Genomic DNA, 56,081 nt, shown 5'->3' with positions numbered 1-56,081 from the left:
CTCCGGCCGCACGAAGGGCCTGGGCGCTGAACCCGCCTGCCGCCGCCATTGACTCGCAGACCAGCAGGGCATCCTGGCCCAGTCCCACGACGATCACCAGGTCTCCCGCGCCGGCGAGCGGCGCGGGCACCTCCGGGCGGGGAACCGGAGCTCCGGCGCCGCTGCCCGGAGAGAGCTGCGCGAACACTGCGGGCGCCACGGCGGGCGCACTGTCCCCCGGCCGGGTGGGCGCGCCGGTGTTCTGGGACAGGTCCGCCATCAGTTCCGCGAACGCGTTTGTGCCTGTCGAGACGTCCGGCAGCACCGGTTCCGCCGCGCCGAACCCGCCTTCGGCCTCCTCCGCCCTGGCCAGCAGTGCACCGATTCCGGCGCGGCTGGGCAGATCCGCTTCAACCGGCGCGGCCCTCCGCCCCCGCGGCGGCAGCTCCACTGTGACCTCATAGTGCTGCCGGGCCAGGAACCCGCCGATGCCGCCCACCGTGACCTTCTCGGCCGCGATGATCCGGGCCCGCGGGCCGTGCTCGGCCATGACCTTCGCTTTCAGCGCGTCAAGGGACGGGCCCTCAAGCTGAAATCGTCTCGGTTCCACGGAGCACTCCTACTGTTTCAATGTTCACGTTCGCGGCAGTGGCCTCCTGGTAGGAGAGCACCGGCAGTCCGTTGGTCTGCGCCGAGACCAGCCGGCGGATAGCCGGCCGGAGGGCGGGTGCGCACACCAGAACCGCCGTGTGGCCGGCGTTCTCCACTGTGGCCACAGTGGACTTTAGTGATCCTATGATGCTTTCGATGCGGGCGGGGTCCAACAGGATCTGCGTTCCCTGGTCCGAGGGACGCAGGCTCTCCAGCATGGCCTGTTCCAGGGACGGGTCGATCATGATGACCCGCAGCACACCGGAGTTCACGTACTGGGCCGCGAGGGCCGGCCCCAGGGCCTGCCTTGCCGCTTCGATGAGTCCCTCGGGGTCCGCGGACGTCTTGGCCTTGAGCAGGAGTGACTCGTAGATGCGGGGGAGGTCGTTGATGGGGATCTGCTCAGCCAGCAGGCCCTGCAGGACTCGCTGCACCTCGGCCAGGGACAGCACGTTCGGCACCAGTTCCTCCACGGCGGAGGGGTTGACCTGCTTGACGCCTTCGGTGAGCACCCGGACATCTTCCCTGGTGAGCAGGCGAGCGGCGTTCGCGGTGATGATCGCGGACAGGTGGGTGACCAGCACCGATACCCGGTCGATGACCGTGGCACCGGCCATCTCCGCGGCGTGGCGCATCTCGGTGGGCACCCATTTGCCGGACAGCCCGAAGACAGGTTCAACTGTCGCCGTGCCGGGCAGCCCGTCGAGGAAGTCGCCCAGGGCCAGGACCTTGCCCGCGGGCGCTTCGCCGCGGCCCGCTTCCACTCCGGCGATGCGGATGACGTAGGTCGACGCGGGCAGGTCCACGCTGTCCCGGGTGCGCACCGGCGGAACTACGACACCGAGCTCCAGGGCGATCTTCCGGCGCAGCGACCGGACGCGGGCCAGCAGGTCGTCCGAGCCGCCGGTCACGATGTCCACCAGGTCCGGGGAGAGCATGACTTCCAGCGCATGGACGCGCATCTGTTCGATCAGGTCCTCGGTGGTGTCCGAAGCCGGCGCCGCGGTCAGCTGCGACACCGGGTCGGCCGCAGCGGCTTCCTCCGCGGCCTGGCGGGCCTTGACCCGCTGGCTGGCGAAGATCAGCAGCGCACCGATCACGATGAACGGGATCTTCGGCATGCCCGGGATCAGCGCCATCACGATCGCGGCCGCACCGGCGATCATCAGCGCGTTCCGTGACTGGCTCAGTTCGGCCGAGGCGGTGGAGGCCATGTCCGATTCGGCGTTGGACCGGGTGACGATCATGCCGGTGGATACCGCCATGAGCAGGGCCGGGATCTGGGTGACCAGGCCGTCGCCGATCGTCAGCAGCGTGTAGGTGTCGATGGCTTCGCCGGCGGACATGCCGCGCTGCAGCATGCCGATCGCGATGCCGCCCACCACGTTGATGATAATGATGATCAGGCCGGCGATCGCGTCGCCCTTCACGAACTTGGAGGCGCCGTCCATCGCGCCGTAGAAGTCGGCTTCGGCGGATACTTCGGCCCGGCGTTCACGCGCCTGGATATCCGTGATCAGGCCGGCGTTGAGGTCGGCGTCGATCGCCATCTGCTTGCCGGGCATGGCATCCAGGGTGAAGCGTGCGCCGACTTCGGCAACACGCTCGGCGCCCTTGGTGACCACCACGAACTGGATCACCACCAGGATCAGGAAGATCACCGCGCCGATAATCAGGGATCCGCCCACAGCCACGTGCCCGAACGCTTCGATCACCTGGCCGGCGTACCCGTCGCCCAGCACCAGCCGGGTGGAGGCAACGTTCAGGCCCAGCCGGAACAGCGTGGCGACCAGCAGCATGGACGGGAATACGGAGAAATCCAGCGGCTTCTTCACGAACATGGTGGTCAGCAGGATCACCAGTGCCAGCAGGATGTTGATGATGATCAGCACGTCCAGCAGGCCGGCGGGCACGGGGACCACCAGCAGCAGGATAATTCCGATCACGCCCACTGGGATTGTGAGCTTCAGGAGGTTGCGGTTCACGGCGCTGCCTTACGGTGTTGTGGGGCGGGAGCAGGGACGGTAGCTGAGGGGTCGGGGGCCATGGTGTGCACCCCGGCGGCGGCGCCGCGGTTCTTCAGGGCCATGACGAAGGCCAGGACGCGGGCCACGGCGTTGTAGAGTTCCACCGGGATTTCCTGGCCCAGCTCGCAGGCCGAGTGCAGGGCACGGGCAAGCGGGATATCGCGCACCATGGGCACGCCCTTGGCTTCGGCTTCCTCGCGGATGCGGGCGGCGATGTTCCCGGAGCCTTTCGCCACGAGGCGCGGCGCCGATTTGCCCGGCTCATATTTCAGGGCGACGGCCACATGGGTGGGGTTCAGGAGCACGACGTCGGAGTCCCCCACCGCGGCCATCATGCGGTTCCGGCTCATGGCCAGCTGCCGGGAACGCCGCTGGGACTTGATCAGCGGATCGCCGTCGGTGTTCTTGTTCTCGTCCTTGACCTCTTTTTTGGTCATGCGTGTCCTTTTGCGGTTCCGCCGCATCACCATGAGGATGTCCGCTCCCGCGAGGGCGAGGCCCGCCGCCACGGCGAACTGCAGCAGGGTTGCCACTCCCCCTCCGGCCTCGGCCACGAGCGCGGTGATGGACATGCCGCCGGCGGTCATCAGGACCGGCATCAGGTTCTGGATCACGACGTAGAGGACAAGGCCCACCACTGCGGTCTTCAGCAGGGCCTTAACGCCGTTCCAGATGGCCTGGCCGCCGAACACGCGCTTCATGCCCTTGACCACGTCGAACTGTTCGTACTTGCCCTTGAACTTCTTGAAGTGGATACCGCCCTGCAGCGCCGCAGTGGCCAGGACCGCGACCACCACCACGGCCAGCATCGGCCCCAGGACGTAGGTCAGGCTGCCCAGTCCGTCCTGGAACATCCGCAGTGCGGCCTGAGGACTGGGATCCGCTGCCAGCGCGTCGACGCGCATGAGGGTTTCCGCGCCCTTGTCCGATCCGCGGCTGATGGTTGTAGGCATCATGGCCGCCGCGGCGCCCACGCCCACCCAGGCGGTGAGGTCGTCCGACCGGGAAAGCTGGCCTTTTTCCCGGACTTCCTTCATCCGTTTCGGTGTGGCGGCTTCCGACCGCTCTCCTGAATCCTGGTCCGCCATTTATCCCACCCCCGCCAGGATGCGCACAATCTGGTCCACCAGCACTGAGACCACACGGGGCAGTGCCACGAACACTACGGACACAAGTGTCAGCGTCAGCAGGATCTTCAGCGGGAAGCCGAGGGCGAAGGCGTTCAGCGCCGGGGCCACACGGGTGAGCAGGCCCAGGCCGGCGTCGGCGAGGAACAGGACCACAAGCAGCGGCCCGGCGATCTGCACGGCGGCGATGAACATCTGCGTGACTCCGGTGATCATGGCCTGCGCAGGATCAGCCAGGTCGATTCCGCCGGCCAGCGGAAGTGCGGTAAAGCTGCGTGCCAGTCCGGAAATGATCATCTGGTAACCGTCTGATGCGAAAAGCAGCGCAAGGGCGGTGATCTGGAAGAGCCTGGTGAACTGGGCGCCGTTGACCATGGACTGCGGATCGAAGCCCTGCGCCAGTGAAAACCCGCCGAACAGGTCGATCAGCTGGCCCGCGGACTGTACTGCGGAAAAGACCAGCAGCACCAGGAACCCCAGCACCGCGCCCACCACGAATTCAAGGACCAGTCCGGTGATGAACTCAGCGGTGCCCAGGCTGGAGTATCCCTCGGAGACCTGCGGGGCGACGGCCAGGGCCAGTCCGATGGCCAGCATGGCCTTTACCCGGCCGGGAAATGCGTTGTATGAAAACGGCGGGGCGATGACCAGGAACGCCACCATCCGTATGCCCGCCAGCATCACCGCTTCCAGCCAGGCCTGGTCGATGGTGATGGACATGTCATCCCCCGCCGAGCAGGGACGGGATCTTCTCGAACAGCTGCTGGGTGAAAGTGATCATTTCGGTGATCATCCAGTGGCCGCAGACGAGCAGGGCGATGCACACCGCAATCGCCTTGGGGACGAAGGAGAGCGTGACTTCCTGGATCTGTGTGATGGACTGCAGCAGGGAGATGGCAAAACCAACCACCAGGGCAGTCAGCAGGACGGGCGCGGCCAGCTTCGCGGCGACCCACAGCCCCTGGAGTCCGATGTCCAGGACAGCGCTTGTATCCATCAGCCGCCGCCCTGGTAGCTGTTCACCAGCGAAGTGATGATCAGGCCCCAGCCGTCAACCAGCACGAACAGCAGGATCTTGAACGGCAGGGAGATCATGACGGGCGGGAGCATCATCATGCCCATGGACATCAGCGCTGCGGAGACCACCAGGTCGATGACCAGGAACGGGATGAAGATAACGAACCCGATAATGAACGCTGCCCGCAGCTCCGAGATCATAAACGCCGGAATCAGTGTCAGCAGCGGAACGGTCTCCGGGCTTTCCGGGTTGGGCTGGCCCGCGGCACGGGTCATCAGCGCAATGTCCTCTTCGCGGGTATGGGCCAGCATGAACTGCTGCAGCGGCCCGGCGCCGGTATTCAGCGCTTCCGTGAAGGTGAATTCGCCCTCCAGGTAGGGCTGGACGGCGAGGTTGTTAATCTCGGTCAGCACCGGTCCCATGATGAACAGGGAAAGGAACAGCGCCAGGCCCGCCAGCACCTGGTTCGGCGGGATGGACGGCAGCGAGAGCGCGTTGCGGGTCATGGCCAGCACCACGAAGATCTTCGTGAAGGAGGTCATCATCAGCAACAGCGCAGGTGCCACCGAGAGCAGCGTGATGCCGATCAGCGTGACGACGGCGGTGGACGGGGTTCCGTCAACCCCGTTGATGTCCACCGAGAAACCGCCGGTTTCCTCCGGGTCGCCGGGCTGGGTGGGCGCGGACGGGTCTGTGGGTGCCACCGGGTCGAAGGTGGTGGCGTGGCCCGCGGCGGTGCCGGCGAGCATCAGGGCGAACGTCGCGGCCAGGACCAGCAGGGCGCCAAGCAGGAACCGCCGGAACCCTGCAGCTGTCCCGGCGGAAACGGGCACAGGGGATGCAAGGAATGGAGTGGCCGCCATTACTCGGTCCGTCCGCGGCGGATGAAGGCTGCGCTCTGCCGCCAGGTATCCGGAGAGAGGATGGAGCCGTTGAGCATTGAGGTGGCGCTGCCCGGTCCGGCGCGGCGGGTGTCGCGCCGGCGCGGAAGGCCGCCGTCGTCCGTTCCTGCGCCGGTGGTGGCGGCGGCATGCTGGAGGGAGGCAGCAAAGCCGGCATCAGGGGCGGGCTCGGCCTCCGACGTGTGCAGCACGTTCACGTTTTCCTCGGTCACGCCGAGCAGGAAGCGCTGGCCGCCGGTCTCCAGGACAACGACCGATGCCTTGGGACTGATTGCCTGCCGGCTGATGACCCGGATGGGCGCTTCGGTACCGGAGGAAACGCGTCCGCGGATCAGGCGGCGCTGGAGCCACCACAGGAGCCCCAGGACCACACCGAGCGATACCAGGACCCGCAGCGCCATGACTGCGGAGTCGTCCATTTAACCCAGGCCCTCGGCTACGTCCAGGATCTTGGTGATGCGGACGGCGTAGTCCTGGTCGACGACGACGATCTCGCCGTGGGCGATCATCCGGCCGTTGAGCAGGATGTCGGCGGGAGCACCTGCGGAGCGGTCCAGCTCCACGACGCGGCCCGGTTCCAGGTTCAGCACGTCGCGGACGGCCATGCGGGTACGGCCGATCTCGACAGTCAGCGCCATTTCAACGTTGTTGATGCGGCCCAGCTTGCCCACCACGGACTGCGCGGCGGTGCTGCCCTGCTCACCGGAGCGCACACGTACGGCAAACCAGCCCGCGGTGCCCTCGGGGCCCCGCAGTTCGAAGACTGAAGTGTCCATGTGCCCGAAGAGCGCGGAGGCATCTTCGGTGCGCGCATCACCGAGCACGCCGGCACCGAGGGTGGCGCTGGCTGCTTCCAGGGCCGGGCGGAGCACGTCAGCGGTGGACACTGCGGGAGAGTCGGTGCCGGCCATATCGGAGACGCTGGCGCCGGCGGAGAACAGGACCACGGCCAGGTCGGCGGACACGGAACCGACGAAGGACGCCGTCACGGCCTGGGACATCTGTTCCAGCGGCAGGCCCAGCGAAGAGTGCGGGGCCGGCTGCAGCGGTGTGGGGGTGGGCAGCAGTCCTGCCAGGGCTGCTGCGGCTTCGGCGTGCTGGGCCAGGGTGGTGCTCATCAGATGTTCTCCTCGGTGCTTACGATCACTCCGGCCAGACGGGAGCCGCTGGCCCCCACCGCGGCTTGGGCCAGCGGCTGGCCGTCGACTGTGACATTCAGGGGTCGGTGCTGCGGGTGGTCAAGGTTCAGGACGTCGCCCACGGCGAGGTCCAGCACCATGCCGGGCTTCACCCGGATGGGGTTCAGCTGCAGGGACACGTCCACCGGCAGGTTGGCCAGCTGTTCAGTGACCAGTTCAGCGGGTGTGGCGTCGGAAAGGTTGGGGCGCACCGGGCCCAGCTGCGGAAGGATCGCTTCGGCGGGCAGGGCCACGGTGGCCGGTGCGGCGGCGTCGCCCACCACCATCTCGAAACGGGCCACGATCATGGGCACCGTGGATCCGGCAGCCTGGGCGAACTGGGAGTTGTACTGGATGGACGACGGCGAGAGCGGCGCGGCGAGCAGGCTGCCCAGCGCGTAGTGCAGGTCTTCCAGTGCCTCGTCCATGATCCGGCTCAGCAGTGCCTGCTCAATGTGGGTCAGCTTGCGCTCCGGAGCGGGCTCGTTGCCCGTACCGCCGAGCATGTGCCGGACCCAGGACAGGGCGGCCGCCATCGGGAACTGGATGACTGCTTTGGCGGAAATGTTCGGCATGGAGAAAAGCACCATGCCGGTGTGTTCGGGAAGGGTGGCGACGTACTCGTCGTACGTCATGGTCTGCACCTGCTCGGAGGTGACCTGCGAGAGGACCCGGACCTTTGCCGTCAGCTGCGTACCCCACTGGCGGCCAAATGTATCGAACGCCATTTCCAGGACGCGGGCATGCTCGCGGGCAAGCGTAGTAGGGCGCCTGAAATCATAGGCTTCAACCTGCCGCTGGGCTTTTGGGGGCATGCCAAGGGATACATCTTGCTGGACCGTCACGCAGGGAACTATCGGCCGCAGCGCCTGCTTGGTTAGTGGTTCGAAGCGGGCAGAACTTCCTTTTCGGGACCCTCTTCCGCACCGGCTTTTTCCGGTTCCGCCGGGAACGTGATTTCTCCGTTGACGACGGCGGGCATAAGCTGCCGCACGGCCTCCGACTGGCTTGAAAGCACCACGATGTCCACACGCCGGTTCTGGGCCAGCTCAGCTGCTGTGGTGCCCTCAGTCAAGGGGCGTGATTCGCCGTATCCAACTGCCTTGATCCTGCTGTAGTCGATACCGCCGGGCTCCATCAGGTAGCGCAGCACGTTCACCGACCTGGAGGAGGACAGCTCCCAGTCCAGCGCGGAATCGGTGTACTGGCGAACCTGGGCAGTGTGGCCTTCGACGGAGAGGTCGTAGGCAGTGGGCTGCAGGATGGGTCCAATGACGTTCAGCACGTCCAGCGCTTCCGGGGTCAGGTCCGCAAGGTCCGGTTCGAAGAACATTTCCGAGCTGACCAGGCGGATTGTCAGACCGCGTTCATCGATTTCGAAACGTACGTCGTCCTGCAGGCCCTTGTCTTCCAGGCCGTCCTGCAGCCGGTCGCGCAGTGCCGTAAGGTCCTGGACCTCCATGGCTGCCAGCATGGCGAGGTCTGCGTCAGGGTCGAGGATTTCTTCGCTCTCGACCATGGCAGGGGGCACCACCACGCCCTTTGCCGTGTCGACGGTGTTGGTTTCCACCTGGCCGAATCCCGTGGCCAGGGATGCCTTGAGCTGTTCGAACTTGGCCTGGTCCACGGTGGACATCGCGAAGAGCACAATGAACATGCACATCAGGACGGTGACCATGTCCATGTAGGACGCCATCCAGCGTTCGTCCGGGTGGCTCTCTTCTTCGTCCCGGCGCTTGCGGCGGCGTGGGGCACTCATGCCGCGTCGCTGGTCTCGCGTGCCGGGGAGCTGAGTTCATGTGCCGGAACCATGGCACGCAGCCGCTCGCCGAGCAGGCGCGGCTGGCTGCCTGCCTGCAGGGCCAGGACACCCTCCATAAGCAGCGTCATCTGTTCGACTTCCAGGTCGCTGAGCCGCTTGAGGCGGGCGCTGATGGGCAGCCAGATGAAGTTCGCGGAAAGCAGTCCCCAGAGGGTGGCCACAAAGGCGGTGGCAATCATGGGGCCGAGGGTGGCCGGCGTGGAGAGGTTTTCAAGCACGTGGGTCAGTGAGACGACCGTGCCGATGATGCCGACGGTGGGTGCATAGCCGCCCAGGCTGTTGAAGAACTTGATGGCGATTTTGTCGCTGGAGGCCTTGGTGTTGATCTCGTCTTCGAGCAGGACGCGCAGCTCTTCGCCGTCGGTGCCGTCGGCAATGTTCTGCAGCGCCACGCGCAGGAACGGATCATCGACTTCGGCGGCGTCCTGCTCCAGGGAGAGCAGGCCCTCCGAGCGGGCCTTTTCGGCCAGCGCCACCACGTTGTCGATGGTTTCCTGGGGGTTTGGCTTCTTGCCCATGAAGGCACGGGGAAGGGACTTGAAGGAGAAGATGAAGTCCTTCAGCGTGCCGCCGGCCAGTCCGACGGCGATCGTCGCTCCGAAGACCAGGATCATAGGGGCGGGCAGCAGCAGGGCACTGAGATGTGCGCCTTCGAGGGTGATCATTGCATACAGCGACCCGAAGGCCAGCACGAGGCCGATGATTGTTGCCGGATCCATTATTTGTTCCTCGGACGAAGGGGCACGGTCTTGGTACTGCTCGCTGCCGGCGTCCCCCCGGCGCCCGCATCGGGAACCAGTCCAAGTCCGGTTCCCGGCCGCAGCGGTATCTGCGGGATGTCCCGTGCCATGGAGATCACCCGGGCCCGGAACTGGGCCACCAGGGCAATCACTTCGTCCATGGACTCCGTGACGATGTACTTGGCTCCGTCCACCATCACCAGGGTGGTGTCCGGATTGGCGTGGATGCGTTCAATCAGGTCAGGGTTGATCGCAAACTGAGCGTCGTTCAGTCGCGTGAGAACAATCATGTGCCCGTCCCGGTTGCAGCGTCCGGCTTGGCTAAGCCGTCACCCTTACTTTCGGCAGACGGGCAGTATCGGTAAGGAAGCCGGGCTCCGGGTGCCTTTCCCGCGGCGCCGGGTCCCCTGACGGCGCCAACGCAGAAGGCCCCCCCACACTGTGCGGGGGCCTTCTGCAGCATCGGTCCGGAACCCGTCCGGAACGGGCTAGCGCTTGAGGTTGGTCAGTTCCTGCAGCACTTCGTCGGAGGTGGTGATGATGCGGGCGTTGGCCTGGAAGCCGCGCTGGGCGACGATCAGGTTGGTGAATTCCTGCGAGAGGTCCACGTTGGACATTTCCAGCGATCCGGCAATGGCGTTGCCCATGCCGGGATCGCCCGGGCCGCCCAGGACGGGGTTGCCGGAGTTCACGGTAGCGGTGTAGCCGGAGTTGCCGGCCTTCTCCAGGCCCGCCGGGTTGGTGAAGGTAGCGACGGCGATGCGGGCCAGGGACTGCTTGGCACCGTTAGTGAAGGAACCGATGATGGTGCCGTCCTTGGAGATGGAGAAAGACTCCAGGGTTCCGGCGGCGCGGCCGTTCTGTCCGGTCACCGAGGCGGTGCTGACTCCGGCGTAGCTGGTCAGGCCGGTCAGGTTCACCTGAACACCGTTCACGGTCAGGGTGTCGGCATTGGCTGCGTCCTGGATGCCGTTCGCGAAAGCGAGGTCGACCGATGCGCCTCCTGCGGAAGCGGTCCAGCCGCCAGCGGTGCGGGTGAAGGTCAGCGGAACGACCGTCGCGACGCCGTTGGCGTCGTAGACGTCCATGTCGCGGACAAAGGAGCCGCCAACGGCCGTCTCGGACGGCAGGTTGCCGCCAACCGTGGCCTGGGAGGTGGCAACAGCCGGGGCGATCGCACCGTCGGGCAGCTGCACGTTGCCCACGGCACCGCCGGTGTTGATGACGCCGTTGACGCCGGTCCAGCCCTGGACAATCTTGCCGTCCGTTGTGACCAGGCGGCCCTCGGCGTCGAGGTCGAAGGCACCGGCGCGGGTGTAGGTGGTCTGGGTGCCCTGCTTCGTCACGAAGTAGCCGTCACCGGAAATCATCATGTCCGTGGCGCGGCCGGTGGACTGCGCCGAACCCTGGGAGAAGTTGGTGGTGATGCCGGAGACCAGCACGCCAAGGCCAACCTGGGCCGGGTTTCCGCCGCCGTTGTTGGCACCGGGAGCCGTGGCACCCTGGGTCAGCTGGGACAGCGTGTCCTGGAACTGTACGGCGGTCGCCTTGTAACCGGTGGTGTTGACGTTGGCGATGTTGTTGCCGGTGACATCCAGCATGGTCTGGTGGGAACGGAGTCCGGAGATTCCGGAGTACAGGGAGCGGAGCATTTGATACGCCTTTCAGCTGATGGGTCTGGAAGCTTGTAAAACCTGATGGACCGGGAGTGCAGGGCGGCAGCAGCCGGGTTACGCCGTCGTGCCCGGGTTGCCGGATCCGGCGCCCGCGCCGGGGGCGGGTGCCGGAACGCCTGGAGCCACTACTCCGGAGATCGCGTCCAGGAGGACGTCCACACCGTCAACGCTCACTGTCGGCACTCCGTAGAGATACGAAACCGATTTGGCGGTACCCGTTACGGATTCGCCGGTTTCATTGGTGTACGTGACCGTCTGACCGATCAGTCCTGCTGCGGCCATGCGCATCTGCAGGGAGAAGTTCTCCTCGCTCATGGTGGCCATGTTGGTCAGCTGTTCCATGGTGGCCAGCTGGGTGGTCTGGCCGATCATCTCGTTGGTGTCCATGGGCGAGCTGGGGTCCTGGTTGCGCAGCTGGGTGACCAGCAGGGTCAGGAACAGTTCGCTGTCCATGACCTGTTTGGGTGCGCGCACGGGCTGCGTGGCGGTGGCCCCGCTGGCTGGTGCTACTGCTTCTACCGGCATGGGTGGTTCTCCTTCTCAGGCCAGGATGTCGAGGGTGGTGTGCGGACCGTGTTGCACGGACCGGAAGATCTGCTGGACCGGAACCGGGCCGGCGTCGGAATCGGTGCCGGCGCGGGACGCACTGCCGCCCTGCGGTTCCCCGCGTTCTCCGGTTCCGGAACCTGGCTGGTCCTGCGACGAGAGGGACAGCGAAGTGTTCATTCCTGCTCCGGACAGGTCGCGGCGGAGGTCGGTGAGGATGGTGCGAAGCGCTTCCCGGCCCGCGTCATTGGGTGCGAAGAGCTCTACCCGGATGCCCTCCGCGCTGACGTGCGCCCGGACGGTGACCGGTCCGAGGTTTTCCGGCGTGACGCTCAGTGTCATCACGTGCTCGCCGGCAGAGGCGGTACTGAGGCTGAACAGCGGCTGGCTGACCTGCGTGAGGAAGGGGGCAGGCTGAGCCGGAGCGGGTGCCTGGACCGGTGCGGGCGCGGCCACCTGGGCAGGGGGCATGGACACAGCCGGCGCGGGCATCGCCGGGGCGGCGGGCTGCGCGGGCGGAGGACCGGCCTTGCCCGGCTCGGCGACGGCGTCGGCTCCTGCCTCCGTTACGGCAGGCGTGGGCTGGTTCCCCGTCCCGGGGCCGGGCACCGGGGTGGAGGCTGCCGCCGGAACCTGGTCTGCGCGAGCAGCACCTGCGGCGGGTTCAGCGGGCACGGCAGGAGCGTTCACGGCGCTCGTGGCCACTGGTGCCTGTCCGGCACGTTCCACCGGAACATCAGCCGGAAGGGAAGTCCCTTCAGCGCTGCCCGCAGCCGCGGCCTGAACCGCGGCTGCCGCGGCAGCCGCCGTTGCGGGTGCAGCGGCGATGACCGGAGCTGCTGCCGTATCACCGAGGGATGCTGTTGCCGCCCCGGCAGTGCCGGGCAGCCGGTTTTCGGTAACCGGCAGGTCAGCATCAGCTGATCCCTCATGCGCAACCGCCGTTTCGGCAGGAGGAGCGTCCGTTCCTGCCGGCTGCACCGGAGGCTGCAGTTCCAGCCCGGCAGGGAGGACGAGTCCTTCCGGCACGGGAGCAGCGGCGAAGGGCAGACCAGCAGTGACTGCGGCCTCGGTGGACGTGGCGGCGGCGCCGTCGCCGGCACCGGAACCGTCACCCGGGGCCGGGTCTGCGGCTCCGGCGGACTGCTCGCGGGTTCCGGGCAGTGCCTCGGCAGCTGCCTCGAGTGCTGTTCCGAATCCGGCGCCTCCGTCCGTGCCGGCGGAGGACGTGCCTGCGGTGGACGTGCTGGCGGAGGATGCAGGTGCCGGCCGGGCCGTCAGGAATGCTGCGGGTATGCTCATGCGCCGGCTCCCATCAGGGAAGCCTGCATGGCACGCGCTGAGGCGACCATGTCAGAGATCGCGGCAGCGGCAGCCGGCGAGGCGGTCCCCGGGGTCGAGGCCGTGCTCTCGGCCGGAAGGATGCGGCGGATCGTGGTGATGTTGGCGTCAGTCTCCCAGGCATCGCGGATCTGGATGGTCTGGCCCGGCTGCGGGGCGTCCACTGCCTTGCCGTTGCCCAGGTAGATGGAGACGTGTCCGCCGTCGTGCGTGAACAGCAGGTCACCGGCCTGCGCCTGTGCAAGGGAGTCCACTTTGGTTCCGGCATTCATCTGGTCCCAGGTCACCCGGGGAAGGGTGTACCCGAGGTCCTTGAAGACGTTCTGCACGAAGGAGGAGCAGTCAAGCCCGACGGCGGGGTCGTTGCCGCCCCAGATGTAGGGAAGGCCAAGGTATTTCTCAACGGATCCCATCAGGGCTTCGTTGGTTGCGCCGCCCGGCAGGCCGGAGGTGGAGCCGGTCAGCGCGGACAGCGTGGCTGCGAAGTCACCTCCGCCGGTGGCGGCGGCCGGGGCGCCTGAAGCGCTTCCTGCAGCCTTGGCGGCGGTGGTCCCGGTAAGGGCGTCGATCGTGGAACGGATTTCCTGGATCCGGCCAATCGCGTCGGTCATGCTCATTTGGAAGCTTCTTTCTGCCGGCGGTGCCAGGCTGTGCCGGCAAGTTCATCCAGGATGTTCTGTTCGGTGCGCAGGTCCTCCACCGCGACGGCGTCGGAATGCTTGGTCTCCAGCTTCTCCAGCCCCACGGATCGTGCGCGGGCGGCCTGGAACTCCGCCTGGGCCGTGTTCACTGCGGCCCCTTTCAGCTCCTCTGCTGCCAGCAGATCCGCCAGCATGCTGCGGGAGGAGGCCCGTGCCGCCGCGATGGCGTTCAGGGTCGCGGCGTCAGCTGCCTCCAGCGGTGTCTCGGCCAGCGAGCCGTAGGCCTCCTTGCGTGCCTCGGCGGTGCGGTGAAGTTCGGCGTTCGCTGCTGCCAGCGTGCCTGCCGCGCTGTCCTGCTGCAGGCGGCGCAGCCTCAGCAGTCCCGCGAGCGGGAATTCCCGTCCCATATCTAAACCCCCAGATTCATGGTGAGCCGCTGCAGCTGGTCCCAGGCACTGTCTGCCGGCGTCTGCTCATCCATCCGCTGCTGCAGGAACGCGTTGATGGTGTCCTCGTGGTCCACGGCCGCGTCCACCAGCGGGTTGGTCCCGCGCTGGTAGGCGCCGACGTCGATCAGGTCCTGCGCGGAACGGCGGGCCGCCAGGACCCGGCGCAGGCTGGAAGCGGCCTGGCTGCGGTCCTTCGGGTTAACCCGGGAGGCCACGCGGGAAATCGAGCCAAGCGCATCGACGGAGGGGAAGTGTCCCGCCACCGCGAGTTTGCGGTCCAGCACCACGTGGCCGTCCAGGATGGAGCGGGCCGAGTCCGCGATGGGCTCGTTGTGGTCATCGCCGTCCACCAGGACGGTGTACATGCCGGTGACCGAACCGGCCTTGTCTGTTCCGGCGCGTTCCAGCAGCTGGGCCAGCAGGGAGAACGTCGACGGCGGGTAGCCGCGCGTCGCCGGGGGCTCCCCGACGGACAGTCCGATCTCGCGCTGGGCCATCGCCACTCGGGTCAGGGAATCCATCATGAGCATCACGTCTGCGCCGCGGTCACGGAAGGACTCGGCGATGCGGGTGGCCACGAACGCTGCGCGCAGGCGCATCAGGGCGGGTTCGTCGGAGGTGGAGACGACCACGATGGAGCGGGCCAGCCCTTCCTCGCCAAGGTCGTCCTCGAGGAACTCGCGGACTTCGCGGCCGCGCTCCCCCACCAGGGCAATCACGGAGACTTCGGCGTCAGTGCCGCGGGCAATCATTGAAAGCAGGGAAGACTTGCCCACTCCGGAACCGGCGAACAGGCCCATGCGCTGGCCCTTGCCAACAGTGGTCAGCGTGTCCAGGACGCGGACACCAAGCTGCAGCGGTTCGGTGATCCGGGAGCGCTGCATGGCCGGGGGCGTGTCATGGTCCAGCGGAACGAACTGCTCCACCTGGAGCGGGCCCTTGCCGTCGATCGGGCGGCCCAGACCGTCCAGGACCCGGCCGAACAGGCCGTTTCCGGTGGGCACGCGAAGCGGCATGCCCTTGGACCGGGCCGGGCTGCCGGCGGTGAGGCCTGCGAGGCGGCCAAAAGGCATGCAGCGCACACCGTCACGGGTCGCGGCGACAACTTCGGCGTCCACTTCAGCACCCGGGGCACCCAGGGCAACCAGGTCTCCGACGGCACAGTCCAGGCCGGTCACTTCAACGCTCAGCCCGACGACGGTGGAGACTTTTCCGACCCGCTGGGGCCGGGCGGCGGCCAGTGCGTGGCCGAAGGCCTCCCCCCTGGGCCGCCACAGGGCGGGCCTGGACACCTGGGTACGGCGGCGTTCCCTGCGGGACGGCAGCGGGGCGGGGTCGGCACCTTCCGGGGATGCGGTGCGCGGATTCGCGGTGAGCGTCATGCCGTATCTCCCAGCAGCGCTGCCCTGGCCCGGGAAAGGGCCGTGCCCAGTGTGGCGTCAAGGAAGCCGTCGGGGAATTCGGTAACCGCATCGCCGCGCTTCAGCGACGGATCGGCAGTGAACACGACGCCGGCCTGGTTCAGCACGTCGTCCCCCAGGACGGCGAGGTCTGCGGGGTGCATCCGTACCTGCTGGACCAGCCGCACGTCGACGCCGGAGAGGGCGCGGTCAAGGGCTGCGCGGGAGGACGTCTCGCCGTTGGCCAGCTCGCGCCCAAGGAGCGCCTCTGCCAGTTCCAGCGCGGCGGCAGCCAGCGAGTCCTGGACTTCGGCGATGACCGGCACGGTCTGCTGCGCCACGCTCTGCTCGGCTGCGTTCAGCAGGGCCAGCGCGTGGTCGGCGCGGGCACGCAGCGCGGCGGTTTCGGCGTCGAACCGGGTTTTGAGTTCCTGCCGCAGGCGCGCCGTCTCGGCGGCAGCGGCATGCAGCCCGGCCGCATAGCCGGCCGCGTGGCCCTGTGCCCGTCCCCGTTCCGCGGCACGCTCTGCGTCGTAGCCGCCCAGCGCGGGGTAGGCCATGCGTGAGAACGTACGCTCAGGGGACTCAGTAGACATACTCTTCCTCGTCCGCGTGGTGGATGGTGATCGCGCCCTGGGCTTCCAGGTCGCGGATCGCCCGCACGATGGTGGCGCGGGCCTCTTCCACCTGGGACAGGCGGGCGGGACCCGAGGCTGCGATCTCGTCGTCCAGGATTTCGCGGTTGCGTTCGGAGACGTTGGTCCGCACGGTTTCCAGGACAGTTTCGCTGGCGCCCTTCATCGCCAGGGCCAGGACGGCGACGTCGATTCCGCGCAGCACCAGCTGCACGTCGCGGCGTTCGAGCTTGGTGAGGTCGGCGAAGGTAAGCATGCGCGACCGGACTTCTTCTGCCAGGTCCGGGTCCCGGGCATCCAGGGCCTCGAGGATGGCACGCTCGGTGGCGGCGTCGGCGCGGTTGATGATGTCCACCAGCGGCTGGATGCCGCCAATCTGGTCTGCCGCTTCACGGGCAGCGCCGACGGCGGTGGCGCGGGCCTTCAGCGTCTCCGCCACAATGCGGATCGCCTCGGGGGTGGCCCGGGACATGTTGGCGATGCACTGGGCGATGTCCGTGCGCAGCTGGTCCGGGAACCCGCCGATCACGGCCGAGGCCCGCTGCGGGCGCATATGGGCCAGCACCAGGGCGATGGTCTGCGGCAGTTCGTTCTCCAGCAGGCTCACCACCTGCTGGGGTTCAGCCCGTTCCAGGAATTCGAAGGACTTGCCGGCCATCGACGATGCCAGCCGGTCCATCACTCCGGATGCGCGTTCAGTACCGAAGGATGCTTCGAGCAGGCCCATGGCGACGTCGCGTCCGCCGTGGGCGCGGCGCCGTCCGTCGACGGTCATGTCGTAGAACTCGTTGATGACAGCTTCGACCGAGGCAACGTCGACGCGGCGGAGGTTCACGATTTCCGCGGCCAGTTCCTGCGCCTCCGCTTCGGTGAACTGCTGCAGGACGGTTGCTGCGCGCGAGGTCTCAAGCTGCATCAGGATGACGGCGGCTTTCTGCATGCCGGTCAGTTTCGGCAGCACCGGCGCGGGCACAGGGGCGCGGACCGCGGGAACTGCCGCGGTGGGCGCGTCCTGTGCATCGGCGTCGGGCGCCGTCATTGTGGCCACTGCTGTTCCGGAACTCTGTTCACTCATACCCGCTGCCCCTCATCCATGAAGTTGCGCAGATAGTCCGCGGTGCGGACCGGATCCTGCAGTGCCAGGTGGTCAAGTTCCTCCAGCTTGCGCTCGGAGTCCGCAGCGTTTGCCACGATCCGCAGCGAAGCGGTGTCCACGGGCGGCTCCAGGGCGGCACGGCCCTGGTCCTGGCCGATCATGGCCAGCCCGGCAGGCGGTGCCAGCGGGTCCAGCTCCGGCAGGATGCCAATGTCAACGGCTTCACGGTTCTGGCGGCGGGAACGGATGGCGTAGGCCACCAGCGCCAGGATCACGGCCAGCACGATGCCGGCCGCCAGGATGCCCATGCGGACCAGTTCGGCGCGGCGTTCGGCTTCCTCTGCCGCCTCAGCCGCTGCCAGCGCTTCCTGGGCTGCTTCGGCACCGGCGGCGTTGAAGGCCACCATCTCAACAGTGAGCTGGTCACCGCGCGCCGCATCGATACCGGCAGCGTTGGAGACCAGCGCCCGGATGTCCGCGACGTTCATGCCCGCGGCCGTGGCGGAGTTCAGGGCCACCGAGACAGTCTGCCGGTTCAGTGCACCGGCCGGGATTTCCCGGGTTTCGGTCACCTTGTTCACCGCGTTGTTCTTGGTGGTGGATTCGGAGGTGTAGGCGCCGTCGTCTTCGCCGCCGTTGGGCACGGCAATGTTGTCCGGCCCGAGGATGCCGGCTGCAGTGTTGCCGTTGGCGCCGCCGGTGTATTCCTCGGTGGTGGTGGCTTCGTTCAGCGCCGGGGTCCCGTCCGGGTTGGTGAAGGTCTCTTCCACCCGGTTGGCGGATTCGTAGCTCATGTCCGCGGCGACGGCGACGGTGGCGTTGCCCGGGCCCACTACCTTGTCCAGCATGGTCTGCACGGACGCGGCGACCCGCTCTTCGTAGTCCGTGGCCTGCTTGTCTGCGGAACCGGTGGCGCCGACGCCCACGGCGGAGAGCACCGTACCGGCGGAGTCGATGACGGCCACGTTGGTGGCCTTCATGCCGTCGATGGCGGCGGAGGTCAGGTGCACGATCGCCTGGACCTGGTCGCCGGACAGGCTGACTCCGCTTTCGGTGTCGATGAAGACGGATGCGGTGGGATCCACCTTCTCCGAAACGAAAACAGTCTCTTCCGGCAGCGCCAGCTGAACGGAGGCGGTCTTGACGCCCTTCAGCGCGCCGATCGTCTTGGCCAGTTCGCCTTCCAGTGCCCGCTTGTAGGTCACCGACTGCTGGAATTCGGAGGAAGTCACGCCCATGTTGTCGAGCAGCGAGTAGCCGCCAGTGGAAGATGCGGGCAGCCCGGCACCGGCGGCCTTCAGCCGCTGGTCGTACACGTTCTGCTCCGGCACCATGATGGTGCCGCCGCCGTTGGCGATTTCATAGGGGACGCCGTCGGCCTGCAGCTGCTCCACGATGGTGTTGGCGTCGGAGGGCTGGAGGCCGGAAAAAAGCGGCGAGTAGGAGGGCTTGGCGGCCCAGCTGGCCAGGGCGAAAATGCCCAGCGCCAGGACAGCGATACCAATCAGCGCAAGGGTCTTCTGCGCCAGGGTGAACTGGCTGATGGTTTTTCCCAAACGGCCAAATGCCGCGTTCACCTGTGTCATTAGGCCTGCATCCGCATGATCTCGTTGAAGGCGTCAACGCTCTTGTTGCGCACGGCGGCGACCAGTTCCAGCGTCACGGACGCACGGGTGGACGCAATGGTGGCCGCGTGGACGTCATCCAGGTCTCCGGTGACGGCCTTGACGGCCAGTTCCTTGGACGCTGAAGAGAGCTGCTGCGCGTTGTCGACTGCGCCGGCGAGCTGGGTCGCGAAGCCTGAGCCGTCCGTGGCCGGGACGGCCGGAGCGGCGTTCTCCACGTAGGTGGTTGGCAGGGTACCGGCAACAGCGCCGATGGCGGGTACGGGCATCAGGAGCGTCCAATCTGGAGGGCGGCTTCGTAGGTGGCCTTGGCTCGGTCAACGACGGCGGCATTCGCCTCGTAGCCGCGCTGCGCCATGATCAGGGCACTCATCTGCTCGGCCATGTCAATGTCCGGGTAACGGACGTATCCGTCTTCATCCGCCAGGGGATGGTTGGGTTCATGGACCATCCGTCCCTCGGCGTCGCCGTATTCAACACCCGAGACGTACACGCCGGTGTTGGCGGCGCCTTCCTGGGCAACCACGTAGCGGGCCTGGAAAGCGGCGCCGTCTGTGGAGGAGGCGTTGTTCATGTTGGCGAGGTTGTCCGAGACAGCGTCCAGCCACTTGCGGTGGACGGTCAGGGAGGTACCGGCAATGCCGATTGCATCAAATGTCATTACTGGGTCCTCATGGCAGTGCGGAGGGAGTTCGCTTCTCCGCCAACGGCCTGGGAAGCGAACTGGAAGCGCAGGACGGTGTCGATGTTGGACAGGGTTTCGGTGTCCAGGTTGACGTTGGAGCCGTCCAGGCGGGTGGGCTCAAGGGACCGGGCAGTGCTCGCGGCGGTGAAGGCCTTGTTGCCGGCCTTGACCGACTTGGCGAGGGCGTCTTCGAAGCTCACGCGCTGGGCATGGTAGCCGGGAGTGTTCACGTTGGCGATGTTGTTGGCAATGGTGCGCTGGCGCAGGGCCAGGCCATTGAGCGCGCTTTGCAGCGCCACCGAGGACACGGAGTCGAACACAGGAAACCCGCTTCTTATGGGGGAACAGAGCGGCCGATCCGTGGCCTGTTGCGTGAGCTATCCATGCTCACTGTTGGTTATCGGCGGGTCCCCGGCGCGTGTAAGTACTTTCGCCGTTGTTCTAGGTAATTCATCGTGGGCATCCAAGTAGTGAATCGGTCAGGAACAAAGAAGCGCCGCGGACCGCCGCACGGGTAACGTGGCACTTCACACCGCGGAATCGTCCAGGGAGAAACCATGAGCACGGCTACGGATCCGGCCACCCAGTCCCCTACCGTCCACCCGGCGGACAGCCACGGCCTGATCCGGGTTATCGGGGCACGGGAGAACAACCTCAAAGACATCAGCGTGGATATCCCCAAACGCCGTCTAACGGTCTTTACCGGTGTTTCCGGGTCGGGGAAAAGCTCACTGGTCTTCGCGACCATCGCGGCCGATTCCCAGCGCATGATCAATGAGACCTACAGCGCCTTCGTCCAGGGGTTCATGCCGAACCTCTCCCGCCCGGACGTCGACCGCCTGGAAGGACTGACGACGGCGATCATCGTGGACCAGGAGCGGATGGGTGCCAATCCGAGGTCCACCGTAGGAACAGCCACCGATGCCAACGCCATGCTGCGCATCCTTTTCAGCCGCCTGGGCGATCCGCACATCGGCTCCCCCAACGCTTACTCCTTCAACGTCCCGTCAGTGAAGGCGTCCGGCGCCATCACCGTTGAACGCGGCGGCAAAACCAAAGCAGAAAAAGCCACCTTCAACCGCCTGGGCGGCATGTGCCCGCGCTGCGAGGGTATGGGATCGGTCAGTGACTTCGACCTGGCGGTGCTTTTCGATGACTCCAAGTCCATCCTGGAGGGCGCCCTCACCATTCCCGGCTACAGCATGGACGGCTGGTACGGACGGATCTTCGCCAACACCGGGCTGTTCGATCCGAACAAGCCAATTGCGAAGTTCACCAAGAAGGAGCTCCAGGCCCTGCTGTATTCGGAGCCGACGAAGCTCAAGGTGGACGGCATCAACGTCACTTTCGAAGGCCTGATCCCGAAAATCCAGAAGTCGATGCTGTCCAAGGACCGCGAGGCGATGCAGCCGCACATCCGCGCCTTCGTGGACCGTGCCATAACGTTCAGCACCTGCCCGGAATGCGGCGGAACCCGGCTGGCACAGGAAGCGCTGTCGTCGAAGATCAACGGAAAGAACATCGCCGACCTGTGTTCAATGCAGATCAGCGACCTGGCTGAGTGGGTCCGGAAGCTGGAAGAACCGTCAGTGGCTCCCCTGCTGGCCGGGCTGCAGCACCTGCTGGACTCTTTTACGGAGATCGGCCTGGGCTATCTCTCCCTCGACCGGCCCGCCGGCACATTGTCCGGCGGCGAATCCCAGCGCACCAAGATGATCCGCCACCTTGGATCGTCCCTGACGGACGTCACCTACGTCTTCGACGAACCGAGCATTGGGCTGCATCCGCATGACATCGAGCGGATGAACCAGCTGCTGGTGGCCCTGCGGGACAAGGGCAACACCGTACTGGTGGTTGAACACAAGCCGGAGATGATCGCGGTTGCGGACCACGTGGTGGACCTTGGTCCCGGGGCCGGAACCGGCGGCGGGGAAATCTGCTTCGAGGGAACCGTTGACGGGCTGCGCGGCTCCGGGACCATCACCGGGCGCCACCTGGATGACCGGGCACAGTTGAAAGACTCGGTTCGGTCCCCGTCCGGGATGCTGGAGGTCCGCGGTGCCACCGCCAACAACCTGCAGAACGTCGACGTCGACATTCCGCTTGGCGTGTTCTGCGCCCTCACCGGTGTGGCCGGGTCCGGCAAGAGTTCCCTGATCCGCGGATCGGTGGCGAAGCGGGACGGCGTCGTCGTTATCGACCAAAGCGGGATCAAGGGTTCCCGGCGGTCCAACCCGGCCACCTACACCGGGCTGCTGGAACCCATCCGGAAGGCGTTCGCCAAAGCCAACGGGGTGAAGCCGGCGCTGTTCAGTTCGAATTCGGAGGGCGCCTGTCCGGTCTGCAACGGTGCCGGTGTCATCTATACGGACCTCGGAGTCATGGCGACCGTGGAGTCAACCTGCGAGGAGTGCGGCGGCAAACGGTTCCAGGCGGCAGTGCTTGACTACACCCTGGGCGGGCGGAACATCGCGGAGGTCCTGGCGATGTCCGCGGCGGAAGCCCTCACGTTCTTCGCCGACGGCGATGCAAAGACGCCGGCAGCGCACAAGGTCCTGAAACGTCTCTGTGACGTGGGGCTGGGTTACCTGACCCTGGGGCAGCCGCTGACCACTCTCTCCCGCGGTGAACGCCAGCGGCTGAAGCTGGCGGCGCAGATGGCGGAGAAGGGCGACGTCTATGTCCTCGATGAGCCCACGACGGGTCTTCACCTGGCGGATGTGCAGCAGCTGCTGGGGCTGCTTGACCGGCTGGTCGATTCCGGGAAGTCGGTGATCGTGATTGAGCATCACCAGGCGGTCATGGCGCACGCGGACTGGATCATCGACCTGGGTCCGGGAGCAGGGCACGACGGCGGGCGGATAGTTTTCGAGGGCACCCCGGCCGAGCTGGTGGCCGGGCGTTCAACCCTCACCGGGGAGCACTTGGCAGCCTATGTGGGTGTTTGAACTGCGAGGGGGGCGCCTAGCCTGCGACGTCGAGGTAGACCGCTCCGCCGGATGATGCAGTGGGGACGCTGCGGATCAGTTCCGCCTGCTGCCGGATCATCCTGGATTCGTTCCGGAGCTGGGCATAGGCACGCTGCTGGGCCATTGAAAGCAGCCGGGCGCGGGTAGCGAACTCTGCCGGCAGCGGACCCAGTTCGTGCGGCGGATGCCAGGCGCTGGCTACGGTGCGGGCCTGGTCAAGGACAGTGGACCCGTCCATGAACGCTTCCAGGTTGTCCTCGAGCTGGGTGAGGACCTCATCCCAGCGCTCCAGGTTCTCCTGGTGTGGTGTCAGATACTCCTCCGCTGGTTCAGCCGACACCGAGGGTACCGCCGCTTCCGGTCGCTCCAGCGGACGGCGTCTGGGCGGGCAGCTGGGCTGCGGCTTCGTGCCAGGCATCCCGCAGCGGCTCCAGCAGGTTGATGCATTCACGGGTCATGGCGGCGCTGTGCTGCAGGTTGGCTTCCACCATCGCCTTCATCACGTAGCCGTAAATGGCCTGGAGGTTCTCGCCGCCTTCCCACTCATCAACCTTCAGCGTTCCGCTAAGTTCGGCGACGATTGCCTGGGCATGGACGAGCTGCTCGGAAGCAGCGGTCCAGTTCCCGGCCTGCTGGGCGGCTTCGGCCCGGTTCAGGTCCAGGAGCATGCGGTCATACAGCATGGTGAGCAGCCGGACCGGTGATGCGGACATCACCGCGTCGCGGATAAATTCGGCGCGCTTGGCCTGCAGCCCGTAGCTCACGGTCACTTCTTTCCTGAGCCCGAGTTGTTCAGCGCGGCCAGCTGGCCGGTGAGCCAGTCCTGCTGGCTCTGCAGCTGGCTGAGCTTCACTTCCAGGTTACCCCAGATCATTTTCAGCGTGGATTCACGGCTGGCGAGGCGGCGGTCCCAGTCTTCAATCTGGGTGTTCAACGACCGTACCGTCGACTCCTGGCCGGTGATTCGCTGGGTCAGGAGGCCGTCATACTTATCCGACGCAACTTTGCTGGCGGCTTCGACGCGACCGGCAATGGTCTGCAGGGTCTCCTGGGTCTTGGCAGGGTCCGCGGCCATGGCAGCGGCGAACTTCTTCTCATCGAACTCAACGGTTCCGTCCTTGGTAATGACGATGCCGATTTCGGACGGTGACCTGCCGTCGAGCGGAGACGTTGCTGCTTCCATAAGCTGGCGCTTGATGTCGCGGACACCGGAGTCACTGGTGAAGAGTCCGCCTGCTGCGCTGGTGCTTCCGGAGCTGGTGGAAACGGTCACGGCGCTGTTCTTGTTGATGAACGCGAACACGTCTGCCAGCCCGGCAACCAGGTCGGAGGCAACCTTTGAAATGGCTTCATCGTCCCGTGCGACGGTCAGGGTGAGGGCGGTGTTCGCCGGGGTGTCCGCTGCCAGCGTGACGTCCACACCCGGCATCAGGGCCTTGAAGGTATTGGTGGAGGACGTGATCTCCTGCGCTGCCGGCGTACCTGCCCACAGCGTGAGCTTTGCGTCTTGGGCGGTCTTCAGGACGTCCATCTCCGTGCCGCCGAGACTGGCCGTAAATGCGCCCTCGGAGCCCGTCTTGGCAGCAGTGAACTGCACCCGGTACTGCTGGACGCCGTCCACGCTGCCCGTGGCAATCTTCACGCCGGTGACGCCGAGATTGGCTTTGTTGACTTCGCTGATGACCTGATCCAGCGATTTGTCCGTCGTGTCAAAGGAAGTGACGGTCCCGTTGGCGGAGATCGCCAAGACACTGTTGGAGGGCCAGGCAGCCATAGCGGCGGAAAGGGAAACCTGCGCCTTCGCAGTCTGGGAGACGGTGATGTCCAGGGAACCAGCAGCAGCTCCAGCACCCACGGTGGTGCTGACCTTGTCTGAAGTGGACGTGGCACCAAAAAGGTCCATGCCTGCCGGTTTGGCGGTCTTGCCGGCCGCTTCTGTCAGGGACGCGATGCGCGTGTTCAGGGACTGCAGGGCCGTAATGAAGGTCTGCGTGGAGCTGACCTTGTTTTTCAGCAGGATCTGCGGACGGGCTTCAATGTCCATGAGCTGCTTGATCATGGCGGAAGTTTCGATTCCGCTGATCAGTCCGTCAATGCCTAGCGCCATGCGAATGCTCCTTGTACGTTTCCCTGAGGTTCTGGCCCGCCGCTGCGGAGGGAAATGCCGGTCTGGTTCTGCTGAAAATGGGGCCGCTGGCCGAAGCCGGATAAAACACCGCAGGCAGGGAATGGGCTGGCGGGAAAAGTGTGAGGTCCAAGTCATTCTTTTCCCGCCAGCGGCCATTCACCTGCCGGTTAAGCGGTTACTGCTAGATGCGGTGCAGCCGAGGCATTCCCGCGGATGGTTCCGTTATTACTGCAGGAGCTGCATAACGCCGGAGTTCATCTGGTTGGCCTGGGCCAGCATGGCCGTGGCAGCGCTGGACAGGATCTGGGACTTAGTAAAGTTGCCCATTTCCTGCGCCATGTCGGTGTCGCGGATGCGGGAGTTGGCAGCCGAGAGATTCTCGACCGAAACTGCGATCGAGCGTGCGACCGACTCCATCCGGTTCTGCTGTGCACCAAGATCGGCGCGGGCGGTGGAAACGTTCTTGATCTGGGTATCCAGAGTCGTGATCGCACCCGATGCAGCGAGCTGGTTGGCCGGCTGGTCCGCTCCGCCTGCTACGTCGATGGCGCCAACGGCGGTTGCGACGGCCTGAATGTTGGTCAGGCTGACAGCGATTTCGTTGTTCGCGGCACCAGCGTTTGCACCAACCTGGATCTTGAGGTCGGCACCGGCTGCTGCCGTGGTCAGCAGGTCGATTCCGTTGAAGTTGGTGCTGGTGGCGATACGGGACAGTTCAGCGGCCTGAGCCGTGATTTCTGCCTGGATTGCCGTACGGGAATCAGCGTTGTTCGTATCGTTCGAGGCCTGGACAGCCAGGTCACGGACACGGTTCAGGATGTTGTGGACCTCGGTCAGGGCGCCTTCAGCGGTCTGGATGAGGCTGATGCCGTCCTGGGCGTTGCGGCCGGCAACCTGAAGACCGGAGATCTGGTTCTTCAGACCTTCGGAGATAGCCAGGCCGGCTGCGTCGTCAGCTGCACGGTTGATGCGCAGGCCGCTGGAGAGGCGCTCCACCGACTTGGACTGAGCCGTCTGGTTCAGGGTCAGGTTACGCATCGCGTTGAGCGAAGAGACGTTAGTTGCAATTGTGAAACCCATGATGAATTCCTCCGTGATTGGGCGATAACTACGAGGCCCGTCCGTGGGCCTGTATCCCTAGCTATCGGCCCCAATCACGGGGGTGTTAGGAATCCGGCAAAGATTTTTTGGGTTTTTGAGAGCTAGGACACGGCAGCGTTCAGCCCATGCCCCGGCACATGGAAGGTGGGGCCGTGATGCGGGTCCTGGCGCGTGAGGCCGCCCGTGGTCCACTCCGCCACGGAGGCAAGGTAGGCGTTGCGGCGGGCCGGTGAAATCCGGGACTCAATCGGAGCGGGCGTTTCGGTGTCCGAGTAGTGCGTACCCAGTCCGTCGCGCAGCAGCCGGACCGCCTCGGCACGCTGCTGCGAAATTGCAGAGTGTGTCGCCCCCAGCTCAGCGGAAAGATCCTTGACTGACCGGTCGTGGAAGTAAACCTGCTCCACGATGTAACGCATCTTGTCCGGCAGGGCAGCCACAGCGGCCCGCAGGTACTGCATTCGTTCAGCAGAAAGGGCGGAACCTTCAGGGGACGGCAGCGCACTCACCAGCGAATCCGCAGCGGCGTCGTCCAGATGGGAGACAGTGCGCGAGGCATCTGCCAGCGCGTCTTCAGCCGCGGCCCGGTCAACACCCATGGCGGAGGCAATCTCGTCCACCTTCGGGGAACGGCCCAGGGCAGCGGTCAGCGCTTCCTTGACGGCCAGGGTTTCCTTGATGCGCTTGCGTGCTGTCCGGGTGGCCCAGTCGTTGGAGCGCATTTCATCAGCGAAAGCGCCAACGATACGGCGTCGGGCGTAGGCCCCGAACGGAACGCCAAGCTCCGCATTGAAAGAGTCAGCGGACGTAATCAGGGCAATGGCCCCGACTGATGCCAGATCATCCCTGGAAAGGTGCGTGGCTTTGGCACACACCTCTGAGACCAGATATCCGACCAGCGGTAAGTTCTCCACAACCAGGCGGTTGCGTTCATCGCGATTCAACTTTTGGACCCCCAAGTCCTTGTTCCCCAACAAAATACGCTGACCGCTTGGACAGGAGCTGAGTCTCCCGGTTCAACCTTCACTTTGGCGCAATAGCTGCAACATACCACTAACATTGGAGGTGCAAGCGCCGATAAGTGTTTCTGACGGATTAAAAGTCTTTGAGCCTGCGCAGCGCGGGTGTCTTTAGCCCGTTGCAGGGTGTGCGTTCACATCCTTCGGAAGACGAGACATTTGCGTAAGGCGCAGGAGGTGAGCAAGGCATGGGAACCCAGAAACTATCCGCACTACTCTGGGAAGAACGGGAGCTGCTGGAGCTCCTGACCTTCAAGCTCGAAGAAGAACAACTGCTTCTTACCTCCGGCAAAACCCGCTGGCTGCAGCACGCCACGCGGGAAGTCGAACAGGTTCTAGAACGCCTGCGTGCCGCGAATCTGGCCAGGACGGTGGCCGTTTCCGAGCTCGCGCAGGAGTGGGGCATAGCCGAAGATGCAACTCTTCGGCAGATCATTGCCGCCGCTCCGCCAGGACCGTGGACTGAGATCTTCACGGCCCATCTGCAGGCGATGACGGAACTGACGTTTAAAATCCGCGATCTGCGCGACACGAACGAGCAGTTCCTGCGGACTGCTGCGCGCTCTGCCCAGGAAACCCTCGCGGGGCTGGGCACTGAAAGCAAGACGTATACGTCCAACGGCACCTCCGCCGGCACCGGCAGCGGTGCCCGGATCGTGGACAAGCAACTCTAGAGACCGTGAACAAAGGAACCTGCACGCAATGAGCACCTTCAGCGGCCTGAACACCGCCTATACCGGTTTGAGCGCAGCCCGCAAGGGACTCGACGTGGTTGGCCAGAACATCGCCAACGTCAACACGCCCGGTTACACCCGCCAGCGGGTCACGACCTCGGCAATGGGCGGCGCGGCCGTCACCGGGAAGTTTGCGACCGGTGCCCGGGTAGGCCAGGGCGTGTCGGTTGACGGCATCGCACGGCTGGGCAGCATGCAGCTTGATGCCCGGGTGAGGGGCACCGCCGCGGCGTCGGGCTTCTCGGCCGTACGCGCCAATGCACTGGCAGGACTCGAAACCAGCCTCAACGAACCCGGCAAGAACGGCATCTCCGCCTCGCTCACCGAGTTCTGGGCAGCCTGGCAGGGTGTCGCCAACAAGCCGGGCAATGAAGCGGCCGCCACTGCGCTGATTGGGCAGGCAACCACCATCGCCACGCAGATCGCCACCGGATACAAGGCCGTCGAAGAACAGTGGACCGGCGCCTACAAACAGCTCAAGGACATGGAAGCTGAGCTGAACGGCGCTGCGTCGCAGATCGCCTCGCTCAACGCACAGATCCGCACCACCCTGGCCTCAGGCGGCACCGCCAACGAGCTCATCGACCAGCGCAACACGCTGACCATCACCGTTGCTGCGCTGGCAGGCGGAACCGTCCGTGAGTCGGACAGCGGCATGGTGGACGTGCTGATCGACGGCAACGCCATCGTCTCCGGCGACATCGTCCGCCCGGTGAAGGTGGCCGGCGGCATCAAAATGGGCGAAGAGGCACCCCGGCTTGAGTGGGCGCACCGTCCCGGAACCAACATGGCTGCCAGCGGCGAGATCGCCGGTGTCCTGAGCGTCCTGGCCCCGGCGTCCGACGGCGGCATCCTCGCCTCCGCGGCCGAGGGCTACAACACCTTCGCCAAGAATCTGGCCACCGCGGTCAACGGTGCCCACAACGGCGGCATCAACACGGCCGGGAACCCGGTAGGCAACTTCTTCAGCCACGACACCGACCCGGCCGCGCTTTCACTGACCGTGCTCGCCTCCAACGCCTCGGGTATCGCCACCGGCGCGGCAAACATGGGCAACCTGGACAACTCGGTCGCGGACAAGATCGCGCAGCTGGGCACCGGTCCAGGCTCCCCCGACTCCGCCTGGGCGAACTTCGTCAGCGGCATTGGCGCCAGCACCCGCGTGGAAATGCAGCAGGCCGACCTGGCCGGCGTCGCGGCCTCCGCTGCCGTCGACATGCAGCTCTCCAATTCCTCCGTGGACCTGGACGAGGAGAACCTCAACCTCCTGGCCTACCAGCACGCCTACCAGGGCGCGGCACGGGTCATGACCGCCATTGACGAAATGCTCGACACCCTCATCAACCGCACCGGCATTGTGGGAAGGTAACCCCCTGTGATCACCCGCACCTCCAACCTGATGCTGACGCGCAACGCGCAGCAGAACCTTCAGGCCAACATGTCCCGGCTGGCCAAACTGCAGGAGCAGGCCCAGACCTCTTCCGCCATCACCCGGCCCTCCGACGACCCCGCCGGTACCGCCGATGCGCTGAAGGTCCGCGCCGAAATGCGTGCGAACACCGCGTACAAGGGCAACATCACGGATGCGAACAGCTGGCTCTCCACGGTCGATGCCGCGCTGACACGCACCACCGACATCCTCACCCGGATCAAGGACCTGGCGCTCACCGCGTCGACCGCCACGGCCACACCGGCGAACAAGGCTGCCATCGCCACGGAAATCGAAGGACTCAAGAAGGATTTGCTGGGGCAGGCCAACACGTCCTTCCTCGGCCGGAACATCTTTGCCGGGAACTCCGACGCCGGTGCCGCCGTCGTCGAGAATCCGCCGGTGCCTCCCGCAACGGCACCGACCTACACCTTCAACGGTGACGGCCACGGCCCGGTCACCCGCAGGATTGACGCCAGCACCACGGTCCGGGTCGATGCCAGCGCCGAAGAGGTCTTCGGTGACGTCTTCGCCAAACTCGATTCCCTCGTGACGGCCCTGCGTGACAACGGCGACATCAGCGCGCACCTCGCCGGCATCGACGCGAGCACCCAGAAGGTCATTACCCAGCAGACCGACGTCGGTATCCGCCACGCCCGCGTCCTGAAAGCAGAGGAAGCCAACTTGGAGCAGTCCGTCAGCCTGGAGGCCCGGCGCTCCGGTATCGAGGACCTGGACACGGCACAGGTGATCCTGGACCTGAAGCTTCAGGAACTTGCCTACCAGTCCTCCCTCGCGGTCACCGCGAAGGTTCTCCAGCCCACCCTGATGGACTTCCTGCGATGAGCACCGTGACTCCCGTTTCCTTCCTGGCGCCGCCCCCGGGCCTGGAGCCGCTGACCGAGTTCGCCCTGGAAGACATCGACGGCGCACACGGACTGTACTCCCTCACAGGCACGGACACGTCCGCCGGCGTGCGCCGGTTCTACGCCATTGACGCCGCGGTGTACCTGCCGCAGTACAACCCGGAAATCTCCGATGAGCAGGCCCGCCAGCTCCAGCTGAAGGATCCGGCAGAGGCGCGCGTCCTGGTGGTCGCGAATCCGTCCGACGCCGGCACCACCGTCAACCTGCTGGCTCCGGTGATCGTGAACACCCGGACGTGGCAGTGCGCCCAGGTAATCCTGGAGGGCCGGGACCTCCCGCTCCGGGCACCGCTGGAAGCCGTAGCCGCCGCGTAGCAGCAGACCATATAAAAAAGCCCTTTCCGGAAGAATCCGGAAAGGGCTTTTTTGGTCCCGGCACAGCCGGGCGGGAATGCTAGGCGAAGTCGGACGTTGCCGGATCCGCGCCGAAGCGGGTGCCGTTGTCCAGTGCGTTGATTGCCTGGATGTCCTCGTCGGACAGCTTGAGGTCCAGTGCTGCCCAGTTCTCGCGGATGCGGGATTCGGTGACGGACTTCGGGATCACGATGTTGCCAAGGGCCAGGTGCCAGGCGATGACCACCTGGGCGGTCGTGGCGCCGTCGTACTTTGCCGCGATGCCCTGCAGCACTTCGTCATCCAGCAGGCCCTGGCCGGAGCCGAGCGGCGAGTAGGACTCGTGCTTGATGTTGTGCTTGGCCTCGAAGTCACGCAGTTCGGTCTGGGCCAGGTACGGGTGGGTCTCCACCTGGTTCAGGACGGGCACCACGCCGGTGGCGTCGATGATCTCCGGCAGTGCCTCAACCGTGAAGTTGCAGACACCGATGGACTTGACCCGGCCGGACTTCTGCAGCTCGATGAGGGCCTTCCAGGTGTCCACGTACTTGCCCTGCTTCGGCTGCAGCCAGTGGATCAGGTACAGGTCGAGGTATTCCAGGCCCAGGCGCTCCATGGAGGCGTCGAAGGCATCCAGGGTCTCTTCGTAGCCCTGGTCGGCGTTCCAGACCTTCGTGGTGATGAAGAGGTCTTCACGCGGCAGGCCCGAGGCGGCAATGGCGCGGCCAACGCCGGCTTCGTTGCCGTAGATCTTGGCGGTGTCGATGTGGCGGTAGCCGGCTTCGAAAGCCATGCCCACGGTCTTTTCCGCGAGTTCGTCCTCAACCCGCCAGACGCCGTAGCCGAGCTGGGGAATGGTGTTGCCGTCATTAAAGGTGACGAGTGGAGATGTAGTCATGGTCCCCATCCTCCACCCGCTGACCGTGTGCCGCTGACCAAAAGGGCCGGTGTTTGCTGGACGCGAAATCCCGGCTCAGCCTCTTGCGCCCGATGGGCCTAGGGGCGGGAGGCCGCGAGAACGCGTTCTGCCTCTGCCACGTCTTCTTCCACCAGTGCGGCGCGGCGCCGGACGTTGTCGACGCCGGCCGAGGCAATCCCCCACCGCTCGCCCTCGAGGCGGGACATGGCTGCGGCCTCGGCAGCGGCTGCCAGCGAGTTGCCTGAGCGGGAAAGCGCCCGGTGCACGGCGATCAGCCCGCCGGGAATGTCCTGTCCGGCGCTGGGAAGCTGTTTCTGGGCTCCGGCACAGACCGCCCGCACCCGCGGAAGGAGCGCCGCCAGATCGTTCGCCACCAGTGCCAGCTCGTTGTACAGGGCATCGTCCTCCACCCCTTCGAGCATCTGGTGGTACCGGTCCAGCCCCCGGGTGAACCGGTCGTGGGCGCGGCGCCACACACCCTTGCCGAGTTCGGTGTCGTCCTTGCGCCCCTGACGGGCTGCTGCGAAAAGTGCCATCCTGCCGGAAATTCTACAGATAACTACAAATACTGTCCCGGCCCCGCGTGCGGCTCCACGCGTCCGCCGGTACCCGGCTGCTGGCCGGGCTGCGCGGCTGTGCCGGTTCGCCGCGGCTCGCCGTTCTCACCGATCACGACGCCGGGAGCCAGCACAGTGCCCGGCGGAAGCTGGCGGAGCTGGAGCCGGCTCTGCAGCTGCTGGTTGGCAGTCTGCTGCGCAGCGATTGCCGTCTGGATGCCTCGGAACAGGCCTTCGAGCCACCCGACCAGCTGGGCCTGGGCGATCCGCAGCTCAGCATCCGTGGGGGTTGTGTCGTCGGGGAAGGGCAGGTTGATCCGCTCGAGTTCGGTCACCAGTTCCGGCGCCAGACCGTCGTAGAGCTCCTTGAGCGAGCGTTCGTGGATTTCGGCAAGCCGGTTCCGTGCGGCGTCGTCCAGCGGAGCGTTCCGGACCTCTTCGAGCAGCTGCTTGATCATGGTTCCGATCCGCATGACCTTGGCCGGTTCGTCCACCAGCTCATTCAGTTTCGCGGGGCCTGATTTTCCGGTGCCGGCAGGGGCGACGGCAGAATCCTGGGTGTGCGGGTCCGTACCGCCGTCGTCGACCCGGCCCTGGACCTGCTGGTCCGTTCCGTCCCGGTCCGGGGACTCCGGCCGGCTGCCGCCCGGTTCGCCGGGTATTTCCGGACCGGAGACGCCCGCAGATCCGTTCTGTTCAGTCATGAATTAATGCTCTCACGCCAGCTGCCGGTTGGTCCGGGGATCAGTCGCTTTCAAGCTCTTCCTCTCGCATTTGGGCGTACTCGCCGTTCGGGCTGAGACCGGCGGCGTACTGCCCGGCGTTGAGCTGGCCTGAAGTGTAGCCGTGTTCGTCAAACTCGGGGCCGGCCTTGGCATCCCGCGGAAGCCCGGCGTCTTCTGCCAGGTGTTCATCCTCGTCATCCGGTTCGGGCAGCGGAAGGCTGATGTCTTCGCGCAAATGGGGGTCGTCGGGAAGGTCCTTGTCTTCTGCCATTCCCCCAGCAAAGCAGCATCCCGCGACCGTCTCAACCCTCTCCCCCTTTAACCACCGAGAGGCCAGTTGCGGCTCTTTTCAGGGCTGAAATGAGCCGTAACTGGCCTCTCGATGGGGTGGGAGGGGGGGTTACCGGGTCAGCAGCAACGCCCGCAGGGGTCGGCGTCCTGGCGGTCCATCTTGTCCCGCCAGAACTCCCGCTCGGTCAGCGGCGGCGAGGCACAGCCGGACGCCGCGTGGTGCGCCTGGTACTTCCGGTACGCGTCCTCCCCCATCACGTCGCGGAAGAAACGGATGAAACCGCGCAGCTGCCCGACGACGGCGCTCATCAATGCCCCGCAGGTGCCGGTTTTTTGTCCTCCGGCAGCGCATCCCACTGTGCCTGGATTTCCTTCTCCTGCGGCGTGGCCAGGAAGCCTGCCGGGGCGAAGGTCCGCGACGGCACGGCGGGGTCCTCGGCGCTCGGTGCCCCACCGGAGCGGTAGGACCGGACCGAGGCGATGACGGCGGTGATGATCACGATGATCGCCAGGGTCACGAACAGGATGGACAGGACGCCCTGCACGAAGGTGTTCCGGACTACCGCTTCCATGGCCTCAACGGTCTTGGCCGTGCCGAAGCTGGTTTCCCCGGCTTCCAGCGCGTTGCGGAAGGCATTGTGCTGGGCCCAGTAACCCACGGCCGGCACCGGGGAGAAGATCTTGTACATCGAGGCCGTGATCGTGACGACGGAGGCGAAAGCCAGCGGCAGCACCACCACCCAGATGTACTTGAAGACGTTCTTCTTGGCCAGGATCGCCAGGCAGATGGCCAGCGCTATGGCGGCCAGCAGCTGGTTGGCAATACCGAAGAGCGGGAAGAGGGTGTTGATGCCGCCCAGCGGGTCTGTCACTCCCATGATCAGGATGGACCCCCAGCCCGCGACCATGATCGCCGTACAGATCCAGGCGCCGGTGCGCCACCCCGTATCCCGGAACTTCGGCACGAAGTTCCCAATCGAGTCCTGCAGCATAAAGCGGGCGACGCGGGTGCCGGCATCGACGGCGGTGAGGATGAACAGCGCCTCGAACATGATGGCGAAGTGGTACCAGAAGGCCATCATCGCCGGTCCGCCGATGAAGCTCTGCATGATCATCGCCAGACCGACTGCCAGCGTGGGCGCGCCGCCGGTGCGCGAGACAATCGTCTCTTCCCCGACGTCGGACGCCAGGGTGGTGAGCATGTCAGGGGTGAGGTTCACGCCCACCAGGCCCAGGGAGTTGACGAAGGCGACGGCGCCCTCCACCGTTCCGCCGGTGGCGGCTGCGGAGGAGTTCATGGCGAAGTAGATGCCGCGGTCCAGGGAGATGGCCGCTACCAGCGCCATGATGGCCACGAAGGACTCCATCAGCATGCCGCCGTAGCCGATGAACCGGGTCTGGCGCTCCTTCATGACCATCTTCGGCGTGGTTCCGGAGGAGATCAGGGCATGGAAGCCGGACAGGGCGCCGCAGGCAATGGTGACGAACAGGAACGGGAAGAGCGGTCCGGCGACCACCGGGCCGTCGTCGCGGGACGCGAACTCGCTGAAGGCGGGAACGCTGATCTCCGGGCGGACGATGATGATGGCGACAGCGAGCATGACGATCGTGCCGATCTTCATGAAGGTGGAGAGGTAGTCGCGCGGGGCCAGCAGCAGCCACACGGGCAGCACGGCGGCGATGAAGCCGTAGATGATGATGCCCCAGGCGATGGTGACGCGGTCCAGGGAGAAGATGGCCACGCCCCATTCGGTATCCGCGATCCAGCCGCCGCCGACGATAGCGAGCATCAGCAGCACGAATCCGATGATGGAGACTTCGCTGACCTTGCCGGGGCGCAGGTAGCGCAGGTAGACGCCCATGAACAGGGCGATCGGGATGGTCATGGCCACGGAGAAGACGCCCCACGGGCTCTCGCCGAGGGCATTCACGACCACCAGGGCCAGGATGGCCACGATGATGATCATGATGGTCAGGGTGGCGATCAGCGCAGCCGTGCCGCCAATCAGGCCGAGTTCCTCGCGGGCCATCTGGCCCAGCGAGCGGCCGCCGCGGCGCATGGAGAAGAACATGACCAGGTAGTCCTGCACGGCGCCGGCGAGGATTACGCCGACAATGATCCAGACGGTCCCCGGGAGGTAGCCCATCTGGGCGGCCAGCACCGGTCCCACCAGCGGGCCGGCGCCGGCAATCGCAGCGAAGTGGTGCCCGTAGAGCACCCGCCGGTCGGTGGCGGCGTAGTCCTTGCCGTCTGCCTTGTACTCCGCGGGTGTCGCCCGGCGGTCATTGGGCCTGAGCAGGTGGCGCTCAATGTACTTCGAGTAGAACCGGTACCCGATCAGGTACGTACAGACAGCCGCAAAAACGAACCAGATGGCGTTGACCGTTTCGCCGCGGACAATCGCCAGCATGGTCCAGCTGACACCGCCCAGCAGGGCAATGCCTACCCAGACGGCGATCTTCAGCGGGGTCCAGGCGGTGCGGCCTTCGCCGTCGTCGTCGACGGCTACCGGTGGCAGGTCCGGGTCCTGGACGAGGACGTCCGCGTCCCCGGCTGCGGGGTCCGGACGGTCCGGCCCCCTCCGTTTGTCTTCACTCATGGTGCTACCCCTTGTCAGCAGTGTGGTCCCTGCAGCAGCAGGGCGTGATGTGCGCATGAGGGTAGCACCGGCGGTGCGATGTGGATCACATACACGCCGGGCGGCGCTGCGGCAGCTAGACCGTGAGCAGAACCTTTCCGGTGTGCTGGCCCGAGTCGAAGTACTCGTGCGCGGCAGCCGCCTCAGCCAGCGGGAATGTGCGGTCCACCAGCGGCTTGACGGTTCCGTCCTTCAGCATCGGCCAGACATATTCGCCGACCGCGGCCATAATGGCGCTCTTTTCCTCTTCCGGGCGCGCGCGGAGCGTAGTGCCCATGACGGCGCAGCGCTTGCGCATCAGCGCGTTAAGGTCCAGCTCCGCCCGGGTGCCGCCCTGCAGGCCAATGATGACAAGGCGTCCTGCGACGGCGAGCGCATCGACGTTTCGCTGCAGGTACTTGGCGCCCATGACATCCAGGATGACGTCGGCACCGTGCCCGTTGGTGGCGGCTCGGACCTCCTCAACGAAGTCCTGTTCCTTGTAGTTGACCAGCACCTTGGCGCCAAGGCTGCGGGCCAGCTCCAGCTTGCCGGGGCTCGACGCCGTGACCATGGGCACTGCGCCAAACGCAGCGACCAGCTGGATCGCCATGGTGCCGATGCCTCCGGCACCGCCGTGGATCAGCACATACTCGCCTTCGCGCACCCCAGCAGCCATAAAGAGGTTGGAGAAAACGGTGGCTGCGACTTCGGGCAGTGCCGCAGCCGTTACCAGGTCCATCTCCGGGGGAACGGGAAGCACCTGTCCTGCCGGGACGGCCACCTGTTCGGCGTAACCGCCGCCGGAAAGGAGGGCGACGACGTCGGCTCCCACTTCCAGCCCTTCGACACCGGTGCCTACAGCGGCAACCCGGCCGGACACTTCCAGGCCCGGATACTCGGGGGCGCCCGGGGGGACCGGATAGTTCCCCTGGCGCTGCAGTACGTCCGCCCGGTTGAGGCCCGCTGCCGCAACGTCGATTAGGACTTCGCCGGGGGCAGGTACGGGAGCGGGCACATCGCGGAGGGCCAGGACCTCCGGTCCGCCGGGTTCGGTAATGACGATCGCTTTCATGGTGCCTCCTGCGGGAGTGGAGAAAATTTTGGTGAACTGCGCTCATCTGCCAGACTACTAAGCGGAGGAAGGTTGTCCGAGCGGCCGATGGAGCTGGTCTTGAAAACCAGTGTGCGGTAACCCCGTACCAAGGGTTCGAATCCCTTACCTTCCGCTCACGCGGTAAAACGGCCCGTCCCTGAGGGATGCGGCGGCCCGCAAAGAAACGCCCCGGTCTGCGGACCGGGGCGTTTTTGCGTGCGCTCTTCAATGCCAATGCATATTGCTCCCGGATGTTACTTCTCCGATTCATAAGCATGCTTGCATCACCCATAGTCTCTTCTGGTGGTTTCCGGCCCATTGGGGGATGGAGAACCAAAACCAATTACCGCAGAAGGAGTTATTCGCATGAATTCCGCCCGCCAGGTAGAACTGGCCCGCGCCGGAAAAGCCATCACGGCTGCCGCCTTTGCCCTCGTACTCGCAGGCTGCGGAGCCTCGGGCTCCACGGACAAGGACGAACCAAAGGCCAGTGAGTCACCCGCCGCGGCCTCGGCCTCGCCGGAAGCCGAGACCGTAGCCGATGAGGCAGCTGAAGAAGAGATCGCCGCTGAAACGGTAGACGCCGTTGACCTGAAGGTCGGAGACTGCCTGGTTGATGACCCGGATGCTGAGGAGGTCGAAGCCGTGGACGTGCTTCCCTGCACCCAGCCGCACGATTCCGAGGTATACGCAGCCAAGGACATGGAGGCCGGAGCGTACCCCGGCGAGGAGGCCGTGGACACCGCCGCCCAGGACTTCTGCCTGGCTGAGTTCCAGCCCTACGTCGGTACGGATTACTCCGTTTCGGCACTGGATATTGGTTACCTGACTCCCACCCCGTCCTCCTGGACGCTGGGCAATGACCGCGAAATCCTCTGCACCGTCTACCGCGTGGACGGCGAGAAGCTCAGCACCACGGTGAAGAACTCGAACGTCTGATTCGGTTCACGCAAAAAGGGGGCCTAGCCAAACCGGTTAGGCCCCCTTCCCGTGTTTGTCAATAGTTACCGGCTGTTAGGGCGCCAAAGGGGACGAATTCATATGCCTGTCACCCCGGGGTGGTATCCAGAAGGAGTTCACCGCACCCCTTGCCGACTTACCAGGGCCACTACCGCGTGCCCCCCAACACCGGCATCCGTTCCCCAAAGGAGCAATGAGGCATGAGATTTACCCGATGGAGGGCAGCGCTGGGTACAGCACTGTCTGCCGGCCTGCTGGCCGGACCGCTGGCGGCGCTGCCCGCCCACGCGGAGGAATTGCCTTCCGGCGTCGTGATTAACGAGGCCTACCTGAGCGGGGGAAGCACCAACGCCCCGTTCACCAACAAATTCGTTGAGCTGTACAACCCGACCAGCGCCGCCGTCAGCCTGGACGGGTGGTCGCTGCAGTACCGTGCCGCAGGCAGCACGGGTGCACCAACCGGCATCGGCCGCCTCTCCGGAAGCATTCCGGCCGGTGGCTACTACCTCATCCAGGGCGCCAGCAACGGCACCACTGGTGTTGCCCTGCCGGCAGCCGACGCAACGATCGGTGCAAGCTTCTCCGGTGCCTCCGGCACCCTGGTGCTCGCCAACCAGGCCACCGCGGTCAACCCGCTGCCGGCCGGTTCCGTAACGGACCAGCCCGGCGTCGTGGACCTGCTCGGTTACGGCACCTCCAACACCTTCGAGACTGCCCCGGCGGCCGCGCCGGCCGGCAACTCCGATCCGAAGTCCCTGAACCGCACCGGATTCGCGGACACCGACAACAACGCTGCGGACTTCACGCTCAGCGCCTCCGTCACCCCGACGAACACCACCGGAACGGGAACCGTACCGGACCCTGAGCCCACCGATCCCGAACCGACCGACCCCGAGCCCACTGATCCCCCGGCCGGAACGGTAGCAATCGCAGAGATTCAGGGCACCGGAGAAGCAAGCCCGCTGGTCGGCCAGAACGTCACCACCCGCGGCAAGGTCACCGCCGCGTATCCCACCGGCGGCTTCAACGGCTACTACATCCAGACCCCGGGAACCGGCGGCGAACTGGATCCGGCCACCCACACTGCTTCTGACGGCATCTTCGTTTTCTCCGCGGCCACCGTCGGCCAGGTCGCCGTCGGCGACTATGTGGAGGTCACCGGAACCGTCGGCGAATACTTCGGCCTGACCCAGCTGACCGTACCCGCGGGCAGCATGACCAAGCTCAGCGAAGCAGCTGAAGAGGTCAAGCCCGCCACGGTCGCCTGGCCTGCCACGGATGCCGAACGGGAGACCCTCGAGGGCATGCTGCTGGCACCGCAGGGCGAGTTCACCGTCACGGACAACTACACCCTGAACCAGTACGCCGAGATCGGCCTCGCGGCCGGCACCGAGACGCTGGTGCAGCCCACCGCCGTCGCGCCGGTGGGCACCCCGGAACATGCGGCGGTTGTCGCCGCCAATGCGGCAAAGGCGGTAAAGCTCGACGACGGCGCCACCACCAATTTCCTCTCCGCCGCCAACCAGTCCACGCCGCTTCCGTACCTGACCTCCACCGACCCGGTGCGGATCGGGTCTCCGGCGGAATTCACCACCAACGTGATCCTGGACTTCCGCAACAGCGCCTGGAAGTTCCAGCCGCTGACCGAACTGACTCCCGCCAACGCGGAAACCGTGCAGCCGGCGTCGTTCGAAAACACCCGCACCCCGGCACCGCAGAGCGTGGGCGGCAACCTGAAGCTCGCCTCCTTCAACGTGCTGAACTACTTCAGCACCACGGGCGATGACCTCTCCGGCTGCACCTACTACAACGACCGCTCCGGCGCCCCGGTCACCGTCCGCGGCGGCTGTGACGCCCGCGGCGCTGCCAACGACGCGAATCTTGAACGCCAGCAGGCGAAAATCGTCGCCGCGATCAACGCCCTGGGCGCCGACGTCGTTGGCCTCATGGAAATCGAAAACTCGGCCGAACTGGGACAGGACCGGGATACCGCCCTGGCCCGGCTCACCGAGGCCCTGAACGCTGATGCACCGGGAACCTGGGACTACGTCCGCTCCCCCGCGGCACTGCCCGACGACGAAGACGTGATCCGCACGGCGTTTATCTACCGGACCGCTGCCGCCGAACCGGTGGGCGACTCGGTGATCCTGAACGACGAGAGCGTCTTCTCCAACGCCCGCGAACCCCTGGCCCAGGCCTTCAAGCCGGCCGGCGGGGAAGACAGCGAGAGCTTCGTGGCAATCGCGAACCACTTCAAGTCCAAGGGCTCGGCACCGTCCAGCGGCGAGAACGCCGACAACGGGCAGGGCGGCTGGAACGCTGACCGCGTCCGCCAGGCACAGGCCGTGGCCGCCTTCGCTGACTCCGTAGCGGAGGACGCCGGAACCGAGCGGGTCTTCCTGCTGGGTGACTTCAACTCCTATGCAGCAGAAGACCCCATGCAGGTCTTCGCCGAAGCGGGCTACCTGAACCTGGGCAAGGCGACCGGCAAGCACTCCTACGCCTTCAGCGGCCTGGTCGGATCCCTGGACCACATCCTGGCGTCGCCCGCGGCAGCCGAGGACGTGACCGGAACCGACATCTGGAACATCAACTCGGTTGAGTCGGTGGCCCTTGAATACAGCCGGTACAACTACAACGTCAACGACTACTACGCACCGAATCCCTACCGGTCCTCGGACCACGATCCAATCATCGTAGGAATGGACCTGACCCCGGCCGAAGCCGAGGTAACAGACCTGAACCTGCTCAACATCAACGATTTCCACGGTCGCATTGACGCCAACACCGTCAACTTCGCCGGAACCGTTGAGCAGCTCAAGGCCGCCGCACCGGAGGGCAGCTCGCTGTTACTCTCCGCCGGCGACAACATCGGCGCCTCCCTGTTCGCCTCCTCGGTGCAGCAGGACCAGCCGACCATCGACGTCCTGAACGCGCTGGGCCTGCGGGCCTCCGCAGTGGGCAACCATGAGTTCGACGGCGGATTCGCGGACCTCACGGACCGTGTGGTCCCCGCCGCGGACTTCGAGTACCTGGGCGCCAACGTCTACCTCAAGGGAACCACCACCCCGGCGCTGCCGGAGTACACCATCCTGGACGTCAACGGCGTTCAGGTGGCCGTGATCGGTGCCGTCACTGAGGAGACCGGCACGCTGGTCTCCCCCGGCGGCATCTCCACCCTGGAGTTCGGCGACCCGGTGGACGCCGTGAACCGCGTCGCTGAACGCCTGGAAGCAGAGGGCCTGGCGGACGTCATCATCGCCGAATACCACGAAGGTGCCGGCTCGGGAACGCCCGACGGCGCCACCTTGGAGGAAGAGATTGCCGGCGGCGGTGCCTTCGCGGAGATCGTGACGGAAACCAGCGCACTGGTGGACGCCATCTACACCGGCCACACGCACAAGCAGTACGCGTGGGATGCACCGGTTCCGGGCGTGGACGGCAAGACCCGTCCTGTTGTCCAGACCGGCTCCTACGGCGAGTTCATCGGCCAGATCGATCTGCAGTACAACGCCGAAACGGACGAAGTTCTCTCCTACTCCGCAGGCAACGTGGCCCGTACCACCACGCCCGCGGCGGACCTGGTGTCCGCCTACCCAGCAGTCGCCGAGGTCAAGCGGATTGTCGACGCCGCCCTCGCGTTCGCGGCTGAGGTCGGCAACCAGCCGATCGGCTCGGTGACGGCTGACATCACCACGGCCTTCGCCGGAACCTCCCGCGACGACCGCGGCAACGAATCCACCCTGGGCAACCTGGTGGCCGACTCGCTGCTCTCCTCCCTCGGCTCCCCCGAACGCGGCGGTGCCGAAATCGGCGTCGTCAACCCGGGCGGACTCCGCGCCGAGCTGTACTACGGCGAGGACGGCGTGATCACCTACGCCGAAGCCAATGCCGTGCTGCCGTTCGTGAACAACCTGTGGACCACCACGCTCACCGGCGCGCAGCTGAAGTCGGTGCTGGAGGAACAGTGGCAGCCGGACGGAAGCTCCCGGGCATTCCTGGCCCTGGGCCTATCCGACAACGTGACCTATACCTACGATCCGGACCAGGCACGCGGCTCCAGGATCCAGTCGGTCACCGTCAACGGCGCAGCCCTGGACCCCAACCGGGCCTACCGCGTGGGTACGTTCAGCTTCCTGGCCCAGGGCGGAGACAACTTCTCCACCTTCGCCCAAGGCACGGACACCCGTGACTCCGGCCTGATCGACCGGGATGCCTGGATCAGCTACCTGCAGGCCAGCAGCCCGGTCTCTCCCGATTTCGCCCGCCAGGGCGTCATTGTCAAGGGAGCCCCGGCCACTGCCAAGGCCGGCACCAGCGTCTCGTTCACGGTGGACAAGCTGGATCTGACCTCACTGGGCAGCCCGGCCAACACCACGCTGGCCGTCAGCTGGGTACCTGCGGGCGGCACTGCAACCGCGCTGGGCTCCGTACCGGTCAGTGCCGGCGCGGCCAGCGTCACCGCCGCCATTCCGGGGTCGGCCTCCGGCAGCGGCTCGCTGGTTCTCACCGCGGATCCTTCAGGAACCACGGTGACGATTCCGGTCACCATTGATCCCGCACCGGAGCAGCCCACCTGTGTCCGTCCCGTCCCGCCGAAGAACTGGTGGGACGTCCGGGGCTGGCTCAAGTACGCGGTGGATTATGCACGGTACCTGATCTGCACCCTCGGCCGCGGTTAGTCCGCACCGGCTGAGCAGTAAGGAAGCGGCGCCGTCCGGACCACGTGGTCCGGGCGGCGCCGCACATTAAACCGGAGCAGGCGGCGGGCTGGCCGGGTGCTGGAAGTGCGTTGCGTCCGGACGGTAGGCTGGCCGCCACGCGGTCGCCCCGGCCGTGAACGGATGAAGACGACCGGATGAAAGCAACCGGAAGGAACCGGACAGTGACCCTCCTGGGAACCCGCCAGCCTGCCCCCGCTCCGCTGCACTCCACCGAACGGCGGCGCTGGGTGAGCGGGCACGGTGCCCAGCTCGCGGTGTACGAGTACGGCCCGGAACCGGGACCCGGCGTGCCCGAGGTCCTGCTCGTCCACGGATATCCCGATGACCACACCGTTTTTGCCGGCGTCATTGCGCTGCTGGCCCCAGACCACCACGTGATTGCCTACGACACCCGTGACGCAGGACTGTCCACGGTCCAGGAAACCGCGCTGGCCAACTTCCGCCTCCCGCTGCTGGTCGATGATCTGTACGCGGTCCTGGCAGCAGCTGCTGCCGGGCCGGTCCAGCTGGTGGGCCACGACTGGGGATCCGTACAGGGCTGGGCCGCTGCGCGCGATCCGCGGGCACAGTCCCGGCTATCGCGGTACCTCAGCATCTCGGGGCCGGACCTGCAGCACTTCCGCCGCTGGTTCGCCCAGCGGCTGCGGACACCGGGCCGCTGGCTCGACGCCGCCCAGCAGTGCCTGCGCAGTTCCTACGTGGCGGCGTTCTAGATCCCGGTACTACCGGAACTGTTCTTTTCGCTCGCGGGATCGCGGCTGTACGAGCGGACCCAGGGCAGGCCCGCCGGGCGGAATCCGCAGCGCGGACTGGCCCTGTACCGGGCGAACCTCGTTTCCCCCGGTCAGTCCGTGGTCACGGGGACCGTCGAGATACCCGTGGACGTCATTGTGCCGCTGGACGATCCCTTCCTCTCCCCGGCCCTGAACCAGGGTGTGGAGGAGTTCGCACCGCAGGTCCGGTTCACCGCCGTCGACGCCGGCTACTGGTGGCCCGCGACCCACCCCGCCGATCTCGCGGACCGGATGAGGCAGTAGGTCCCGCCGCCGGCATAACGCCGGCGGCGGGACCTACTGCCTGGGATCCGGATTCTTCGGGTCCTCCGAACCCATGTCCGCTGCACCGAGCACGCTGGCCACGGGGGAATCGCTCTTCTCGTTGGCCCGCGGCTTGAGCTCCGGATGGTGCAGGTCCAGCGCCGGCCGTTCGGACCGGATCCGCGGCAGTGAGGTGAAGTTGTGCCGCGGCGGCGGGCAGGAAGTCGCCCACTCAAGCGAAGCACCGAAGCCCCACGGGTCATCCACCTCCACCTTCTTGCCGCGGCGCCAGGTGATGTACACGTTCCAGAAGAACGGAATGAGGGAGATCCCCAGGATCATCGAGCCAATGGTGGAGAGCTGGTTCATACGGGTGAAGTTGTCTTCCACCAGGTAGTCCGCGTAGCGCCGCGGCATGCCCAGCACACCCAGCCAGTGCTGGATCATGAAGGTCATATGGAAGCCCAGGAACAGCAGCCAGAAGTGGATCTTGCCCAGGCGTTCATTGAGCATCTTGCCGGTCCATTTGGGCCACCAGAAGTAGAACCCGCCGAACATCGCGAACACCACCGTGCCAAAGACCACGTAGTGGAAGTGGGCCACCACGAAGTACGTGTCGGACACGTGGAAGTCCAGCGGCGGGGAGGACAGGATGATGCCGGTCAGCCCGCCGAACAGGAACGTGATCATAAAGCCCAGCGCCCACATCATGGGCGTCTCGAACGTTATCGACCCCCGCCACATGGTGCCGATCCAATTGAAGAACTTCACGCCCGTGGGAACCGCAATCAGCATGGTCATGATGGCGAAGAACGGCAGGAACACCTGCCCGGTGACATACATGTGGTGCGCCCAGACGGTCATGGACAACCCGGCGATGGCGATAGTGGCGAAGACCAGGCCCTTGTAGCCGAAGATCGGTTTTCGGCTGAACACCGGCAGGATCTCCGAGATGATGCCGAAGAACGGCAGGGCAATGATGTAGACCTCCGGGTGGCCGAAGAACCAGAACAGGTGCTGCCAGAGAATGGCCCCGCCGTTCTCCGGGTCGAAGATGTGGGCGTCGAACCTCCGGTCCGCACCGAGCGCGAACAGTGCCGCGGCCAGCGGCGGGAAGGCCATCAGCACCAGGATGGCCGTCACCAGGGTGTTCCAGGTGAAGATGGGCATCCGCCACATGGTCATGCCCGGGGCGCGCATGCAGATGATCGTGGTGACGAAATTGACCGAGCCCAGGATGGTGCCGAACCCGGACAGTGCGAGCCCAAAGACCCATAAATCACCGCCGACTCCGGGCGAGAATGTGGTGTTGGACAGCGGCGCGTAGGCCGTCCAGCCGAACGACGCCGCACCCTGCGGGGTGAGGAACCCGCCAATGGCAATAAGGGAACCGAAGAGGAAGAACCAGTACGCCAGCGCGTTGAGCCGCGGAAAGGCGACGTCCGGCGCACCGATCTGCAGCGGCATCATCACGTTCGCGAAACCCGCGAAGAGCGGGGTGGCGAACATCAGCAGCATCAGGGTCCCGTGCATGGTGAACAGCTGGTTGTACTGCTCGCGGGAGGAAACGATTTCCAGTCCCGGCTGGAAAAGCTCAGCCCGGATCACCAGGGCCATCACTCCGGCCAGGCAGAAGAAGATGAAGGACGTGATCAGATACAGGTAGCCAACCTTCTTGTGGTCGGTAGTGGTGAGCCACTCGACCACGACGCGCCCCCGGGAGACGGGTACTACGCGCGGAGGGACTGTCGTTCCTTCTTCGTACTTCAACGTAGACATCAGCGCCGCCTAGGGTCCGCAGGAGGTTCAGCCCTTCACCAACCCCGCCGGACGCAGGCCAGTGTGCCTAGTATCGTAGGTCCGCCCCGGAGACCAGTCCATAGGAGGAACCGGATTCCCGGCTCCTGTCCCCCGCTTGCCCCCAGGTCTAGGCGACCCGTTCCCCAGCCCGCCACACCGCAGCAGTGAGCGGCATGCCGGGACGGTAGGCAAGGTAGGCGGACGACGGCGCGTTGAGCAGGTGGATGTCCGCACGGTGTCCGACGGCGATCGATCCCACCGCGCGTTTCCCGTCCTCGTCCAGGCCCGTATTCCGGCGCAGGGCCAGCGCTCCTCCGTACGTCGCGGCCCGGACAGCTTCGGCAACGCTGAGCCCCATCTGCAGCACCGCCGTCGTAACGCAGAACGCCATGGACGTGGTGTAGGACGTGCCGGGGTTGCAGTTCGAGGCCAGGGCAATTTCGACGCCGGCGTCCAGCAGTTCCCGGCCCGGAGCCAGCGGCTGCCGGGTGGACAGGTCGCAGGCCGGCAGGCAGGTGGCAACCGTTCCCGGCGTCCCGGTCCCGGCGTCCCGGTTCCAGCCCTCCCAGCTGCCCGCGAGCGCCTGGACGTCGCCGGGGGAAAGGTAGTTCACGTGGTCCACGCTCGCGGCACCAAACTCGACGGCCAGCTGCACTCCGGCTCCCGGGCCCAGCTGGTTTCCGTGCACCCGCAGTCCCAGCCCGGCGTCCCGGCACGCGGCGAGCACCCGGCGGGACTGCTCCTCGGTGAAGGCGCCGCGCTCGCAGAACACGTCTGCCCACTGCACGTAGGGCAGCACACCAGCCAGCATCGGCCCGCAGACCAGGTCCGTGTATTCCTCGGCGGACATCCCGCCCGGAACCAGGTGCGCGCCCAGGTAGGTCACGTCGTCCACCACGCTGGAGGCGATCCGGGCGCTGCGTGCCTCCTGCTCCACGTCCAGCCCGTAGCCGGTCTTGGTTTCAAGCCAGGTGGTTCCCCCGGCGGCGGCTTCGGCGCGGCGGGCCAGCAGCAGCCGGGTGAGGTCGTAGTCCCCTGCGCTGCGGGTCGCTTCCGTGGTTACGGCGATGCCGCCGGCGCTGTAGCTTTCCCCGGCCATCCGGGCGGCGAACTCTGCACTGCGGTCCCCGGCGAACACCAGGTGGGTGTGGGAGTCCACCCAGCCGGGCAGCGCTGCCCGCCCGCCGGCGTCGTGCGCTTCATCTGCCGCGGGAGCCTGGGCCGCCGGGCCAAGCCAGGCGATGCGCTCACCTTCGAGCACGACGGCGGCACGCTCGATCACGGCCTCGGATCCGCGGGCGGGGTCCATGGTGGACAGCTCGCCGATGTTGGTGATCAGCAGGGATTTGCTCATGGCTGGCCTTCCCGGACGGCCGCGTCGAGTTTTGCGGCGGCAGAGGCCAGGAGGGTGCCCGGGTCACCCAGGCGCAGGTGCCTGCCCCGTTCCGCGGCGAGGGTGCCCCCGACGACGACGGCGGTGACGTCCTGCGCGGTGGCAGCCAGTGCCAGCTGGGCCGGGTCGGAGCCTGCGGTCCGCGTGCTGGCGGGGTCAACGGACATCAGGTCGCAGGAGGTGCCCGGCGCGAACCCGGGCGCCCGGCGTCCCTGCGCGGCAGCGCCGGCGTCAGAGACTGCCCGGTGCAGGTCGGCGGGAGCGAACCGTCCCCTGGTACCCGATGCCAGGCGTTCACCGTGTTCGAGTGCCCGCATTTCCAGCCAGGGATCGATGATGGCGTGCTGGTCCGAGCCGAGCGCGATCCGCGCCCCGGCGTCCGCCAGCGCTGCGGCCGGGCCGATTCCGTCGGCCAGGTCCGCTTCGGTGCTCGGACACATCACCACCGTTGCACCGGCGTCCCCGAGCAGCTGAATGTCCTCCGGGGTCAGGTGCGTGGCATGGACGGCGGCCAGGCGGGGGCCCAGCAGGCCGTGCCGGTGCAGCAGCTGGACGGGGGTCAGTCCCGTGGCGGCGAGGCAGTCCCGGTTCTCCGCGGGCTGTTCGGAGACGTGGATGTGCAGGGGCAGGTCCGGATCCAGCCCGGCAGCGATGGCCTGCAGCGCGTCTTCGGGCACCGCCCGGACCGAGTGCAGGGCCGCACCGACAGACACGTACGCCGGATCGAACTCGGCTTCAAAGCTATGCCGCAGGTCCTTGAGCCGGTCCAGCCAGGCGCCGGCGCTTCCGTCACTGAAACGGAGCTGCCCGTCGGCGAGCGGTTCGTTGAAGCCGCCCGCGAGGTAGCAGGTGTCCAGCAGGGTGAGCCGGATACCGGCGGCCTGCGCGGCGCGGCCCAGGGCCAGTTCCATGGCATGCCCGGGGTACGGCGAGCCGTCCGGGCGGTGGTGCACGTAGTGGAATTCGGCGACGGAGGTGTAGCCCGCGGTGACCATTTCGGCGTAGACGGCGGTGGCCAACTCTTCGTACAGCTCCGGGGTGAGCGCTGCCGCGGCCTGGTACATTCCCTGCCGCCAGGACCAAAAGCTGTCCGCGCCGCCGGTGTGGGTGCGGCCGCGCAGCACCCGGTGGAAGGCATGCGAGTGCGCGTTGGACGCCGCAGGAACCACGACGCCGTCCAGTACCAGGTCCCCCGGTCTCGGCTGCGTGCCGGTTTCCACGGCTGCGACGATGCCCGCGGAGTCGACGCTCAGACGGACACCGGTTTCAACCTGACCGTTCCGCAGCGCCCGTTCGCACCACACTCCTGTTCTCACAGCAGTCCCTCCAGGACGTCTGCGAGTGCCTGCGCCGAGTAGTCGGCGTCGGCGTCTTCCACGTACTCCTCCGGGGAGTGGGAGATGCCGCTGGGGTTCCGGACAAAGACCATGCCCGCGGGGACATGCCCGGCGAGGATCCCGGCGTCGTGCCCGGCACCGGTGGTCAGGACGGGAGCCTGCGGCAGGGCCAGCTGGAGCTGGCGCTGCAGCTGCGGATCGAAGCTGGTGGTGGGGCTGAAGGATTCCTGCGACAGGGTGACGGAGCAGCCTTCGAACGCGGCAATCTTCTGCGCCTTGCCGTGGATGGTTTCCACCAGCGCGGCGGTGACTGCGTCCTCCTCGTGCCGGGCGTCCAGCCAGAGTTCCACCCGGGAGGCGATGACGTTGGTACCGCCCGGAATAGCCTGGATCCGGCCCACGGTCGCCCGGGCGCCGGGCTGCGCGGACGCGGCCTGCTGCACGGCGGTGATGATCTGCGCGGCCGCTACCATGGGGTCCGCCCGGTCCTCCATCAGCGTGGTGCCCGCGTGGTTGCCCTGCCCGTGCACGGTGAGCTTCCAGCGGCCGTGGCCAAGGATTGAACTGCCGACGGCGACGGCGGGGCCGTCCTCGCCGAGTCCGCGGCCCTGTTCCACGTGCAGTTCCACGAAGTCGCCGATCCGGGCCAGCGCTTTTTCGTCCCGCCCCAGGTGTGCCGGGTCCAGCCCGGCGGCGCGGGCGGCGTCGGCGAAGGTGGTGCCGGCGTCGTCGCGCAGGTTCCGTGCCTTGTCCGGGTCGATCGCGCCGGTCAGCAGCCGTGAGCCCAGGCAGGCGACGCCGAAGCGTGAGCCTTCTTCCTCGGGAAAGACGGTGATGGCCAGGGAGCGGCCCGGCTGCACGCCGCGCTCTTTCAGGACGTCGACGGCGGCAAGCGCGGCGGCGATGCCGAGCGGACCGTCGAAGGCCCCTCCCCCGGGAACAGAGTCCAGATGGCTGCCGGTAACCAGCGCACCTTTCTGCGGCTCTCCCCACCAGGCCCAGAGGATGCCGTTGCGGTCGGTCTCCACGGCGAGGCCGCGGGCTTCGGCTTCGGTGGTGAACCAGGCGCGCAGCTCGGTCTCCGCGGTGGAGAACACCGGGCGGGTGTAGCCGCCGCGCACCGGGTCGCGGCCGATGCCTGAGATCGCGTCGAGGAGGGTGGTAACTGCTGCCATGCTGGTGTCCTTGCCGGGTTGGATCGGTGGTGCTGGTTCGTGCTTTGCGCGGGACTTATTCGGCCATGGGAATGCGCACGCCGCGTTCTTGGGCGACCTGTGCTGCCTCGTCGTAGCCGGCGTCGACGTGGCGCATGACGCCGGTGCCGGGATCGTTGGTGAGCAGGCGCTCGAGTTTGCGGGCGGCCAGTTCGGTGCCGTCTGCCACGGAGACCTGCCCGGCGTGCAGGGACCGGCCGATGCCAACCCCTCCGCCGTGGTGGATGGAGACCCAGGTGGCGCCCGAGGAGGTGTTGAGCAGGGCGTTCAGCAGCGGCCAGTCGGCGATCGCGTCGGAGCCGTCCCGCATGCCCTCGGTTTCCCGGTACGGGGAGGCAACGGAGCCGGAGTCCAGATGGTCCCGGCCGATCACGATCGGAGCGGACACCTTCCCCTCGGCGACGAGCCGGTTGAACAGCAGTCCGGCCTGCGCGCGTTCCCCGTAGCCCAGCCAGCAGATGCGGGCGGGCAGGCCTTCGAACTCGACGTGTTCGGCGGCGGCGTCCAGCCAGCGGTGCAGGTGCTCCTTGTCGGGGAAGAGCTCCTTCAGGGCGGCGTCGGTGACGGCGATGTCCGCCGGGTCTCCGGAGAGCGCCACCCAGCGGAACGGGCCCATGCCTTCGCAGAACAGCGGCCGGATGTAGGCGGGGACAAAACCGGGGAAGTCGAAGGCCCGGTCATAGCCGCCCTGGCGGGCTTCGTCGCGGATGGAGTTGCCGTAGTCGAACACCTCGGCGCCGGCGTCCTGGAAACCGACCATGGCTTCCACATGGCGGGCCATGGATGCCTGGGCCTTTTTGGTGAAGCCCTCCGGATCGGCTTCGGCTTCGCGGTGCCAGTCCTGGACCGCAATGCCCTCGGGCAGGTAGCTGAGCGGGTCGTGGGCGGAGGTCTGGTCGGTGACGATGTCGAAGTCCGCGCCTTCGCCTGTGTTCCGGCGGCGGAGCAGTTCGGGGAAGACTTCAGCGGCGTTGCCAACCAGCCCAACGGAAAGTGCCCGTCCCTCCGCCTTGGCTGCCATGACCTTGGCGAGGGCCGCATCGAGGTCCGTTTCGACGTCGTCCAGGTAGCGTTTGGCGGCCCGGCGCCGCAGCCGGGACTCGTCGACGTCGACAATCAGCACCGCTCCCCCGTTGAGGGTGACCGCCAGCGGCTGGGCACCGCCCATGCCGCCGCAGCCGCCGGTGAGCGTGGCAGTACCGGCCAGGGAACCGCCGAACCTTTTGTTGGCGATGGCGGCGAAGGTTTCGTAGGTGCCCTGCAGGATGCCCTGGGTGCCGATGTAGATCCAGGATCCGGCAGTCATCTGCCCGTACATGGTCAGGCCTTCGGCCTCCAGCCGGCGGAACTCGGGCCAGGTGGACCAGTCCCCCACCAGGTTCGAGTTGGCGATCAGCACCCGCGGCGCCCATTCGTTCGTGCGGAACACCCCCACCGGCTTGCCGGACTGGACCAGGAGGGTTTCGTCGTCGTCGAGCGTTTCCAGTGTGCGGATGATCGCGTCGAAGGACTCCCAGTTCCGGGCCGCCTTGCCGGTGCCGCCGTAGACCACCAGGTCCTCGGGACGCTCGGCGACCTCCGGATCCAGGTTGTTCATCAGCATCCGCAGCGGGGCTTCGGTCTGCCAGCTTTTGGCGTTCAGTTCCGTGCCGCGCGGCGCGCGGACGGTGCGCGGGGTGGGGTTCTGGGTCATCTGGTTCTCCGTCTTCATCGTCGGCAGGGTCTGGGTTTGTTGGTTATACGGTCATGCGGTTAGCCGGGGGCGTGGACTGCGCTGGTTGCTTCGGTCAGGGCGCGGCAGATGTCCTTGAGCCGTGCCGGGGTGACCCGGTAGCTGGGAACCACAACGCTCATGGCGGCGACGGCTTTTCCGCCGGCGGTCAGCGGCACGGCGATCGCAGTGATGTCCGGTTCGACGCCGTCGCTCACCACGGCACAGCCCTGCCAGTCCGTACCGGCGGAGGCATCGGTACCGTCCGCCATTGCCTTGCCCGCGGCGCTTCCCTCGAGCTGAAAACGGCGGCCGACCCAGTTGGCGTGGCGGACGGACTGGGTGCCTTCGGCAATGGCGATGTAGAGCCCGTGTCCGCCGGCCGCCGGAATGCTCAGGTAAGTGGATTCACCCGTCTGCTCGACGATCCGGTCCATGGCGGAGCGGTAGGTGGAAATCAGGGATTCTGAGCTGAGGGCAAGCACGCCGAGCTGCACGATTGCCGGTCCGGGACGGTAGATTCCGCTCTCTTCCCGGCGCAGGAAATCCGTTCCTTCCAGGGTGCGCAGCAGGCGCAGGGCGGTGCTGGTGGACAGGCCTGCGGCCTTCGCTGCCTCGGACTGCGTCACAGCCCCCTGGCGGCACACCACGCTGAGCAGGGACAGAGCCCGTTCCACCGTCCGGGTGGTGCTGTCCGCCTTTGCTGTCTCAGCCATGATGCTGCTTTCCGTCGCCTGACTATTGCCACCTAGTAAAACAGCAATTTCACTAGGTGGCTAGGATTTCTGAACACTTGAAGCTTCAATAAAGTTGTGCCATAGTGGTTGAAGCTTCAAGTGTTCAGCGCTTTGGTTACCGCCCCGCCCCTACTCGAAAAGATTCACGTGGCTTTCCGTTTCCCCATCTTCAGAAGGAAAAAGACAATGACTGATCTGACCATCATCGGCACCGGCAACATGGCCCGCGGACTGGCCGCCCGCGCAGTGGCAGCGGGACGTTCGGTCCAGCTCCTTGCCCACGAGGACAAGGCGAAGGCCGACGCGCTCGCAGCCGAACTGGGCGGGAACTTCACCACCGGCACGCTGGGTGACCAGCTCACCGGCGCCCTGGTCATTCCGGCGGTCTATTTTGATGCCTCCCGGGCCATCGTGGAGCAGTACGGCGATGCTCTGACCGGCAGGGTGTACGTGGACATCACCAACCCCGCGGATTTCGCAACGTTCGATTCACTGACGGTTCCCGCTGACAGCTCCGCGGCCGAGGAGCTGCAGAAGGTTACCGGCGCGAAGGTGGTCAAGGCCTTCAACACGACCTTCGCCGCCACTCTCTCGGACGGAACCGTGGCCGGACATCCGCTGGATGTCCTCATCGCCGGGGACGACGCCGCTGCCACCCAGGCCGTGGTCGGGTTCGCCTCCGCAGCCGGGCTGAATCCCGTCGTCGTCGGCCCCCAGCGCCGTGCCCGCCAGCTCGAGCACATGGGCTTCCTGCACATCCTCCTCTCCGCCAACGAGGAGCTTCCCGCGTACCAGTGGAACTCTGCGCTGAAGGTTGTCCCGGCCGCCTAGGACACCGGACTCCCTCGTTCACAGCAATCGGCCCGCACCCCGTCTTCGGGGTGCGGGCCGATTGCTGTGAACAGACGCTAGTCGCACACCCACGACCTGCGGCCCATACCGAACCTGCACATAAACTCCGGGTCATTAATGTCGCCGCCGTCGAGCATGAGAAATACCGCCAGCACCATAAGGGCCAGGCAGACGGCCATGATGGCCCAGAATCGTTTCCAGCTCACGGCCCGGTTCCCTTTGGCTGCACCGGACTCGCGACTGACCTACCCGTTTATCCGGTCGTCTCGGCCCGGTGTGCCGAAACCTTCGGCGAGTTAACGTCGTTATGCTCCACTCTTGCGAAACCCTCGGTGAGCTGGCGTCGTTTTGGCCGGCTCAAAAAGACGTTTACTGCACGAAGGTTTCAGTGAAGACGCCCAAAGCAGCGGCATCTCCCCGAGAGTTGAGCCACGCCTCCGATCAACATCGAAGACTCCCAGGCCGTCGTTACGGGTGAGACGCATGTGACCCCACCATGATCAGGCGTAACTACGGGTGGGAAGCGGGGCATCCACTCGGCGCACCCAGGTCGCGACGCTGACAGCTCACTCGGGCCGCTGTCCGCAGCTATGGTGGGACCCACCAGGCCGCGCCTGACGGGAGCGGCCGTTCTCCGACATCGGGAGACATCATGGAGCTGTGGGATGAAGTACCGGTTGCGGAGGATATCTCCGGCTACATCCAGCTGCCCTATAGCTCCCGGCATTTCCTGATCGCCTACGCAGCCGGGCCCGACCTGCTGCGCCGCCGCAGCGGTTCACTGCAGGAGGCTGTTGGAACGTCGGAGGTTCTGGACGAGGACTTCGAGCAGGACATTATCGAGCTCAACGACGGCGCTCTTGCCCAGGCCGGAATTCCGCCGGTTCCGCCGGGGTACGTCTGGTTCCTTCGTCTGCCTCCGGGGGTGTACGACGCCGATGGGCTTTGGACACGCCTGGGTGAACTTGCCGATCCAGTCATTGCGCCGCTTGGCGGAGCGACTCCGGAGAGCGAAGCTGCCATCCTGGCGGCCTACCGCGGGATCATGCGGAGCTTGTACGCCGACGGCCCGGCCTGAGTCCGTGGTCCGGATGCGCGCTGGCGTCTGCCAGCCAAGGACGTGGAAGAGCCGCTAGGGCAGGATCTTCAGCGCCGTATCCCAGTCAAAGCGTTCATGTTCCGGGTTGACCTGCAGCGCCATCATCAGGGGCATCATGGACTCGAGCTGGCGGGCCCAGTGCAGCGGGCCCGTGTCGATGGGCCGCATGCCGGATCGGGCAATGATTTCGGTGACCTGCAGTTTGGCGCTTTCGGAATCCCCCGCCACGAAAACGTCCAGCGGCAGGTCGGCCACCGATCCCTCGATTAGGGTCTTGGCGAAGGTGGTGTTGAAGGCCTTTACGACGTCGGCCCGGCCTTCCAGCAGCGCCGCGATTTCCTCCGCGGCCGACGTGCCGGCGGGGGTGGTGAGCCGGTCCATGGTGGAGAAATCGACCGGGTTGCTGATATCTACCACCACCTTGCCGGCCAGGGATTCCCCGTTCTCTCGGATAATTTCCGCCACGGAGCCGTGCGGAACCGCAAGGATCACCACCTCTGCCGTGAACGGGCTGCCCGCCGGAGCCGAGGAGGCCCCTGCACCGAGGGATTCCACGAGTTCCGCCGTCTGGTCAGCGTTGCGGCCGATGATCCGGACGTCCGTGCGTCCGTGCAGCAGCCGAGTCGCCAGGCCCCGGGCCATGTTCCCGCTTCCGACAATGTCTACGTGCGCCATTGTTTACTCCTTGATCACGCGATACGGATAGGACGCTCTTGGGCGCGGGTACTGCAGTGCGCTCGATGCTAGGACTGTCGGTGGTGGGACGGCAATATCTACGAGGCGCCGGGGTCAGCCCCAGCAACGCAACCGAGATTCCCAGCCAAAACACGGAACAACTCAGCACCCTTACTGGTTGTACTCACCATCGTCAGAAACGTGACCCACACAAAGGAGAACGCCCATGACCACCGCCAACCCAGCAGCATCCGGATGGATCCCGGCCAAGCAGTTCATCGCCGGACAGTGGCGCGAAGGCCGCTCGTCCAAGACCATGCCGGACACGAATCCGTTCACGGGCGAAGAACTCCTGAGCCTGCCGCTGGCCTCCATCGAAGACCTCAACGACGCGTATGAAAGCGCCCGGGACGCCCAGCCAGGCTGGGCAGCGACTCCCCCCGGAGAACGACGCCGCATCCTGGAACGCGCCGCGGAAATCCTGGATGAACGGCGCGAGGAAATCGCCGCCTGGCTCGCCGCCGAATCCGGCAGCACCGCCGTCAAGGCAGCAATCGAGATCGACTCCGCAATCGGCATCACCCGTGAAGCGGCGTCCTACCCGCACCGGGTCCACGGACAGATCCTGGATTCGGACATCCCCGGCAAGGAAGACCGCGTCTACCGCGACCCGCTCGGCGTCGTGGGCGTGATCAGCCCGTGGAACTTCCCCCTGCATCTCTCCCAGCGCTCCGTGGCACCCGCGCTGGCACTGGGCAACGCCGTCGTCCTCAAGCCGGCCAGCGACACCCCGGTGACGGGCGGGCTGCTGATCGCGAAGATCTTTGAAGAGGCCGGGCTGCCGGCCGGCGTGCTGAGCGTTGTGGCCGGTGCCGGGTCGGAGATCGGCGACGCGTTCGTGGAGCACCCGGTGCCGTCGCTGATTTCGTTTACGGGCTCGACGGCGGTGGGCAAGAACGTCGGCGCCCTCGCCGCGAGCGGTGAGCACCTGAAGCACACGGCTCTGGAGCTCGGCGGTAACGGACCGTTCGTGGTCCTGGCCGATGCGGACGTGGATCAGGCGGTCCGCGCCGCGGTGATGGGCAAGTTTTTGCACCAGGGCCAGATCTGCATGGCGATCAACCGGATCATCGTGGAGGACGCCGTCCATGACGAGTTCGTGCAGAAGTTCACCGAGCACGTCCGGTCCCTGCCGGCCGGCGATCCGACGGACGGGAAGACGGTGATCGGGCCGATCATCAACGCCAGGCAGCTCGAGGGCCTGGAAGAGAAGATTCGCACCGCCAGGGAAGAGGGGGCCGAGACGGTACTGGAAGGCAGCACCGACGGCCAGGTGCTCAGCCCGTGGATCTTCACCGGGGTTCAGCCGGAGATGGAACTGGCCCGGGAGGAAATCTTCGGGCCGATCGCAGGTATCCAGCGGGCCCGCGACGCCGAGCACGCCCTGGAGCTGGCCAACGCCACGCCGCAGGGCCTGTCCGGAGCGGTCTTCACTGCATCAGCCGAAGGCGGGCTGCAATTCGCCCGGCGGATGCAGGTGGGCATGGCGCATGTGAATGACTTGCCGGTGCACGATGAGCCCCACGTGGCGTTCGGCGGCGTAAAGAACTCCGGGCTGGGCCGGTTCAACGGCAGCTGGGCCATTGATGAGTTCACCAAGGACCAGACGCTTACGCTCCAGCACGAACCGCGGCAGTACCCGTTCTAGCCGTCCCGCTTTCCCGGGGGATGCTGTTCCCCCGGGAAAGGACGGCGGCGGCAATGTCATCGGCGTCGCGCAGGGTCCGCGACCCGGCCGAAGCCGGCGCACCCGCCTCCGCGGCGATCGCTGTTCCCCATTGCACTGAAGACAGCTGCAGTCCCAGGACGTAAAGGTCCTCCTGCGGCTGCCCCTTGACGTCCAGCGGCCGGTACGGCGGCAGCGAAACGTCCAGTCCAGGGGTGAGCACCGGAGTGCCGTTGGGCGCCATCATGACCTTCGCCCGGGCCTCGCCGCGGTGCAGCAGGTCCGCCAGCAGCGGCGACAGCGTTGCGTTTACCCGGTTCGGCGGCATCATGGCCTCCACCAAAGTGGTGGCTGCGTACTCACCGGACACCCACGGCGAGGACGCCGTGAAGACGGCACGCGCCTCATCGACGTCGAACCGCGGGTCCGGTCCCAC

Annotated in this window: 56 protein-coding genes and 1 tRNA gene (2 of these 57 running past the window's edge); 13 read left to right on the top strand and 44 right to left on the bottom strand. The window is 66.2% G+C overall.

From position 1 onward, the window contains the following. The 24 genes from NGB94_RS14610 to flgB form a co-directional block, all read right to left on the bottom strand. Nucleotides 1–589, bottom strand: partial view of a hypothetical protein gene (locus tag NGB94_RS14610; protein WP_325791412.1) — the 5' portion only. It extends 365 nt beyond the left edge of the window; only the first 589 of its 954 coding nucleotides appear in the window; the start codon lies at nt 587–589; its stop codon lies beyond the left edge, outside the window. Further along, on the bottom strand, nt 564–2,615 hold the full coding sequence (locus NGB94_RS14605) for a flagellar biosynthesis protein FlhA (protein ID WP_325791411.1): 2,052 nt from the start codon (nt 2,613–2,615) through the stop codon (nt 564–566). Before NGB94_RS14605 ends, NGB94_RS14610 begins: the two co-directional genes overlap by 26 nt. Continuing rightward, nucleotides 2,612–3,745: an EscU/YscU/HrcU family type III secretion system export apparatus switch protein gene (locus NGB94_RS14600; RefSeq protein ID WP_325791410.1), complete on the bottom strand. Its 1,134-nt coding sequence runs from the start codon at nt 3,743–3,745 to the stop codon at nt 2,612–2,614. Before NGB94_RS14600 ends, NGB94_RS14605 begins: the two co-directional genes overlap by 4 nt. Continuing rightward, a complete protein-coding gene (locus NGB94_RS14595; protein WP_325791409.1) occupies nt 3,746–4,504 on the bottom strand; it encodes a flagellar biosynthetic protein FliR in 759 nt (252 codons plus the stop codon). A 1-nt stretch (nt 4,505) separates the two neighbouring features. Then, nucleotides 4,506–4,781 (bottom strand): flagellar biosynthesis protein FliQ, encoded by a 276-nt coding sequence (fliQ, locus tag NGB94_RS14590; RefSeq protein ID WP_325791408.1) that lies wholly within the window; start codon nt 4,779–4,781, stop codon nt 4,506–4,508. Continuing rightward, entirely contained in the window at nt 4,781–5,665 is an 885-nt protein-coding gene (gene fliP, locus NGB94_RS14585; RefSeq protein ID WP_418910658.1) for a flagellar type III secretion system pore protein FliP, read from the bottom strand. The genes fliQ and fliP overlap by 1 nt, the downstream gene beginning before the upstream one ends. Further along, nucleotides 5,665–6,123 carry a flagellar biosynthetic protein FliO gene (locus NGB94_RS14580; protein WP_325791407.1) on the bottom strand — a complete coding sequence of 153 codons (459 nt, stop codon included), beginning with the start codon at nt 6,121–6,123 and terminating at the stop codon, nt 5,665–5,667. The genes fliP and NGB94_RS14580 overlap by 1 nt, the downstream gene beginning before the upstream one ends. Further along, nucleotides 6,124–6,822 carry a flagellar motor switch protein FliN gene (gene fliN, locus NGB94_RS14575; RefSeq protein WP_325791406.1) on the bottom strand — a complete coding sequence of 233 codons (699 nt, stop codon included), beginning with the start codon at nt 6,820–6,822 and terminating at the stop codon, nt 6,124–6,126. Then, nucleotides 6,822–7,727, bottom strand: coding sequence for a flagellar motor switch protein FliM (locus NGB94_RS14570; RefSeq protein WP_325791405.1), 906 nt, complete (start codon nt 7,725–7,727; stop codon nt 6,822–6,824). Before NGB94_RS14570 ends, fliN begins: the two co-directional genes overlap by 1 nt. 32 nt (nt 7,728–7,759) lie before the next feature. After that, nucleotides 7,760–8,641 (bottom strand): flagellar motor protein MotB, encoded by an 882-nt coding sequence (locus NGB94_RS14565; protein ID WP_325791404.1) that lies wholly within the window; start codon nt 8,639–8,641, stop codon nt 7,760–7,762. Further along, nucleotides 8,638–9,423, bottom strand: coding sequence for a motility protein A (locus NGB94_RS14560; protein WP_325791403.1), 786 nt, complete (start codon nt 9,421–9,423; stop codon nt 8,638–8,640). The genes NGB94_RS14565 and NGB94_RS14560 overlap by 4 nt, the downstream gene beginning before the upstream one ends. Then, nucleotides 9,423–9,734 carry a flagellar FlbD family protein gene (locus NGB94_RS14555; protein ID WP_325791402.1) on the bottom strand — a complete coding sequence of 104 codons (312 nt, stop codon included), beginning with the start codon at nt 9,732–9,734 and terminating at the stop codon, nt 9,423–9,425. Before NGB94_RS14555 ends, NGB94_RS14560 begins: the two co-directional genes overlap by 1 nt. A gap of 198 nt (nt 9,735–9,932) precedes the next feature. Further along, on the bottom strand, nt 9,933–11,096 hold the full coding sequence (locus NGB94_RS14550; protein WP_325791401.1) for a flagellar hook protein FlgE: 1,164 nt from the start codon (nt 11,094–11,096) through the stop codon (nt 9,933–9,935). A gap of 78 nt (nt 11,097–11,174) precedes the next feature. Then, complete coding sequence (locus NGB94_RS14545; RefSeq protein ID WP_325791400.1) at nt 11,175–11,645, bottom strand: flagellar hook assembly protein FlgD; 471 nt, start codon at nt 11,643–11,645, stop codon at nt 11,175–11,177. Between the two features lie 15 nt (nt 11,646–11,660). Beyond that, entirely contained in the window at nt 11,661–12,968 is a 1,308-nt protein-coding gene (locus NGB94_RS14540; RefSeq protein ID WP_325791399.1) for a flagellar hook-length control protein FliK, read from the bottom strand. Beyond that, nucleotides 12,965–13,624: a C40 family peptidase gene (locus NGB94_RS14535; RefSeq protein WP_325791398.1), complete on the bottom strand. Its 660-nt coding sequence runs from the start codon at nt 13,622–13,624 to the stop codon at nt 12,965–12,967. The genes NGB94_RS14540 and NGB94_RS14535 overlap by 4 nt, the downstream gene beginning before the upstream one ends. Beyond that, nucleotides 13,621–14,055, bottom strand: a complete 435-nt coding sequence (locus tag NGB94_RS14530) for a flagellar FliJ family protein (RefSeq protein WP_325791397.1) — start codon at nt 14,053–14,055, stop codon at nt 13,621–13,623. The genes NGB94_RS14535 and NGB94_RS14530 overlap by 4 nt, the downstream gene beginning before the upstream one ends. A 2-nt stretch (nt 14,056–14,057) precedes the next feature. After that, nucleotides 14,058–15,479, bottom strand: a complete 1,422-nt coding sequence (locus NGB94_RS14525) for a FliI/YscN family ATPase (RefSeq protein ID WP_325791396.1) — start codon at nt 15,477–15,479, stop codon at nt 14,058–14,060. Next, complete coding sequence (locus NGB94_RS14520; protein WP_325791395.1) at nt 15,476–16,093, bottom strand: FliH/SctL family protein; 618 nt, start codon at nt 16,091–16,093, stop codon at nt 15,476–15,478. The genes NGB94_RS14525 and NGB94_RS14520 overlap by 4 nt, the downstream gene beginning before the upstream one ends. After that, complete coding sequence (fliG, locus tag NGB94_RS14515) at nt 16,083–17,207, bottom strand: flagellar motor switch protein FliG (protein WP_418910657.1); 1,125 nt, start codon at nt 17,205–17,207, stop codon at nt 16,083–16,085. The genes NGB94_RS14520 and fliG overlap by 11 nt, the downstream gene beginning before the upstream one ends. Continuing rightward, the gene (gene fliF / locus NGB94_RS14510; protein ID WP_325791394.1) at nt 17,204–18,814 is read right to left on the bottom strand and encodes a flagellar basal-body MS-ring/collar protein FliF; all 1,611 of its coding nucleotides are present in this window, start codon (nt 18,812–18,814) and stop codon (nt 17,204–17,206) included. Before fliF ends, fliG begins: the two co-directional genes overlap by 4 nt. Further along, a complete protein-coding gene (gene fliE, locus NGB94_RS14505; protein ID WP_325791393.1) occupies nt 18,814–19,122 on the bottom strand; it encodes a flagellar hook-basal body complex protein FliE in 309 nt (102 codons plus the stop codon). Before fliE ends, fliF begins: the two co-directional genes overlap by 1 nt. Further along, complete coding sequence (locus NGB94_RS14500; protein WP_325791392.1) at nt 19,122–19,514, bottom strand: flagellar basal body rod protein FlgC; 393 nt, start codon at nt 19,512–19,514, stop codon at nt 19,122–19,124. Before NGB94_RS14500 ends, fliE begins: the two co-directional genes overlap by 1 nt. After that, nucleotides 19,514–19,858 (bottom strand): flagellar basal body rod protein FlgB, encoded by a 345-nt coding sequence (gene flgB, locus NGB94_RS14495; RefSeq protein WP_325791390.1) that lies wholly within the window; start codon nt 19,856–19,858, stop codon nt 19,514–19,516. The genes NGB94_RS14500 and flgB overlap by 1 nt, the downstream gene beginning before the upstream one ends. Nucleotides 19,859–20,095: 237 nt before the next feature. Here flgB and NGB94_RS14490 point away from each other — a divergent pair, with 237 nt between their 5' ends. Further along, entirely contained in the window at nt 20,096–22,486 is a 2,391-nt protein-coding gene (locus tag NGB94_RS14490) for an excinuclease ABC subunit UvrA (RefSeq protein ID WP_325791389.1), read from the top strand. Between the two features lie 16 nt (nt 22,487–22,502). On the opposite strand, the gene NGB94_RS14485 is transcribed toward NGB94_RS14490, so the two are convergent. The 5 genes from NGB94_RS14485 to NGB94_RS14465 form a co-directional block, all read right to left on the bottom strand. Next, complete coding sequence (locus NGB94_RS14485) at nt 22,503–22,847, bottom strand: hypothetical protein (protein ID WP_325791388.1); 345 nt, start codon at nt 22,845–22,847, stop codon at nt 22,503–22,505. After that, nucleotides 22,837–23,277: a flagellar export chaperone FliS gene (gene fliS / locus NGB94_RS14480; protein WP_325791387.1), complete on the bottom strand. Its 441-nt coding sequence runs from the start codon at nt 23,275–23,277 to the stop codon at nt 22,837–22,839. The genes NGB94_RS14485 and fliS overlap by 11 nt, the downstream gene beginning before the upstream one ends. Next, on the bottom strand, nt 23,274–24,614 hold the full coding sequence (gene fliD, locus NGB94_RS14475; protein WP_325791386.1) for a flagellar filament capping protein FliD: 1,341 nt from the start codon (nt 24,612–24,614) through the stop codon (nt 23,274–23,276). The genes fliS and fliD overlap by 4 nt, the downstream gene beginning before the upstream one ends. Nucleotides 24,615–24,860: 246 nt before the next feature. Beyond that, nucleotides 24,861–25,715 (bottom strand): flagellin, encoded by an 855-nt coding sequence (locus NGB94_RS14470; protein ID WP_325791385.1) that lies wholly within the window; start codon nt 25,713–25,715, stop codon nt 24,861–24,863. A 122-nt stretch (nt 25,716–25,837) separates the two neighbouring features. Further along, nucleotides 25,838–26,677: a sigma-70 family RNA polymerase sigma factor gene (locus tag NGB94_RS14465; RefSeq protein ID WP_325791384.1), complete on the bottom strand. Its 840-nt coding sequence runs from the start codon at nt 26,675–26,677 to the stop codon at nt 25,838–25,840. A 263-nt stretch (nt 26,678–26,940) separates the two neighbouring features. Between NGB94_RS14465 and NGB94_RS14460 the strand changes: the two genes are divergently transcribed. Genes NGB94_RS14460 through NGB94_RS14445 form a run of 4 tightly spaced genes read left to right on the top strand, consistent with a single transcriptional unit; the run spans nt 26,941 to nt 30,156 of the window. After that, nucleotides 26,941–27,426 carry a flagellar protein FlgN gene (locus NGB94_RS14460; protein WP_325791383.1) on the top strand — a complete coding sequence of 162 codons (486 nt, stop codon included), beginning with the start codon at nt 26,941–26,943 and terminating at the stop codon, nt 27,424–27,426. A gap of 28 nt (nt 27,427–27,454) precedes the next feature. Continuing rightward, entirely contained in the window at nt 27,455–28,855 is a 1,401-nt protein-coding gene (gene flgK, locus NGB94_RS14455; protein WP_325791382.1) for a flagellar hook-associated protein FlgK, read from the top strand. Nucleotides 28,856–28,861: 6 nt separating this feature from the next. Continuing rightward, entirely contained in the window at nt 28,862–29,761 is a 900-nt protein-coding gene (gene flgL, locus NGB94_RS14450; protein WP_325791381.1) for a flagellar hook-associated protein FlgL, read from the top strand. Further along, nucleotides 29,758–30,156 (top strand): flagellar assembly protein FliW, encoded by a 399-nt coding sequence (locus NGB94_RS14445; protein ID WP_325791380.1) that lies wholly within the window; start codon nt 29,758–29,760, stop codon nt 30,154–30,156. Before flgL ends, NGB94_RS14445 begins: the two co-directional genes overlap by 4 nt. Nucleotides 30,157–30,235: 79 nt before the next feature. Here the strand turns inward: NGB94_RS14445 and NGB94_RS14440 are convergent, their stop codons facing one another. The 7 genes from NGB94_RS14440 to NGB94_RS14410 form a co-directional block, all read right to left on the bottom strand. Continuing rightward, the gene (locus NGB94_RS14440) at nt 30,236–31,072 is read right to left on the bottom strand and encodes an aldo/keto reductase (protein ID WP_325791379.1); all 837 of its coding nucleotides are present in this window, start codon (nt 31,070–31,072) and stop codon (nt 30,236–30,238) included. A 98-nt stretch (nt 31,073–31,170) separates the two neighbouring features. Beyond that, on the bottom strand, nt 31,171–31,629 hold the full coding sequence (locus NGB94_RS14435) for a hypothetical protein (RefSeq protein ID WP_325791378.1): 459 nt from the start codon (nt 31,627–31,629) through the stop codon (nt 31,171–31,173). Nucleotides 31,630–31,652: 23 nt separating this feature from the next. After that, entirely contained in the window at nt 31,653–32,354 is a 702-nt protein-coding gene (locus NGB94_RS14430) for a bacterial proteasome activator family protein (RefSeq protein WP_325791377.1), read from the bottom strand. A gap of 40 nt (nt 32,355–32,394) precedes the next feature. After that, nucleotides 32,395–32,646: a hypothetical protein gene (locus NGB94_RS14425; RefSeq protein WP_325791376.1), complete on the bottom strand. Its 252-nt coding sequence runs from the start codon at nt 32,644–32,646 to the stop codon at nt 32,395–32,397. Nucleotides 32,647–32,783: 137 nt separating this feature from the next. After that, a complete protein-coding gene (locus NGB94_RS14420) occupies nt 32,784–32,975 on the bottom strand; it encodes a YbdD/YjiX family protein (RefSeq protein ID WP_325791375.1) in 192 nt (63 codons plus the stop codon). After that, complete coding sequence (locus tag NGB94_RS14415; RefSeq protein ID WP_325791374.1) at nt 32,975–35,266, bottom strand: carbon starvation CstA family protein; 2,292 nt, start codon at nt 35,264–35,266, stop codon at nt 32,975–32,977. Before NGB94_RS14415 ends, NGB94_RS14420 begins: the two co-directional genes overlap by 1 nt. A 115-nt stretch (nt 35,267–35,381) precedes the next feature. Then, complete coding sequence (locus tag NGB94_RS14410; RefSeq protein ID WP_325791373.1) at nt 35,382–36,359, bottom strand: NAD(P)H-quinone oxidoreductase; 978 nt, start codon at nt 36,357–36,359, stop codon at nt 35,382–35,384. 66 nt (nt 36,360–36,425) lie between these two features. Here NGB94_RS14410 and NGB94_RS14405 point away from each other — a divergent pair. The 5 genes from NGB94_RS14405 (at nt 36,426) to NGB94_RS14385 (ending at nt 43,101) form a co-directional block, all read left to right on the top strand. Then, a tRNA-Ser gene (locus tag NGB94_RS14405) sits at nt 36,426–36,513 on the top strand. A gap of 233 nt (nt 36,514–36,746) precedes the next feature. Beyond that, nucleotides 36,747–37,319, top strand: coding sequence for a septum formation family protein (locus NGB94_RS14400; protein ID WP_325791372.1), 573 nt, complete (start codon nt 36,747–36,749; stop codon nt 37,317–37,319). Between the two features lie 221 nt (nt 37,320–37,540). After that, a complete protein-coding gene (locus NGB94_RS14395) occupies nt 37,541–42,022 on the top strand; it encodes an ExeM/NucH family extracellular endonuclease (protein WP_325791371.1) in 4,482 nt (1,493 codons plus the stop codon). Nucleotides 42,023–42,225: 203 nt separating this feature from the next. Further along, nucleotides 42,226–42,777 (top strand): alpha/beta fold hydrolase, encoded by a 552-nt coding sequence (locus NGB94_RS14390; RefSeq protein WP_325791370.1) that lies wholly within the window; start codon nt 42,226–42,228, stop codon nt 42,775–42,777. A 138-nt stretch (nt 42,778–42,915) separates the two neighbouring features. Then, complete coding sequence (locus NGB94_RS14385; protein ID WP_325791369.1) at nt 42,916–43,101, top strand: hypothetical protein; 186 nt, start codon at nt 42,916–42,918, stop codon at nt 43,099–43,101. Between the two features lie 33 nt (nt 43,102–43,134). Here NGB94_RS14385 and ctaD read toward each other — a convergent pair whose 3' ends face one another. The 6 genes from ctaD to NGB94_RS14355 all read right to left on the bottom strand — a co-directional run bounded on the left by ctaD (nt 43,135) and on the right by NGB94_RS14355 (nt 51,272). Further along, nucleotides 43,135–44,880 (bottom strand): cytochrome c oxidase subunit I, encoded by a 1,746-nt coding sequence (gene ctaD / locus NGB94_RS14380; RefSeq protein ID WP_325791368.1) that lies wholly within the window; start codon nt 44,878–44,880, stop codon nt 43,135–43,137. A gap of 148 nt (nt 44,881–45,028) precedes the next feature. Then, nucleotides 45,029–46,255 carry an amidohydrolase family protein gene (locus NGB94_RS14375; RefSeq protein WP_325791367.1) on the bottom strand — a complete coding sequence of 409 codons (1,227 nt, stop codon included), beginning with the start codon at nt 46,253–46,255 and terminating at the stop codon, nt 45,029–45,031. Continuing rightward, the gene (locus NGB94_RS14370) at nt 46,252–47,610 is read right to left on the bottom strand and encodes a formimidoylglutamate deiminase (RefSeq protein ID WP_325791366.1); all 1,359 of its coding nucleotides are present in this window, start codon (nt 47,608–47,610) and stop codon (nt 46,252–46,254) included. The genes NGB94_RS14375 and NGB94_RS14370 overlap by 4 nt, the downstream gene beginning before the upstream one ends. Beyond that, on the bottom strand, nt 47,607–48,806 hold the full coding sequence (locus NGB94_RS14365; protein ID WP_325791365.1) for an allantoate amidohydrolase: 1,200 nt from the start codon (nt 48,804–48,806) through the stop codon (nt 47,607–47,609). The genes NGB94_RS14370 and NGB94_RS14365 overlap by 4 nt, the downstream gene beginning before the upstream one ends. Before the next feature lie 55 nt (nt 48,807–48,861). Continuing rightward, the gene (gene hutU, locus NGB94_RS14360; protein WP_325791364.1) at nt 48,862–50,538 is read right to left on the bottom strand and encodes a urocanate hydratase; all 1,677 of its coding nucleotides are present in this window, start codon (nt 50,536–50,538) and stop codon (nt 48,862–48,864) included. Nucleotides 50,539–50,597: 59 nt separating this feature from the next. After that, a complete protein-coding gene (locus NGB94_RS14355; RefSeq protein WP_325791363.1) occupies nt 50,598–51,272 on the bottom strand; it encodes an IclR family transcriptional regulator in 675 nt (224 codons plus the stop codon). A 207-nt stretch (nt 51,273–51,479) separates the two neighbouring features. Here NGB94_RS14355 and NGB94_RS14350 point away from each other — a divergent pair, with 207 nt between their 5' ends. Both NGB94_RS14350 and NGB94_RS14345 read left to right on the top strand, forming a co-directional pair. After that, nucleotides 51,480–52,124, top strand: coding sequence for an NADPH-dependent F420 reductase (locus NGB94_RS14350; protein WP_325791362.1), 645 nt, complete (start codon nt 51,480–51,482; stop codon nt 52,122–52,124). A gap of 673 nt (nt 52,125–52,797) precedes the next feature. Beyond that, entirely contained in the window at nt 52,798–53,223 is a 426-nt protein-coding gene (locus tag NGB94_RS14345) for a DUF5956 family protein (RefSeq protein WP_325791361.1), read from the top strand. Between the two features lie 54 nt (nt 53,224–53,277). Here the strand turns inward: NGB94_RS14345 and NGB94_RS14340 are convergent, their stop codons facing one another. Continuing rightward, a complete protein-coding gene (locus NGB94_RS14340; protein WP_325791360.1) occupies nt 53,278–53,919 on the bottom strand; it encodes an NADPH-dependent F420 reductase in 642 nt (213 codons plus the stop codon). Nucleotides 53,920–54,145: 226 nt separating this feature from the next. On the opposite strand from NGB94_RS14340, the gene NGB94_RS14335 reads away from it, so the two are divergent. Continuing rightward, nucleotides 54,146–55,627, top strand: a complete 1,482-nt coding sequence (locus NGB94_RS14335; RefSeq protein ID WP_325791359.1) for an aldehyde dehydrogenase family protein — start codon at nt 54,146–54,148, stop codon at nt 55,625–55,627. On the opposite strand, the gene NGB94_RS14330 is transcribed toward NGB94_RS14335, so the two are convergent. Then, nucleotides 55,590–56,081, bottom strand: partial view of an FAD/NAD(P)-binding protein gene (locus NGB94_RS14330; protein WP_325791358.1) — the 3' portion only. The gene runs 1,509 nt beyond the window's last position; only the last 492 of its 2,001 coding nucleotides appear in the window; its start codon lies off the right edge, out of view — the gene reads right to left on this strand; the stop codon is at nt 55,590–55,592. The genes NGB94_RS14335 and NGB94_RS14330 overlap by 38 nt on opposite strands.

This window comes from Arthrobacter koreensis, assembly GCF_035792275.1.
Lineage (GTDB): Bacteria > Actinomycetota > Actinomycetes > Actinomycetales > Micrococcaceae > Arthrobacter_B > Arthrobacter_B koreensis_A.
This window is presented reverse-complemented; position numbering and strand designations above follow the sequence as displayed.

Bases quoted from the DNA above. Each gene is read 5' to 3' on its own strand.
- NGB94_RS14600 (WP_325791410.1), bottom strand. From the start codon at position 3,745: ATGGCGGACCAGGATTCAGGAGAGCGGTCGGAAGCCGCCACACCGAAA.
- NGB94_RS14595 (WP_325791409.1), bottom strand. From the start codon at position 4,504: ATGTCCATCACCATCGACCAGGCCTGGCTGGAAGCGGTGATGCTGGCG.
- fliQ (WP_325791408.1), bottom strand. From the start codon at position 4,781: ATGGATACAAGCGCTGTCCTGGACATCGGACTCCAGGGGCTGTGGGTC.
- fliP (WP_418910658.1), bottom strand. From the start codon at position 5,665: ATGGCGGCCACTCCATTCCTTGCATCCCCTGTGCCCGTTTCCGCCGGG.
- NGB94_RS14580 (WP_325791407.1), bottom strand. From the start codon at position 6,123: ATGGACGACTCCGCAGTCATGGCGCTGCGGGTCCTGGTATCGCTCGGT.
- fliN (WP_325791406.1), bottom strand. From the start codon at position 6,822: ATGAGCACCACCCTGGCCCAGCACGCCGAAGCCGCAGCAGCCCTGGCA.
- NGB94_RS14565 (WP_325791404.1), bottom strand. From the start codon at position 8,641: ATGAGTGCCCCACGCCGCCGCAAGCGCCGGGACGAAGAAGAGAGCCAC.
- NGB94_RS14560 (WP_325791403.1), bottom strand. From the start codon at position 9,423: ATGGATCCGGCAACAATCATCGGCCTCGTGCTGGCCTTCGGGTCGCTG.
- NGB94_RS14555 (WP_325791402.1), bottom strand. From the start codon at position 9,734: ATGATTGTTCTCACGCGACTGAACGACGCTCAGTTTGCGATCAACCCT.
- NGB94_RS14550 (WP_325791401.1), bottom strand. From the start codon at position 11,096: ATGCTCCGCTCCCTGTACTCCGGAATCTCCGGACTCCGTTCCCACCAG.
- NGB94_RS14545 (WP_325791400.1), bottom strand. From the start codon at position 11,645: ATGCCGGTAGAAGCAGTAGCACCAGCCAGCGGGGCCACCGCCACGCAG.
- NGB94_RS14540 (WP_325791399.1), bottom strand. From the start codon at position 12,968: ATGAGCATACCCGCAGCATTCCTGACGGCCCGGCCGGCACCTGCATCC.
- NGB94_RS14535 (WP_325791398.1), bottom strand. From the start codon at position 13,624: ATGAGCATGACCGACGCGATTGGCCGGATCCAGGAAATCCGTTCCACG.
- NGB94_RS14530 (WP_325791397.1), bottom strand. From the start codon at position 14,055: ATGGGACGGGAATTCCCGCTCGCGGGACTGCTGAGGCTGCGCCGCCTG.
- NGB94_RS14525 (WP_325791396.1), bottom strand. From the start codon at position 15,479: ATGACGCTCACCGCGAATCCGCGCACCGCATCCCCGGAAGGTGCCGAC.
- NGB94_RS14520 (WP_325791395.1), bottom strand. From the start codon at position 16,093: ATGTCTACTGAGTCCCCTGAGCGTACGTTCTCACGCATGGCCTACCCC.
- fliG (WP_418910657.1), bottom strand. From the start codon at position 17,207: ATGAGTGAACAGAGTTCCGGAACAGCAGTGGCCACAATGACGGCGCCC.
- fliF (WP_325791394.1), bottom strand. From the start codon at position 18,814: ATGACACAGGTGAACGCGGCATTTGGCCGTTTGGGAAAAACCATCAGC.
- fliE (WP_325791393.1), bottom strand. From the start codon at position 19,122: ATGCCCGTACCCGCCATCGGCGCTGTTGCCGGTACCCTGCCAACCACC.
- NGB94_RS14500 (WP_325791392.1), bottom strand. From the start codon at position 19,514: ATGACATTTGATGCAATCGGCATTGCCGGTACCTCCCTGACCGTCCAC.
- NGB94_RS14490 (WP_325791389.1), top strand. From the start codon at position 20,096: ATGAGCACGGCTACGGATCCGGCCACCCAGTCCCCTACCGTCCACCCG.
- fliD (WP_325791386.1), bottom strand. From the start codon at position 24,614: ATGGCGCTAGGCATTGACGGACTGATCAGCGGAATCGAAACTTCCGCC.
- NGB94_RS14470 (WP_325791385.1), bottom strand. From the start codon at position 25,715: ATGGGTTTCACAATTGCAACTAACGTCTCTTCGCTCAACGCGATGCGT.
- NGB94_RS14460 (WP_325791383.1), top strand. From the start codon at position 26,941: ATGGGAACCCAGAAACTATCCGCACTACTCTGGGAAGAACGGGAGCTG.
- flgK (WP_325791382.1), top strand. From the start codon at position 27,455: ATGAGCACCTTCAGCGGCCTGAACACCGCCTATACCGGTTTGAGCGCA.
- NGB94_RS14445 (WP_325791380.1), top strand. From the start codon at position 29,758: ATGAGCACCGTGACTCCCGTTTCCTTCCTGGCGCCGCCCCCGGGCCTG.
- NGB94_RS14440 (WP_325791379.1), bottom strand. From the start codon at position 31,072: ATGACTACATCTCCACTCGTCACCTTTAATGACGGCAACACCATTCCC.
- NGB94_RS14435 (WP_325791378.1), bottom strand. From the start codon at position 31,629: ATGGCACTTTTCGCAGCAGCCCGTCAGGGGCGCAAGGACGACACCGAA.
- NGB94_RS14430 (WP_325791377.1), bottom strand. From the start codon at position 32,354: ATGACTGAACAGAACGGATCTGCGGGCGTCTCCGGTCCGGAAATACCC.
- NGB94_RS14425 (WP_325791376.1), bottom strand. From the start codon at position 32,646: ATGGCAGAAGACAAGGACCTTCCCGACGACCCCCATTTGCGCGAAGAC.
- NGB94_RS14420 (WP_325791375.1), bottom strand. From the start codon at position 32,975: ATGAGCGCCGTCGTCGGGCAGCTGCGCGGTTTCATCCGTTTCTTCCGC.
- NGB94_RS14415 (WP_325791374.1), bottom strand. From the start codon at position 35,266: ATGAGTGAAGACAAACGGAGGGGGCCGGACCGTCCGGACCCCGCAGCC.
- NGB94_RS14410 (WP_325791373.1), bottom strand. From the start codon at position 36,359: ATGAAAGCGATCGTCATTACCGAACCCGGCGGACCGGAGGTCCTGGCC.
- NGB94_RS14400 (WP_325791372.1), top strand. From the start codon at position 36,747: ATGAATTCCGCCCGCCAGGTAGAACTGGCCCGCGCCGGAAAAGCCATC.
- NGB94_RS14395 (WP_325791371.1), top strand. From the start codon at position 37,541: ATGAGATTTACCCGATGGAGGGCAGCGCTGGGTACAGCACTGTCTGCC.
- ctaD (WP_325791368.1), bottom strand. From the start codon at position 44,880: ATGTCTACGTTGAAGTACGAAGAAGGAACGACAGTCCCTCCGCGCGTA.
- NGB94_RS14375 (WP_325791367.1), bottom strand. From the start codon at position 46,255: ATGAGCAAATCCCTGCTGATCACCAACATCGGCGAGCTGTCCACCATG.
- NGB94_RS14365 (WP_325791365.1), bottom strand. From the start codon at position 48,806: ATGGCAGCAGTTACCACCCTCCTCGACGCGATCTCAGGCATCGGCCGC.
- hutU (WP_325791364.1), bottom strand. From the start codon at position 50,538: ATGACCCAGAACCCCACCCCGCGCACCGTCCGCGCGCCGCGCGGCACG.
- NGB94_RS14355 (WP_325791363.1), bottom strand. From the start codon at position 51,272: ATGGCTGAGACAGCAAAGGCGGACAGCACCACCCGGACGGTGGAACGG.
- NGB94_RS14350 (WP_325791362.1), top strand. From the start codon at position 51,480: ATGACTGATCTGACCATCATCGGCACCGGCAACATGGCCCGCGGACTG.
- NGB94_RS14345 (WP_325791361.1), top strand. From the start codon at position 52,798: ATGGAGCTGTGGGATGAAGTACCGGTTGCGGAGGATATCTCCGGCTAC.
- NGB94_RS14340 (WP_325791360.1), bottom strand. From the start codon at position 53,919: ATGGCGCACGTAGACATTGTCGGAAGCGGGAACATGGCCCGGGGCCTG.
- NGB94_RS14335 (WP_325791359.1), top strand. From the start codon at position 54,146: ATGACCACCGCCAACCCAGCAGCATCCGGATGGATCCCGGCCAAGCAG.